Source organism: Chitinophaga sp. 01L420 (genome assembly GCF_056399985.1).
This window is the reverse complement of record NZ_JBFTSK010000028.1, coordinates 1-57,671: the sequence shown is the minus strand read 5'-3', so window position 1 is coordinate 57,671 and position 57,671 is coordinate 1. Positions and strand designations below refer to the sequence as shown.

The window sequence follows — 57,671 nt, the reverse complement described above, 5'->3', positions numbered from 1 at the left end:
TTAAACCATTCCAGATATCGCCTATTTTCAAGGCAGATATCCCCCAGGGCAATGCCTCGGTTACATCGGCCAGCCGACCGCCCCAATACCATTGCTTCTCGTTTTTATCGTTATACTTATAATACCACCTGTTCACACCTTTCAGGTCCTCCCCTTCTTCCACGCCATCCATAGCAATAACCTTCCCGCTGGGAAAAGCATTGGCTACAATGTCAAAACTTTTTCCAGGACCTTTGCGTACGCGAAGCGGCAATGTAATTTTTACGTTTAACATAATGATATATTATCCGTCAAAGTCAACACCAGCATCTGTCGGTTTCTGCGGGGAAGGGTTGGTGGTAAGCGCCTTTCCTGCATTTCTCAGAGACACCAGTTTGCCCAAAAGATCAAACCAAAACGGTGCTCCCATCGTGATAGCCATTGCTGTTATAAAAAAGCCGAAGAACTTCTTCCCGGTAGTTTTATGCCATATATACTTCCAGGTGATATAATTGGAATGTTGGCGAAGCACCGCATCCGGAATACTGTCTGTGGCCAGTTGCATGCTATCATACACGGCTTCTTTGGGAAATAACCAAACGCCTTTCCAGAAAAACTGCACGCCTGCATTCAATCCTCTTTTTATCCGCCCGGGATTATCTTCCTTTAACTCCCGGATGAAAGCAGTATCCTTTCGCCCCCGGTCGCCCCACCCTAATCCCAGGAGGGTGTTAACGCTATCTTTACTCTTTTTTATTTCAAGGTATATTTCCTTCGTCACACCGCTATCGCCTCTGTTAGCGGGATTGCCGGCTGCGGCTACGCCCATCTCTGCCAGCTTTTCAGCGACTACTTTATTGGAAGAAAGAAAAGTAGAGATCTCAATGGTATCAATGTTTAATATGAAGGCCAGTGCCAGGCCGATTCCAAACAGTATAAAAGAAGTGTTCCGTTTATACCAGCCGGTTACGCGGTCCATGCTGTCGTTATACCATTTTTCCAGCCGGTATTTAAACGCATCCAGGTCGCCCGCTGCTTCGTTGAAATGATGATTCAGTATGTCGTATACCTCTGTATCGATGCGGTCCTTATAGGTTTCCAGGCTGTTCCGCACAATAGAAAAAGTGGCGGTCTTCGACTTGTTATTCTCATCAAGATTCTTGATTACTTCTGTGAGTACTGTTGAGAAGTTTTTGTCCAGCAGATAAGAAGGCCGGTTAAAATAATCGTTCTGGCCGTAGTTTTTAATGATAGGGTGCTCGTAAAAAAGATCAAACAACCGGATTTTGGAAACATCCTTTTTCCCTTTTTCCACCTCACTTCTTTGAAACAGTTTCTGTTCCAGTGTTCCATTTATGTTGATGGTACGCTTAACTTCCTTCTTCAGAAACCGGAAAAATCTGAATACGCCCAGCTGCTCCAGGATAATGGCCCAGAAAGGAAGGCTCCTCACGGGTGTATTAGACAACATGGYGCTGATTCCTTTGTACAGGGTATTGGCTCTCCGCTGAACAATCGTAGCCAGCGATTCCTGTACGGCAGATGCAAAGAGGCTATAAATCAAAAATATGAACACCAGCCCTATAAATACGTTTAATACGCTGTAATCAAACATAGAGAGTTATTTACCGCCGGGGAATGAGGGATTAGGGATCAGATCAATAATATATAAAATGCTATTTTGGGAATTGCATAAATAGTCAGGTTTGGGATTGTTACACTAAATCTTGGTTGAAATCAACTGGTATAAGGTCAGGGTTGAAATCACAATAAATATAATCTATGCCTGACATAAATCAAAATTTATTTTATCAAGTGCTATGGCGGGGTCGCAGCTAACAGGGCTATTTTCCAATAATCTCTTTACGATGCGCCAGTCCCCAATAATGCAGCGCATCCATCACCTTTTCCAGGGATTTTCCATGTGCCGTAATAGTGTATTCAACTGTAGGCGGAAAAGTATCATACACCTCTCTTTTCACCAGTTTATTCCCCTCCAGGTGCTTCAACTCTTTAGACAACGTTTTATCCGTAATCCCATCTACCTCTTTGGATATTTGTTTAAAGCGTTTGGGACCTGATGATAATGAAAACAAAATTAACAACTTCCATCTGCCCTCCAGGGCTTCCAGTGCATCTTTAATAGAGAGGGCATTTTTTGGACATCCACCTTTTGTTAGCATATATGCTGCTTTAATGCTTTTAACTTACACGATACTATCCAATTGGAAAGCGCTATCACTTTAGATAGCGCTTTCCAATTGAAACCAAATATAAGTAGGTTTGCTTCATTAATAAAAAATCAGCAAAAAATGACCGGACCACAAAAATCTGCCARGACCATTCACATCATCCTCTGGGTAGCACAAATACTATTAGCCCTGTTTTTACTCACCGGAACAGTATTGAAATTCCAGCCAATTGAAAAGATAGCGCCTATGATGCCGTGGGCAGGACAAGTACCTCCAATGGTAGTAAGACTCCTGGGAATAATCGATCTGTTAGGGGCAATAGGTTTAATAATCCCCTCCCTGTTGCGTATTAAACCATCATTAACGCCCTGGGCCGCTATAGCCACTATTGCCCTCATGGTATGTGCCATCATCTTTCATGTTTCCAGAGGAGAAGCTGCCGTTATTGGCGCCAATATCATCGCGGCATTTATTGCTGGTTTTATAGCCTGGGGAAGATTTAAAAAAGCGCCCATCACTTCAAAATAAAGACAGGCAGGATTAAATACCTGTTCTCAGACTTTCAGCATACGCATCTGGCAGCGGGCTATCTTCCACTGCTTTGGCCGCCTTCTCCACATCATATTCAAAACGGATGAATTCCACGCGGATACTATCTTTTTGATGAATACTGCTATCCTCGTTGATATGCAGCATCACATAGCATCCGCGTGGATCACCGTCTTTCGGCTTTCCTACGGAGCCAATATTGATGGCATGTCTATAGTGTGTATTTTCACCCGGCACGGCAGGTAATACCCGGTGATATGGTTTATGGGTATGCCCAAAGCACATGATATCCGCACCTGCATCTTCCATAATTCTCATCATACTTTTCTCTTCCCTGTCTTCGAATAAATATTCATTGATCTTACGTGGACTCCCGTGTACCAGCAGCAAATTCAGTGTATCATTATTTAACTGGAACGTTACTTTGATATGGGCCGGCAGCGTGCGGAGGTAGCGGCGCGCTGCTGCAGTGACCAGCTGATTTGTGTAAGCGATGGAAACACTGCCATTCGCTTTCTCACTGTCTGTTTTGTAGGCGCAGCCACAGTCATCGCTTGTTCTGCCAATACCAAAATCATAGTTACCGGCAATAGTAGGAATGCCGCGCTTCCGGACTTCGTTGATGACCTCATTGGGCCAAACGTTATAACCTACCAGGTCACCCAGGCAATAGACAGCATCCGCTTTTCTTTCATCAACATCCTTAAAGAAGGCTTCCAGGGCGGGTAAATTCGCATGAATGTCACTGAACAAAGCTATTTTCATAAATAGAAGATTGGATAAGATATTTCAGCAATTATTTAATAAAATGATAGATTAGCAACAGCCACCACCTGGTGTACAGGATTCGCCAGCTGCCATGCCGATTGGTATTTCCAGTGTTTTGGTAGCAGGCGTTCCACAAGTCATGCCCCGATCTGTTGCCTTGCATTGGGTAGCATCCGGTTGCAGATTAACGACCAGGTTCTCACCTTCCAGCAAAAATTCTTTCGGATACATCTGACGGGTATCAAATGTAGCATTACCAAATTCAATTTTCACCATCGCTTTGGGATGCAGATCCAGGTGCTGCTCCACCAGGTCCACTATCTTCAACGCCTTATGAACCGCCATGGCACGATCCGTTTGCGCTTCTTCCGGCTCCCATAGCTGTACAATAATTTCCGTCCAGGCATTTACCTTTCCGCCACAATCAACGGACGTAACAGGCGCCTGTTTAATTTCAGTAATATGGTAAGAAGGAGCTACCAGTTTGTTTGCCGCATATTGAAACTGTAATATCTGTTCAGGATATTGCTGCAGCTGATCTTTAAATGTCTGCCAGGTCATTTTGGAATTACTCATTGTATAAAGATTTATGTTCGTTTTAAAATGATGCTTTTTCAGAGTTGACAAGCGCCTCCGCTCCTCCATACCAGCGCTTACGGAGCCAGAAGGCCACATTCACCAGTGCAATCAGGGCGGGCACTTCTACCAGTGGACCAATCACGCCTACAAATGCTTGTCCTGAATTGATGCCAAATACGCCGATGGCAACGGCAATGGCGAGTTCAAAGTTGTTACCTGCCGCTGTAAACGCAATAGCCGCATTCTTCGAATAATCTGCTCCCGCAGCCTTCCCCAGCACAAAGCTCAACAGGAACATGATGGCAAAATAAATCATCAGTGGGATGGCTATTCTTACTACATCCATCGGAATCTGCACGATCAGTTCGCCTTTCAGACTGAACATCACGATAATGGTAAACAACAAAGCGATGAGGGTAATGGGAGATATAAACGGTATGAACTTTTCCCGGAACCATTCTTCGCCCTTTAGTGCGATCAAACCATATCTGCTGATCACGCCAGCAGCAAAGGGAATACCCAGGTAGATCCCTACACTTTTGGCGATTTCACCAATAGAAACTGCTACCGTAATGCCTTTTATCCCGAATACAGTGGGAAGCCAGGTGATAAACACATACGCATATACACTGTAAAGTAATACCTGGAAAATACTATTGAGCGCCACCAGTCCGGCGGCATATTCACGGCTGCCATCTGCCAGTTCATTCCACACGATGACCATGGCAATGCATCGGGCCAAACCAATCAGGATAAGCCCTGTCATGTATTCCGGGTAGCCATGCAGGAATAATACGGCCAGCCCGAACATCAGGAACGGACCAACTACCCAGTTGAGCAGCAGCGACAACGACAATACTTTTGTGTTGCGAAACACCTCTCCCATCTTGTCGTACTTCACTTTCGCCAGCGGAGGATACATCATCAGTATTAAACCTGCTGCCAGCGGAATATTGGTGGTACCAGACGAAAAGGAATGAATCAATCGGGAGGAAGAAGGAAAGAAATAACCGATTCCAACTCCGATAGCCATCGCCAGGAAAATCCATAAGGTAAGGTACCTGTCTAAAAAGCTTAGCTGCTTGCGCTGTGCCGGATTACAATTTTGCATGTCAATAGAAATAAGTCGTTTTTTCCTGAAAAGAAATTCATTGTATTATTGCAATATTACGATACGTTAGTGCAAAAAATTTTAACAGCAGGATTTTACGTCCGTTTGTTCCACGAAGAAGGCACTGAGCAACTTGTTATATTGATTCCAGACCTTTGGATTGATACAATAGCAAACACTTGCCCCCTCAATCGTCCCCTGAATCAGGCCGGCTGTTTTCAGTTCCTTCAGATGCTGGGAGGTAGTCGCCTGTGCCAAACCCAATTCGTCCACCAGATCTCCGCACACGCAGGCGTTCTTTTTCACGAGATACTGCAAAATGGCAATCCTGGCGGGATGCGCCAGCGCTTTCGCCATGTTGGCAATGTCATTTTGTTGTTTGGTGAATAAATCTGATTTGGTAGCTCCCATACTATTACTGCTTTAACACATCGCAATATTACGATTAGTTATTAATCCGTCCAAAGAAAGTTTTCTTTTTGACCCTATAAAGATGATCCTGATGATGAGCAAATCAGTTCTTAACTGCCAATACTTTCTCCAGTCCCCATTTACACATCAATTTTGTGATTACCGGGCAACAGAATTTCAGTGGCGCAGAAACAGCAAAACTTGTTATCCAGGCTGTAGGGGAATGATCAACAATAAAAACTCCCTATATTCACAGCGCAGGTATGGCCTTTTTTGTAGCCGTACCTGCTACTTATTTATGCCACCAAAACCGGCTACATGATAGCTTATGAGCTGCTGTGTAACGTATATATCAGCAGCCTGCTGTTGACTTACTTCACTAATTTCTTCACTTTAAAAAACTGTAAAACCAATCCGATGACCAGCAGCACCAATAAAACCTTGATGGCATTCTGCACAATCGGAGACGTAGGTCCATCGGCCAGCGGATGCCCTACCGGTAGTCTTGATAACGTTTCATTTACTGCCGGTATCATAGAAAGAAACAGGGTAAGCGTCATACAAAACACCTGTATCAGCAGCAGGGTCTTTTTCCTGGAAGCATTCCGGCCAGGCAGGTAGGCCACTCCCAATAAAATAAGTATGAGTATTCCTATGCCGTGACCGGGATTAAAACCACCTGCTTTGGAAAGCCCAAATGACGTAACGCAGGCGATGACCGTCAGGATACTGTATATCTTTCCGGAGGAGGAAAAAGGGTTGATGATGCCCTCTTTTACCAATGCGGCTACAGCAAACAACAAAGCAATGACAGCGATAATAGTGTGTATAATACCTAAAATACTCATAGGGAAAAGATCTTAAAGTGAGTGAATAAAGAAGTGACAGCCCTATCATTCAGGCGCTTAGCGCAAACATCAGGGCTTAATGGAAAGTAATTTATGGCTATTAATTGAAATAATTGCTGATTTTAGATGTTGACAACCGTTCCCCATATGGAGGATAGCCCGTTAACGGTTCTTCATCCAGGCGGTTCGTGTCATTTCAAACTTCAACTCCTTCTCCCCATTCATCCCCGTTTCCTGCCACCCTGATTTCCGATAGAATGCTGCAGCCCTGGTGTCTGGTCCCGTCCCCAGCCAAACACGGTCTTTATTATTAGAAAAATACCAGGTGAGCATCAACTCCTGTAGTTTCCTCCCAATCCCTTTTCCTTCAAACGCTGGCAGTATAAACAAGGCCCATATGTTATCTTCTTTCAGGTCAACTATCGCAAACCCAACTATCCGGTTGTCCATCTCACATACCCATCCCTTCCCTCTGATAGTTAAAAATTCAACATAGTCATTGTAGGTGATCCGTTCAGGATCAGATAACTTATTTTCATTTACCCCATTTCTGACTACATGTATTTGTGCGATATCTTCAATGGTTGCTGCTCTAAAATTCATATGAGTTGTTCTTATAAATATTCATTTCAAATTCCGCAAATGGCGTTCAGACCAAACATAAACATTATGGCGCAAAAAAAGAAAGCCCGCACTGAACGAGAGCCTTAGGATCTTTATACGTTACTAGTAATATTAAGGAAGATGCCCTATCTTTAAATGATAGCCTTCCTGATTCCACATAGGCTGCTTATTGATTACCCAAGAAATTGATTTATGCCAACATCAACCCACGTTTACCTGAGATTTTTTATGGCCATGTTCCTTAGTTCCAGTGCCATTTCCGGTTTTGCCCAAAAGAACCCGAACTATACCGAATCCGCTGTGGGGAGCTATCAGTTGCCGTCTCCCTTAATTAACAACCAACATAAAAAAGTGCGGACTTCATCAGACTGGAATGGTCACCGCAGAAACGAAGTATTACAACTATTTAAAGAAAATATGTACGGACAATTTCCAGGTCCGTCTGCAGACATGCATTTTGTAATGCAGAAAATTGACAGCGCCGCCGTTGGTGGACTGGCCATTTCCAAACAAATACGCATCTATTTAACTGCGGGTGAAAAGGGACCTTATATTGATCTGCTGTTGTATGTTCCGGCGAATACCACACATCCGGTTCCGGTATTTGCGGGTTGGAACTTCAAGGGAAATCAAAGCGTCAGCACAGATGAAAATATTCTTGTTTCTCAAAGCTATCTCGACTTTCTGAAAATCAAAAAAGATACATTAACCCCTGCAAGAGGTGATCAGGAAAAGTGCTGGCCAATTAAAACAATCATTGAACATGGCTATGGCGTAGCAACTGCCTATTATGGCGATCTGGAACCCGACTATCCGGATGGATGGCAAACCGGTATACGGAGCACCTTAGCTAAATCGCTGCAGTTAAAGTCCTCAGATTGGTGCGCTATGGGGGCCTGGGCCTGGGGATTAAGCCGCATATTGGACTATCTCCAAACCGACAAGGCCGTGGATGCCGCAAGGGTAATTGTAATGGGTCATTCCCGCCTGGGTAAAACAACGTTGTGGGCCGCAGCCAATGACACCCGCTTTGCAGCCGTCATTTCCAATGACTCCGGCGAAGGTGGTGCCGCATTATCACACCGGAACTACGGACAAAATTTAAAAGGCATGATTACCTCCTTTCCGCATTGGTATATTTCGAAGTATAAAGACTATGCGGACGATGTTAATGCGCTTCCCATAGATCAGCATATGCTGTTGGCTTTAGCGGCGCCACGGCCCTTATATGTGGCCAGCGCCACCAATGATCGGTGGGCAGATCCTTACGGAGAATTCCTGGGAGCAAAAAACGCGGAACCAGTGTACGCTCTTTTTGGCAAAAAAGGTTTGGGAACGGATGAAATGCCCGCACCGGATACGTCTGTTGGAAATACCATCCGCTATCATATCCGTACCGGCGACCACGATATTTTATTATTTGACTGGATGCAATACATCAAATTCGCAGATGAGCTGGTGAAGTGATAAACCTGCTTAGGTAAGTGCTACCAGGAAATTCTCTCCGCTGGCAGGGCTAAAATGATCTGTTCTGCCCATAAAATAACGTTGGGTCAGCGTTTCTGTTGACACTACTTCTATTGCTTTAAAACCTGCCTCCAACGCCATCTCCTGCATTTCTGCCGGGGTAAAAAAACTGATAAAAGGTGTTCCAGCCGCCGCTGCGCCTTTATTGGCAATCTGTTGTAAAGGCTGATCGGCTTCATCCAGCAGATCCAATGGTAAATAAAATGCCATGGCCAGTGTGGAACCTGCTGCAAGTGTGGCTATCTGGCGCAGGGTAGCCTGCACCGCGTCTTTTGTAAGATACAGACTAACGCCGGCGCAAGCTACCACCGCAGGTTTGCTGGTGTCAAAACCGGCTTTTATTAATTGCTCCCACCAGGAAGAAATTTCAAAATCAACAGATACAAAATGCAGCCACTGCGGAATACCAAATCCAAGTTCTATTAATCGTTGCTGTTTCCAGGACTGCGTATCCGGCTGGTCTATTTCAAATAGCTGTAACCGTGCAGCTATTGCTGGGTGGCGCTGCGCAAAAGTATCCAGCCCTGCACCGAGTATCACATATTGATGGACGCCTTGTTGCTGCTGTGCTATCACCAGGTCGTCAATAAAACGCGCACGGGCTACCACGGATGCACGGAGCCGTTTTGTAAAATCCGGACTCATGTCAGGACGTTGCCGCCACTCACTACCAGGTGCTATCAGCTTAAATCCGATTTCGTCTTCAACGATATGTGGCAACGGATCCATCTGAACGTGCATGGCTCTCCATAAAGCTACTCTTACCGCCGTATTATCTGGTTCCACCTTTTTCTTATTTTGTTCCATCATGAACCTATTACATTATTACTTCAATGAACGTAAGCCAATCATATTTCCTTCCGTGTCTTCTATCAGCGCAATAAAACCGAAGTCTCCAATATTCAATTTCGGCTGGATGATTTTCCCGCCAGCGGCTTCCACACGCCTCAGCTCTGTATTAATTTCTTCGGAAGAAAAATACACCAGTATGCCGCCTTTACCGGGTGTTACCTGATCAATCTTTACCAGTGCACCACCTGGCCCATTCCCCTTTTCATCGCCCGGAAAAGTGGCATAGTCCATATGCGAATGCCTGTCGCTGCTCACCGGCAAATCCGTGAGCTGATACTTAAATACATCTGTGTAAAATTTCTTTGCCCTGTTAAAGTCTGACGCATAAATTTCAAACCAGCTGATCACGTTTTTCATGCTATTAATTTTGAAGATAATGAATACAACAAAATTAGCCACCAGGGATGTGGCAAAATTGTAAAAAAACGACAAGGCTTTTTTTTATGATGGCCATTCCGGAAATCCGGGCATCCTTTCAATAGATTTACGCAGATAAATACCGGGACTTACGCCGGAAAAAAGCCTGAAATCGCGGATAAAATGGGATTGATCAAAGTAGCCGAGCGAATGAGCAATTTCCGTGAGGGAACGAATTTTGCCTTGCCGTAAAAGCCCTACCGATGCCTGGAAACGGCAAATGCGGGCATACAAAATAGGCGTAATGCCAATATGCGTTAGAAAGAGACGCTCGAGTGAACGCGCTGATAAATGGAGGTCATGCAATACCTGAGAAAGCTTCTTACCCTGTTGTAGTGCAGCTACTGCATAACCCAGTTTTTTGTTGTCGTCTTCGTGACGATGGGTTTGCTCCAGCAGGAATGAAAAAAGACAATCCGCCTGTTGTTGCCCGGAACTACAATTCAGCAGCTGATCCGTCAAAGACGTTTTAGCCAGGTGACTGATACAAATATTTTGATCCGTTAACTCATTTGCATTTAAGCCAAACACTGATTTAAGTGCTGCCGGCTGAAAGTTTACGCCGATCGTACGAAAGCTGCCGCCGCCATGCAATTGACCATACTTCCTCGCCTGACCAAATACAAACAGTTGTGGCAGGCGTTCTCCTCCGAAACCCGTGAATACTGCCGGGTTCTGCTGGAAAATAAGCCCTGGCTGACCATTACTCATTACCGTAAAAGCCTTTTGTGATACATCGTCCGTCTGGTTTTCCAGGGACCAGAAGTATTGGACATAGTTTTTCAGCGATGGCGGAGGTGTAATTATCTGGTAATCCATTTTCCTGATAATGGGAGTTATCGGTCTTTTGCACCTGACCGGGTGAAATAATCCGGTGGATATAGTTGCTGTCCATATTTTTCAAAAAGTGCCAGCACCCTTTGCTTCATGGCATCGTCCATTACAGGTGGAGGCAGAAACTCGCCTTCCGCCACGGGTACACCAAATTCCATAAACATTTCATCCAGTCCGGAAGGCACCACTACACAAAGCAGCTTAGCCAGCTTATCGGACTTGTTTTTGAAACTATGTACCATGCCACCTTTAGGTATCACGATGTATGCGCCTTGCGTTGCAGTATACATACCTTCTTCCGACCATACCTCCACTTCTCCTTCCAGTACATAAAAAGATTCCTGGAAGTCAGGATGCGCATGGGGGCCGGGCCCACCGCCCGGAGGCACCGACATTTCGATAGTGGCAAATTCGCCACCGGTTTGTTTTCCGGAAACAAGTATCCGATAGTTACCACCGGCCACAGAAAGGATTTGCCCCTCATGAGCGCCTAGTGTGATCACAGATTTCTTAACCTCTTCCATATAAATGAGTTTAAAATTATTACCCGAATTTACAAAATGTTTATTCTGCTCTCAGGCTTTTTACCGGGTTGGCGATGGCCGCTTTTATCGACTGGTAACATACCGTCAGCAAGGCTATCATGACGGTTAAAAGACCGGTTAATGCAAATACCCACCACGCAATACCCACTCTGTATGTATAACTTTGTAACCACTTATGCATGCACCACCATGCAAGCGGCGCTGCTACTAAGAAAGAAATGATCACCAGTTTTACAAAATCTTTTGATAATAAGGTGGTAATACTGGATACAGATGCCCCCATTATCTTTCGTACCCCAATTTCCTTCACCCTGTTTTCCGCCATATAGGTGGCCAGTCCGAATAAACCGAGGCATGAAATAAAGATGGTGAGTCCGGCAAACAGGGCGGCAAGTATACCTTGTCGTTTTTCATTCTCGAACTTTCTTCCATATTCTTCATCCACAAACTTTGCATCGAAAGGGTATTCGGGATTATACTTTTTAAAAATAAGTGCAGTCTTCTCCAGGTTTGCAGCAGTAGTATTCTTTCCGTTTAGTTTTATCTGTATCACATTAAAATTCATGAAACTGCTCTTGGCTCCGCATATTAATATCGGTCTTGTGCGTTCATAAGGATTGGTAAGAATAAAATCCTTAATAACCCCTACAATATGCCAGTCCACGCCCAGGTCCCCAACTACTTTGCCAATCGGATCTTTGAACTTCATTACCTTCAGTGCCGACTCATTTATAATCAGCCCCGTTGAATCAGTAGGATATTGTTTCAGGTCAAAATCACGACCCTGAACAAATTGTAAGCCGGCAGTAGCACCCAACCCTTCATCAGACAAATACCGATCGAAAGATGTTTTATCGTTGGGGTCCTTTCCCTGCCAACTCTGCCCCCATCCATCACTCCAGCGCTCTGTAAGCGGGGAGTTGGTTTTTGTGATAGACTTTGCAATACCTGATGACAGCAATTCATTTTTTATGAGTTCATAGTTCTTAGGGATATCACCCGTCATGAAATGGTAAACAAGATTATCCCTGTTGTAGCCTGTCTCCCGGTTACGGGCGTAGTCTATTTGTTGTTTTACAATAACAGTGCAAATAATAAGGATGGTGGCGAATGTAAACTGTAATACCACCAATACTTTTCTTGGCGTTACTAATGCATTGGCTTTTTTAAATGTTCCCTTTAAAACCTTAACAGGCTGGAAAGAGGAGAGAAAGAAAGCAGGGTAACTGCCAGCCAGCAACCCGGTAAAGAGGATAAACCCGATAAAGGCCATCCATGTGTATATACTGCCGAAGTTGATGAATAGTGTTTTATCTGTAAGCTGGTTATAAGCGGGCAGACTTACCTGCACAATGATGATAGCCGTGATGCCTGCCAGAAAGGCCAGCAAAACAGATTCTGAGATAAACTGGATGATAAGGGAACTCTTCATGGCCCCCACTACTTTTCGTATCCCTACTTCTTTCGCCCGTTTTTCACTTCTTGCGGTACTCAGGTTCATAAAATTGATGCAGGCAATCAGCAATATAAACCCGGCGATGATACCAAATAGTTTTACGAATGAGCCACGGCCACCATTGTCTTCCATACCTCTGTCATCGAAAGTGGAATATAAACGCCAGCGGCTGAGCGGGTAAAGAAACCACTCCCATTTCATCGTTTTGGCTTCTCCATCATACCGCTGCTTTAAATCCCTTACTTTGGCGGCAACAGTGGCAAAGCTTGCATTGGGCTTCAGCATTACATAAGTTGGAGTGCTGTTATCGTGCCAGCCCAAATCCTCTCCCTCTCTGTATTTTACATATGACCAGGGTAGTAAGTAATCAAAATTAAACCTGGAATTGCCGGGTAAATCTTTCAGTACACCCGTGACCGTAAAATTGTCTTTATTCTCAATTTTCACCACCTTACCAATGGCATCTTCATCACCAAATAAAATCTTCGCCGTTTTCTCCGTCAGCACCACCGCATTCCTGTCATTCAGCGCCGTAGCAGGATCTCCTTTCAGCATCGGAAAACTGAACATTTGCAGAAAACCCGTATCCGCCACCATAGCCGTCTTCATCACTTTTTTATCTCCTACTGAAAGAAGGTAATTACTGGAACCTACCCTCACGGCACGTTCTACTTCCGGTAAATCTTTTTCCAGCGTACGGGCCGTTAATGCAGATACGCTATTCCAGTTTGAGATACTACCTTCAAATGGTACGCGATTCCATACTTCGTATATCCTGTCCTTATTTTCATGAAACTCATCGTAGCTAAGTTCATCCTGTATCCACAGCAAAATTAGTATCGCTGCGGCCATACCAATGGCCAGCCCCGTAATATTGATAATGGAAAAGCCTTTATTGCGTAAAAGGCTCCGGTAGGCAATTTTGAAGAAGTTTCTAATCATAGTATAACCATCATTCCGTGTAGCGATCTGGATTTGCGTCAATGGCGGGCAAAGAGAATGCCGGATAGCCATATGACTGATTTACAGGGCTGTAGCTATGCATAATGAATATATTGCTGTCCGTTTTCGACACAAAAACTGTCCGCTTTTGATACACATTGGTGGCGCCTGAAATAACAGAAACCTGCGCAATGCGCAGGTTTCCATTTCTTTAATAATTCATGTATTGGAGAAATCGAACTTCTTAAGACTTAATAAATGCCAGGAGATCCTTATTGATCGTTGCCGCTTCTGTAGTAGGCATACCATGAGGATAGCCCGGGTATGAAATAAGCTTTCCATTCTTTAAAAGAGCGGCAGCCTTGAGTCCGGAAATGGGGTATGGAACAATCTGATCATCTTCACCATGCATTACCAGCACAGGAATATCCACACTTTTAAGGTCTTCTGTAAAATCTGTTTCCGAGAAAGCCTTGACACAGTCGTAATGCGCTTTAATAGCTCCCATCATTCCCTGCCGCCACCAATTATCTCTTACGCCCTGTGATATTTTTGCGCCTTCACGATTATAGCCATAAAATGGAATCGTGAAATCCTGAAAATATTGGGTTCGTTGTGTGGCAGTGTTTTCCCGGATTTCATCGAAAACGGCTAACGGTACGCCATCCGGATTTTTGTCGGTTTTCACCATCAGTGGTGTTACAGCGCTGATGAGTACTGCTTTGGCCACACGGCCTTTTCCGTATTTTGCCGCGTAGCGGATTACTTCCCCTCCACCTGTAGAATGACCAACATGAATGGCGTCTTTTAAATCAAGGGCTTTCGTAAGCTCCGCCACATCTGCCGCATAGGTGTCCATATCATGTCCGTTGGCAGTCTGGCTGGATCTTCCGTGCCCTCTCCGGTCATGAGCAATTACCCGGTATCCCTGGCTGAGGAAAAACATCATTTGCCCATCCCAATCATCGCCGGACAAAGGCCAGCCATGATGAAAAACAATAGGTTGGCCTGTTCCCCAGTCCTTGTAGTAAATTTCGGTTCCGTCTTTTACTTTGATAGTACTCATTGGTTTGAATTTGAGTTAATGACTTTTAGGTTTTTTAGATGTAATCATTCAAAAACTATTAACCAAAAGATACCCCTTTTAGTTTATTTGAGTTACAGATCAAGTTGAAAACCCTGGGGAATATCTTTTTTCAGTATTCTCTAAAGGCTCATACACTCCCGTTTGTCATTCTCAAATCCCCACTGCACTAGCTTTGAATATTATACAATACGCCATGCACTCCCTTTAGATAATCTTCAATCTGCCCCGGAAACCGGTTCCCCGGATTATGTTATATTTATAGTAATCAAAATAATCTCTCATGGCAAAACAAATGTCTATCCTTCCCTTTACGGGAAAACTCGGCCCTCTCATTGGGTATAAGCGCAATGGCGAATACTTCCTGCGTAGTATGCCTGAAAGCGTGCAGCAAACGGCTGCTACCCGCCGCGCATCCCGGCGCTTTGGCATCGCCAGCAGGAAAGGTGCATTTATCCGGCATGCTTTCTACGGCCACCTGGATATCCATTGTGACGACGGCCACATCAATCGGCTCAACAAGCTACTCATTGCTGCCGGCGATCATCATGAGGCGCTGACAGGCTTCCGCTTCAATCAGCATACCGGCGTAGATCGTTTTTTTCCGGTGGCTCCCCGCCTCTTGAGTAACGGGATATTAAATCTTCCCGCACAAACCATCGACGGGTATAAAGGTATTGCTGCCCTGGAAGTAAAAGTGATCGCCACGCGTATCGATTTTGTATCACGTCAGGTGGCAGGTAGCGAAACGGTTACGCTCATGATAGATCCGGATACTACTTTCCAGGAAACAAATGTTTCGCTGGAGGTACCCGGGAAGGGCTCACTGGTAGTGGTTTTCCAGGTAATAGCGACGTACAAGGATGGCCCATCGCGCAGCAGACAATACATGGCTGCCGATATTATTGCGGTGGCAGCGCCACAAGTACCCAAATCTGCTCATAAACGTACCTACCCAAAGCGCACGAAATTGCTTCCCAAACTTATCCATACACACGCATATCCAGCTATCATTCAACTGGAATAAAGCAATCTTGCCCCGGAGATATTTTGATGAATAAACCCCTTATACCTGCTTCTTTTCAATAGTACATCTCTTTCCGCAACTACAGTCTGGTAGGGAAGTAGCCCTGCTATGGCCGGTTCTCACCTCTTTCCATCTGCTGATTCAATTTCATCCCGGTTATACATCCGAACGTCATCCCCGCATCAAGTCCACCTCTACTGCACCGTTTCTGTAGGTACATAGCGGGTGCTAAGCATAGCATCGATGGAGCCTACATAATGACTATACACTTTTGCAGGTAATGATGGGGGTTATATCTTAAAAGCGTATTTAGCAACAACGCCGCTTACATCATATGATGTAAGCGGCGTTGTATTAATAAGTATTTATTACCGGGTCAGCAGGCTGACACTTCTTTTTTATTCAACTTAGGTTCCAATCCCAGGGTTTGCAGCATCTTCATATCTTCGGTTACACCTGGATTAGGTGTTACCAGCAGGGTTTGACGCTCTCCTGTAAAGATGGAATTGGCGCCTGCCATGAAGCACCAGGCCTGTTCAGATTCAGTCATTTCTATGCGGCCGGCGGTGAGGCGCACAGTAGATGCAGGCATTACAATTCTGGCGGTAGCAATCATACGCACCATATCCCATGCATCTATTTTAGGATTGTCTTCCAGTGGCGTACCTTTCACTCTTGCCAGTGCATTAATGGGCACAGACTCCGGGTGTTTAGGCATGGTAGCCAGTGTGAGCAACATGGAAATCCGGTCGCGATGCGTTTCGCCTAAGCCGATAATACCACCGGAACATACGGTGATACCTGCTTTGCGCACATTATTGATGGTATTGATCCGGTTGTCGAATTTCCGGGTAGAAATGATTTCTTTATAGTACTCTTCTGAAGTATCGAGATTGTGGTTATAGGCATACAGGCCTGCTTCCTGGAGGCGAATTGCCTGTTCTTCTGTAAGCATACCCAATGTACAACATACTTCCAGGCCCAGATCATTCACCCCTTTTACCATGTCTATCACGCGGTTGAAATCCTTGTTATCTCTTACTTCACGCCAGGCGGCCGCCATGCAGAAACGGGTAGATCCGGTTTCTTTGGCTTTTCTGGCGTGCATGAGTACCGTTTCGGTAGACAACAATGCCTGTACTTTAATATCCGTATGATACCTGGCAGCCTGTCCGCAATAGGAACAGTCTTCCGGGCATCCACCGGTTTTGATGGATAAAAGGGTACATACCTGTATTTCTTTGGCGGAATGCCGTTCCCGGTGTATGGTAGCTGCCTGGAAAACCAGTTCCAGCAAAGGCTGGTCGTAGATGGCCTGGATTTCTTCCAGCGTCCAGTCATTTCTGATAGCTGATGTCATCGTGCGTTATTGAGTGGATTATAAGTAGTGTATGAATATAGTTATGCGTACTGGTGCAGTTCCTGGCCAATGGCGGCCATCCATACGTCAAACAGCTGCTGTTCCAGCATTTGAACGTGTTGTGCATGCGCTTCCCAGTCGGTGGCAAACCTGTTAAGCTGATTAATCATTTCTTCCAGGTGGCCTTCTTCTTCTACAATAATGGAACGTACCATCACTTTACTCTGCGCTTTATCAAGGGCGGCCTGGTATACCGGGTAAAGCAGGTCGGCACGGACTTCTATCGCATACGTTACAAAGAGGTAGGCTGCATATTTCAGCTGCTGCCCTTCCAGTCCGAAAGCGGTTTTCAGGTAACGGCAGGTTTGTACATCCAGTTGATGCAGGTAATGCCTGGTCTGGTTAGGTGCCAGCAGTTCCTGCAGCTGATACGTTTTGCAGCTTTCTGCATCTATTTTTGCAATTTGTTTCTTCAGGTAATAGGCGTGGCGGTGTTCTTCCGCTGCATGTTTCAGCTGGATAAGGTCTACCGTGGTAGGATGCTCACAGGCAGATATTTTCCTGGCGCCGGCATTCTCCATAAAGGAAAGGGTATTTAACCACCTGGCGTGCAGGAAATCGCTACCAACAATCTGTTGCAGTAAATCTTGCATATTTAACTTGTTTCGGTTCAAAAGTAGTCGCTTACCGGATGGTTCCACTAGGCCAGTTTTTATATTTCAGCTAGTCCGGTTATTTTTCCTTCTCTCTTATAACAATATCTATCAGAGAGTATTCCATCCACAGTGGCTCATCTTCTTGTTACAAACTTTAATTTCCCGTCTTTATATATTATATTAAAAACAATACAAAAGATTTTTCCGGCAAATAAAATATCTTGCCGGACTATTAAACCGTCTTATTAATGACATCATGAGTAGTCCGCTTACTGTTCCATATAAAAGCTTTGTACAGATAGACCGGCAGTCAGGCACCGCCATCTATTTACAGATCGCCCACCAGTTGATCAACGCTATTCAACGGGGTTTCCTGGTAACCGGCACCCGGCTTCCCGGCACCCGGCATTTCAGCGAACTACTGGAAGTAAACCGAAATACCATCGTAGCAGTATATGAAGAACTGGATGCCCAGGGCTGGGTACAAACACGGCCTAACAAAGGCACCTTCATTATCGGCAAAATAGATCCCAGGCCACAGAAGATCCGCAACGCCCAGGAGAACCAGTTGGCGCATTACCCAAAGACGACCGGATTTTCTTTCCAGAAATCTAACCTGCTGGATAATCCCTTTGAACACTCTTCCTGTGAGTATGTATTCAATGACGGTACGCCCGATATCCGCCTTACCCAGATCAGTCACTTATCCAGCCTATACAGCGCCAACCTGAAAAGAAAGAGTAACCATAAAAAACTAGGCTACTACAACCATGATGGCAGCGAATTTTTTAAGCAGCACCTGTCTAACTACCTGAATCAGTCGCGCGGCCTCCATATATCCAAAGACAATATCCTGATTACACGCAGCACAGAAATGAGTGTATTCATTACTTCCGAAATACTATTATCTCCTGGAGATATTGTATTGGTGGGTTCATTAAGTTACTTTTCCGTGAACATGATTTTCCAGAAATCCGGCGCCACTATTATGTCTGTGCCCATCGATGAAGATGGTATTGATGTAGCAGCCGTACGTGATATCTGTAAAAAACATAAGATCCGGATGTTGTATATCACCCCGCACCACCACTACCCTACTACGGTGACATTAAGTGCTTCCCGCCGGATTGCCCTACTTCACCTGGCCACGGAGTTCGGATTTATTATCCTGGAAGATGACTACGATTACGATTTTCACTACGACAATAGTCCCCTGCTGCCCCTGGCCAGCGCCGACAGCAATGGCATGGTGATCTATATTGGCGCATTCGGCAAATCGTTGGCCCCGGGCTTCAGAACAGGGTTTATAGTTGCCCCGGAAAACCTGATGACGGAAATGAGAAAACATCTTGGCATCATCGACCGGCAAGGCGATGTACTGATGGAACAGGTATTGGGAGAAATGATCGAAGCAGGAGAAATTCACCGCTACCTGAAAAAGTCTCTTAAAATATACCAGGAACGGCGGGATCATATTGTGGACATACTACAGGACCAGCTTCGCGAATTCATTGACTTTAAAAAACCTGCCGGCGGCCTCGCCGTATGGACCCGGTGGAAACAACCCATCAACCTCATGAAGCTGAGTAAAGCCTGCGCCAGGAATAACCTGTTTATTCCTAAAACCTTACTATACCAACACAAAGAGCTTACGGCGATGCGACTGGGATTTGGACATTTCACGCTCCAGGAAGCGGAGAACAGTGTTCAGATATTACGGCAAGGAGTACTGGAACAATGGGGAAGCTGATTTTCTTAGCTTTTAGCCATTAGCTTTTAGCTTTTAGCAGCGGAGATAAACATATATTTTTGCTTGAAAGCTGGGCCTGCACCCTGTTTCAATATTTTCGTCCTTTATGGTAATCTGGCTACAAGCCTTTCCGGCATATACTTCAGTATCCGGTAAATAACTTTCCATTTGATACCTGGTACGATAGTGAAACTATTACCGGCATGAGCAATGGTACGTGCAATAAACGAAGGCTCCATCAGTAACGATTCCGGGAGGTCTAATCCGGCTGTCATCTTGCTACGGATATATCCTGCAACGATCACGTTAACAATAATTTTCCGGGAAAACAGGTATTGTCTTAGTCCTGCCAGGTACTGCGTAAACGCTGCCTTCGTACTTCCGTAAACGAAGTTGCTTTTACGTCCCCGTACGCCGGAAAGAGAGGATAATCCAATGATCCTCTCAAGATGATCGTTGTCACTATCTTTTATAATCAGATTAATAATAGATACGGCGCCTGCATAATGTACCTGCATCATCCGATAGCTGCCTTCCCAGTCTACCAGCGCCTGTTCATTCGTTACCTGGAAACCGGCGGCATATATAACAATGTGCGGTTTGGCAGGCAATGCAGCATAGAATGCAGCATGATCTTTAAAAGCGGTAGCATCAAAGTAGCAGATGGTCAGCCGGTTTTGGGGCATATTCCTGGCATCCATAAATGACGCTATTTCCGCTGTGCTGCGGGAAGCTGCYATAACATGATATCCCTTTTCCAGGTACAACAGGATCACTTCTTTTGCTACGTCGGAATTGGCGCCGAGAACAAGGACCGTTTTGGTAACGTACAAACTCATAGGCCGTAAAAATAGTCAATAGATCTACAGCTTACAATGCCGGAGTGTAAAAATGGCTATTCAATACATCACAGGCAAATAACTACGAAATATTCGTAGTTATTTATTATCTTGAGCATCCATGGGAAATTACCCTGTTCGAAAATGCCACGAAAAACACTCACCGTCTAAAGCTTTTAATACAAATGATTTACTTCATCAAGAAGCTTATCAAGCTATGTGTGCCCGTCACATTTCTCTTATCCTGCCTGAATGTGAATGCACAGGATGCTTTGCGGCAAGTGCAGCAAACAATTGATAAAATTGAAAGCTATAACAACTTCAGCTATCAATATATGCTTAAGCAAAAGGAATATACCAGTGATACGCTGATCATACAATACAACGATATTTTTTCAAAAGCTCCTGAAGATAAAAATTTCGGTTATTTGTTTAACAGGGCACTTAACATTAAGGGCAGTAAGTTTCCTTCGGCTACACTATATAATGGGCAAAAAGTAATGAGTATAAGTTATGCAGACAGCACTTACACCATGAAAGAAATCAATGCCCACGCCATTGAGGGTTCATTGCTTGAATTCCTGAAAAATATAAAAGGTTTCATAGCAAGAAGACCATCTGAAATGGTTGGTGATACCACCATCAATAATATCACCTGTTCTCATTTAATTGTTAATACCTTCGACACTATCATCAATAAAGAGCACTTTTATACATCTTTTAACTTATTCTTTGATAAGTCATCGGATATGTTAAACAGTGTAATCATCAAATCAAGGAGCACAGGTATTGGCGATGGCATCTCGGACTATTATTCAGAAACCCGCTACTCTGACTATAAATTTAACCAGGACAATATTGATGTTGCGTCCATGACGATTCCACAAGGATTTCAGCAAGAGAAAGAGCGGCCTGCCTTATTAAGTGCAGGCGAGGTGGCGCCCAACTGGACATTATATGATGCGAATGGTAAAAAGATGTCTTTAACACAAATGAAAGGCAAAGTTGTGATGATGGATTTCTTTTTTATTGGTTGTGGGCCCTGTATGCGTTCGCTAAAGCCATTGCACAATCTTCATGAAAAATATAAAAACCAACACGTAGCAATGGCCAGCATCACCGATAGAGATAGCAAAAAATCAATCGGGGAGTTTCAGCAACAATACAAAATCAAAAACCCTATTTATATTAATGCAGATGATGTAGTCAAATCATATCACGTAACTGGTTTCCCTACTTTCTATTTTATTAACAAAGAAGGAAAAATCGCAGCAGTAATTGAAGGGTATGAAGATAATTTCGAAGAGAAAGCCATTTCGATCATTAGTGATTTGATAAGCAAAAAATAAATCCTGATGAATAAGTATATCGTATTGATATTTATAATTACAGCCTGTAATACACCTGCGAGAGAAAAATTTAACACTATTGACTATGTGACAGTAGGTAAAATGATGGATACTATCAAGCCGCCGTATGTAATAGACCTTGCCAGGAATCACAAGCGCCTTGTGTTTATAGGCTGCGATCACAACAGGGATAGTACCCACCCGCAGTTTAAAGTGATAGAAAAATACTTTAACGATCTTCAGCCGGAGCTGGCCTTTAATGAAGGCGGACAGGTAGCCGACAGCGTACATTTTACCTCCCTGAACGAGGCCGCCTCCCAGAAAGGCGAAACAGGCGCATTGAAGTACCTGAGCGATAAAGCGGGTATCCATATGATGAATGGTGACGTGGACGACAGCACAGAGTATGCTATTACATTGAAACAATATCCGCAGGATCAGCTGTTACTTTATTACCTGATGGAACGCCTCGTCATCCCTTATCTATACGGCGCATATGGAAACGGATCGTTTGAGGAACTATACCACAAAGCCATCGATAAATGGTTTATAAAAAATGGTTTCCCTATATCCGAAAAACAAAAATCCTTTGATTATTTCAAACAACTATATCAGCAATATACCGGCGTGCCTTTTGAACTAAAGATCACACCCGAGATGGAGAAATTTGATTACATCAACGGCGGTGATTGCAGATTCTGTGCTATTGGCCGTGGATCAAAAATGATAAGGGATAGCATATTGCTTCATAAAATAGATCAGGCCTTAGATAAATATAACCGGGTAATTGTCACTTTCGGACATGGCCATGCCATATCACTGAAACCCGCTTTGAAACAGCTGCTGGATAGAAAATGATGGTTAAAACCAGCTCTGTTTTAGCTTCATTCTTAAAGCCGGACGGACACCATACCGCGAAATATTAATCTGCCCATAACTCTTGACGTTACTGCGTGGACCAATGAAGGTAGCCCTTGATGAACTACCATTCTGAATTTGCAGTTGGGTTCTTGTCCACCACCAGGAACAGCCTTTCCGTTCACCATTGTCGGATACATAATCTTTTTCAATGCCTTTGTCATATACATACAGGCTGCAACCGTCGGATTTTTTTACTTTAGCGAATGCTGTCCCAACGGTGCGGCGTCTCCTATTCTCATCTTGTGCATCAGTGAAAGCTTTCACTTCCGCAACGCTCAATAAAAACACCTTGTCTTCTGTGTCCGGGCTATCTACTCCATTGTCGGTGCAACGTGTCGTTATTATCTGGTCTTTCTCTCCGGCGCTAAAAGCCACATGATAAAATTCCTCTTTCAACCACTTGCGCAAATCACAGTTCTGCCACATCGTATCCACCAATTCGTTGTGATACCGTTTACTATCTAAAATATACTCGCTCAGGATGAACAGCTCCTTCCCGGAGTTTTCCAGCACCCGCCACTGTATGGGCATTTCGTCCGTACCGGCAGCTGTTTGCGGATAGGTGCCGAATGTAATCATTTCGCCAGGCTGTTTATTTTGCAATGTCCACATCATCCTATGCTTTTTCCGCTAATCTACAAATAGTATTTGCTTTACATTTAAAAAAGCCATGGCAGTATCCGAAACGTTTCGGATACTGCCATAGCTTCGGTAATTCCAGCCTATCGCTGATGTTCAGGAACAGCAATCCATTCCGCGTATTTTGTGGGCCCCAGGTAAACGGCCTTCTCAGGTGCCAGGGTATCGGTGTCCAGTGGCGCACCGGAATACAATGCTTTGGCATCTGTTTTCACCTCATTATTTTTCCGGGTGGCCTGTGCATATTGACTGATCCATGCCTTCATGTCAAACTTTTCGGGTCCGCCAATTTCCAGGATGGTATTCACGGGTTTGGAGACGGCTGTTTGTGCCATGAAGGCCGCCACGTCTTTACTCGCAATCGGCTGAATATTGGCATCCGGTAAAAGCACTACCCCGTCTGCCAGGCTCATTTGAAAAATGCCACCGGCAAATTCAAAGAATTGTGTGGCATGGACAATGGTGTAAGGTATACCTGATGCTTTGATCATATCTTCCTGCACTTGTTTGGCCCGGAAATAACCACTCGCCTGCAACTTTTGAGTACCCACTACCGACAAGGCAATATGGTGCTGCACACCAGCAGCTTTTTCGGCAGCCATCAGGTTTTCATTGGCTGTTTTGAAAAAGTTCATCACAGCCGTATCTTCAAAAGATGGCGAGTTGGATACATCCACCACCACCTGCGCGCCCTGTAATACTTCGGACAAACCTTCGCCGGTGAGCGTGTTTACACCTTTATTGGGTGAAGCTGCAATAATTTCATGCCCGGTATCCTGCAATAAGGCAACTAACTGGCTACCAATAAGGCCGGTACCGCCGATAACTACTATTTTCATCTTGCATTTTTTTGAATGATCTGATGATGCAAAGATGAACAACCCTGTACCGGAAAAACTTAAGCTGGTTTAAGAAATGTAGGTATCCTGCAGTATTTGTAAAGTTTCGGGCGAAACGCCCATGTACGAAGCAAAAATAGGATCGGGAATTCTTTGAATGACGGTAGGATAAGTCTTACGGAAATGATGGTAAAAGTCTTCTTTAGAGATGGTAGCATATGTTTTTTGTTTGAACAGGGCGGCTCCGTAGGCACGCTCATGAATCTTATTGAAATACAGCGCCATGAAAGGGAATTGCAATAGCAGGGTTTCGTAGTTTGTTCTGCTCAGACAGGTGATTTCTGAATCTTCCATCGCGGCAATGGCATATACCGCCGGCTGCCCATCACAAAAGGTTTTATAGTCTGTTAACCACCAGTTCTCCAGGGCAAAATGGATTACCTGTTTTTGATCGTTGTGATGATAAAATAAGTAAAGGCATCCTTTATTGACAAAGTAAATGTTGCTGCAAGCTTCCTTTTCGTTTAACAGTAAGGCATCTTTTTTTACGTTGATTGTTTGAAAGAAAGCCGCCATTTGTTCCTTCGGTATAGTAAATCCGGGAAGAAGTTGTTGGATATGGTGGTGTAACTGTTCGGTCATATGTGTCTGTTTTCCGTTCTTTTTTTTCTCAACTCACTTAAATATTCCGGCGTGAAACCCAAAAAGGAGGCGAGTATTTTTTGTGGGATCCGCTGAGCGAACTCCGGGTATTTGGATTCAAAGAGTTCGTAAAATTCGTTTTTCGGCATCCTGGATATCATCCGTACCCGATGCAGGGATGCAGCATAGGCGCGCTCGTACACCAGGCGAAAATATTTTTCCATTAAAGGAACCTCCTCCAGCAACAAGGCGTAGTTTTTAGGACTCAGGGCTAATACTTCCGTAGCTTCCAGCGCCTGGATGCTGTATGCTGATCTTCGTCCGGACCGGAAAGCATCGAGGTCGGTCATCCACCAGTTTTCCAGGGCAAACTGTAATGTTTGCTCCAAACCGTTGTTATCGGTAAAAAACAAACGCAGACAGCCCTTCACCACGAAAAAGTAAGCCGTACAAAGCTTGTCTTCTTCCTGCAGCAAGTCTTTTTTCCGGAACAATTGTGTATCAAAAAACGACAGGATCTTTTCTCCGTCTATCTCCCGGCTGCCCGTCATTACCTGGATATGTTGTATCAGTGGATGCATGTGTATAACAAAAATACCAATATATATGGAGAAAGGGTTTTCGAAAAATCAGCCCTGCATGAAATCACGGGGCGGGCCGGTCACCAGACTGCTTACATTAAATCCAAGGTTGTTTAAATAATCAATACCATCTTGTATGTTGATACGGTTGGTACCCGTCCAGCCATTTTTAATTGCTTCCAGAATAAAAGCTCTTATGTGTTTAGGGTGATGAATATTGAAATATTCAACGCTCTTTGTTATTTGGTTTAAAATATTTACGCCTGTATACAATGGATGCCCATAGCGTGTATCACAGAAGGTTACAAAATGTATAATTAACGGCTTACTCTTCTGCCCACTTAAAAATATTCTGATAATGATTGTTGTTGCTCCGGTTTCTCTTTCGTATACATCTCTGATAGTATATATGTACTCATTGTTTTCTACTGTTATTTTTCTCAGTTCACCTTTCATCTTATAAATGATTGAGTCCGTAAAGTTTATCTGATCGCATCAAAGCAACTCCATATCCAGGTGCTGATAAGGTGAGAGGAAATGATTATCGGGCTCAAGTTCTGTGATCAGGTAATTGATCAGGTTAAGATCACATACTTTCATGCGCTGGGAAGAATTCAGTTTTTCTGCGATGCTGATGATCGCCAATTTTTTGGCGGCGCGGATCATCGCTCGTTTTACCTGTACCACTTCCCAATCTGAATCTGTCATCCCGTCCTGTACAGAGAAGCCGTTGGCGCCTAACAGGCAAAGATCCACTTTAATATCTGCCAGCTGGTTGATCACGCTGGCACCCAGATGAACGTGTGAGCTGGGGGAAAGCTGGCCACCGATGCTGATAACGGTAAGGTTGCGGTGTTCTACCAGTTCTAGTGCCACCAGTGGGCTGATGGTAAAAAAAGTAACACGCAGGTTTTCCGGGATACTTTTGGCCAGTTCAATCATGGTGGTTCCTCCACCGGTCAGCACCACCATATCATTTTTCAGCAGCCGGATGATCTTTTGGGCAATCTGTTGTTTGGCCGACTGTGCATACACGGTATTATCCGCATTAAACGGATAATGAAAGGAGCGGCCGATAGCGCCACCATGTACTTTTAATACCTTTCCTTCTTCCGCCATCTCTTTCAGATCCCGCCGAACCGTATCTTCCGAAATACTCAACATGGAGCTGATATCTGTTGATAATACTTTGTTGTGCAGGTTGATCTGCCTCATGATAAAGGCCTGGCGCTCTTTTTTCAACATTAGGGGAAGGTGTTTTTAAGATTGCACAAATTTAAAAAAAAGTAATCCAATCTGATTATGCGTGTTTTAGCGTGTTTAAAAGTTATCAAAAACGCGTTTTAACGCATATTACTATAAAATATCGTATTTGCACCTTATATTCATGCAATAAAACGCAAATAACTGCAGTAAAACAGCAGATTTGTCAACCAGAGAAATGATTCCTATTTAACGCTAAATCTAACTTATATACAATCAAAAGTCTGTAATTCAACCTATTAACTAATCAATCAATTCACTACAACCAAGATTTAAACCTTCCCAACATGAAAGAAAGGATACTTATCACTTTCGCCTTCTTGCTGTTTTATGCCAGTTCCTGGGGCCAAAGCGTCCTATCAGGTACGGTGGTAGATAAAAACAGCCAGGAGCCCATCATTGGTGCCACTATATTAGTAGGCAAATCCGGCACCGTCACAAACAGCACAGGGAAATTCACGCTGCAGCTACCTCCCGGCGCCACTACGCTGCACATCACCTTCGTTGGTTACAAATCACAAACGATCCCTTTAAGCGGGAATAAAGAATACCATATTACGCTTGAAGCAGATGAACACTCCCTGGAACAACTGGTAGTGGTAGGTTATGGCACACAGCGGAAGGCCAATCTCACTGGCGCCGTCACCACCGTAGATGTAGCCAAGACCATGCAAAGCAGGCCTATTACCGATCCATCCAAAGCATTACAGGGAATTGTGCCCGGGCTGAATATCACCTATTCCAATGGAGGTCTCACCCAGGCGCCGGCTATCAACATCCGCGGCGTTGGTTCCGTCAATGGAAGCGGCCGGCCACTGATCCTGGTCGACAACGTTGAAACACCAGACCTCACCATGATCAATCCGGACGATATAGAAAGCATTTCCGTACTGAAAGATGCCGCTTCTACTTCCATCTACGGCGCCCGCGCCGCCTTTGGTGTAGTACTTATCAAAACCAAAACAGGTATCCGCAATATGCCTACCCGGGTACGTTACTCCAATAACTTCGCCTGGAGTTCACCCACTGCGCTGCCCAACTTCTCCGATCCGGTGAAAGAATTGACAGGCCTTTATGACGCAGGCGTGCGCGCAGGAACTACCTCTCCTGAACTATTCGGTATGCAACTACTCAAGTTGCGCGATGGTATCAAAAACTGGCAGGAGAAATATGCAAATAACCGCAAAGGCATTGAAATGGTGCCGGGAGAAGATTTTGAAATTGATCCCGCCGGCGGTCCCACCTATTTTTACCGGGTATGGGATGCCAAGGATATGTTGCTGAAGAAATTCACTCCCCAACAGATCCAGAACATCAGCGTACAAGGCGGCAGTGAAAAGATCTCTTATTACATGTCCGGTGGATTCAGCAATTCAGGTGGTATCCTCAAAATGAATCCCGACAACCTAAAAAAATACAACATCACCGGTAGCGTCAACGCATCTGTTACCAAATGGCTGGACATGGATGTGCGTATGATGTACCGCAACTTTGAATATGACTATCCCTACCAGTATCAGAACTACTTTCAGTACATGTGGCGCTGGGGCGCCTATTTCCCTTATGGTACTTACCAGGGAAAATACTTCCATCATACACCGGGGTACCTGGCAGGCGCCAATACCAGCACCGTTACGGATAATTATACCCGTGTAAACCTGGGCGCTACGCTGAAGCTCACGAAAGATTTAAACGTTCGTGCGGAATATACAATAGGCCGCGACAACATCACCCGTCATGAAGTGGGCGGCAAAGTAATGGCGTGGGACTTCTGGGCTGCCGGCATGCCCCTCACCAATATTGGCAGCGCCTCCCAGGATGTAGTGGGCTACGCAGCCGGCAACTACAAAGTGAACACGTTTAACCTGTACGCTACCTACGATAAAAAGTTGAACGCCGATCATCAGTTGAAATTTATTGCCGGTGTGAATGCGGAAGATGAAGATACCCTGAACTTCAGCGCGTACCGCCGCAACCCACTGGATCCTACCAAAGCGGAAATTCCGCTGGCCAGTGGCGATCAACTGGTAGCAGGAGGTCACCTGGCCAACGCATATGCAGGCTTCTTTGGCAGAATCAATTATAGCTATAAAAACAAATGGTTGCTGGAACTGAATGGCAGATACGATGGCGCCTCCTCCTTTCCGCCGGCCGATCGCTGGGCATTCTTTCCTTCTGCCTCTGTGGGTTACCGCCTTACGGAAGAACACTTTATGGACGGCATAAAAAACACACTGTCTGATGTGAAATTCAGGGCCTCCTATGGTTCGCTCGGCAACCAGGACATGGGCGGTAAATGGTATGTACCAGCCATGAGCACCAACAACAGTGTTAACTGGATGAATGGCGGCAACTATGCTTCCGGTGTGGGCGCACCTCGTGCAGTAGCCGCCTCCCTTACCTGGGAAAGGGTACGTACACTCGATATTGGTACCGACATCAGCCTGTTTAATAATCATATAGGCGTTACCGTAGATTGGTACGAACGCAGTACCGACAATATGCTTACCAACAGAGCAGTACCTGCTTCCTTTGGTACAGAGGCGCCCCGTGAAAATAATGGCGCGCTCCGTACCCGTGGCTATGAAATAGGCATTGATGCGAATTATAATATCACAAAAGACTGGAACTTCTATGGTAGCGTTGCTTTCTGGGACAGTAAAACCGTGTTCACAGAATGGAATAACCCTTCAGAATTATTATCGCTGAATTATAAAGGAAAAGCTTTGGGAGAAATATGGGGTTTTGAAACAGATCGTTATTTTACGAAAGATGACGACCTCAGTAAACTTCCCAATCAAACGAAACTGGCAGACGGTAACTTCGTATTTGGCCCGGGCGATATCAAGTATAAAGACCTCGACGGCAACGGCGTAATCGACGGTGGCCAGGTAACCCGCAGCAACCACGGCGACCTGAAACTGCTGGGCAACTCTCTCCCCCGCTACCAGTATAGCTTCCGCCTGGGCAGTACTTATAAAGGCTTTGATATTGATGTATTGTTCCAGGGCGTTGGCAAAGTAAATTACTGGGGAACAGGTGATGTAACCATCCCCTTATATCGCGGCGGCGACATCATGTATGAAAACCAGTTGGACTACTGGACAGAAACAAATACCAACGCTTATTATCCGCGTCCATATCCCGGTAACGCCAATGGCAAGATCTCTGGTTTACTGCTCGGTGGTAATAATTTCTATCCACAATCGAAATACCTGCTGAACCTGGCCTATCTGCGTCTCAAAAATATCACACTCGGATACACTTTCCCGGCCAGTATTACCCAACGAATCCACCTCCAACGGTTACGCATATACGGCAGCGCACAGAACATTGCCACTATTTCCAATGTAGGCGTGCCACTGGATCCGGAAATTACCACCGGCGAAGCAGCTATTTTTGGCAGAACCTGGCCATTCCAGAAAACGTGGTCATTCGGATTACAGGTCACCCTTTAAACCAACAACAGATGAAAAAGCGTATATACTTACCAGCTATATTGATATGCCTGATGCTAGGCGCCGGTTGCAAAAAATATGTAGACAAAGGATTACCTGATCAGTTTGACGATAACACTTTCTGGCGGACGGAGGATAATATCCGGTCATACAACTGGCCTTTTTATGAGAACTTCACCGGTTATGGTAACGGCAACAGTTTTGGTGATTTTTATTTCAGCTGGTTTTCTGATGACCAGGCCCCCACAGGTTTCGCAAAATTCACACAGAACGTACCTGCCAGCTCCGGCGCCTGGAGCTTTAGCGATGTGCGCAAAGCCAACATCATGCTGGAAAGAATAGACCAGGTACCTATTTCAGATGAAGCTAAAAATCACTGGAAAGGGATTGCCCGGTTTTTCCGCGCACTCGTTTACTTTAACCGCGTGAAAGACTATGGCGATGTACCCTGGCTGGGTAAATCGATGGATATCAGCGATCAGGCTTATATCTATAAACCACGTGATCCCCGCACCCTGGTGATGGACAGCGTACTGGCGGATCTCGACTTCGCCGCAGCCAATATCCGTGTAAAAGACCTGGATAACACCGTTAACCGCAACATTGCGTTGGCGCTCAAATCACGGATATGCCTGTACGAAGGTACCTGGCGCAAATACCATACAAATCCCCAACTACCCGGCGCCGCCAAATTTCTCCTGGCGGCCAAAGATGCCAGCGAAAAAGTAATGGCCAGCGGCGCTGTATTGAACGCCGATTATACCACTACTTACAACTCGCTTGATCTGTCCGGTAATAAGGAAGTGCTGCTGTATAAGAAATATCTTCCCGGATATCTTACCCACTCAGTAATAGGATACCTTACCAGTAGTACTCCCATGGGAGGGCCCAATAAATCGGCGATTGATGCATTCCTCTGCTCAGATGGATTGCCCATCGGATTGTCTCCGCTCTATAAAGGCGACGATAACCTGGCAAACACCCGCACCAACAGGGATAAGCGACTGCTCCAATCCATTGACACGGTGCTGTGTTACAATGGCAACCTCGTAAGTGGCCGCAGCAGCAGCACCGGCTATCGTCCGGCTAAATTCCTGCAACCCGCTGTAGCTAACGTTCTGGCGCCTTACAACGATACGGACGCACCTATTTTCTGGCTGGCGGAAGTATTGTTAAACTACGCAGAAGCAGCAGCAGAACTGGATAATCTCGGTCAATACACTTTCTCGCAGGCGGATCTCGACAAATCCATTAACCTCCTCCGCGTGCGGGCTGCCATCCCGGCGCTTCAATATAAGGGCGCACAACAGGTGGCGGTAAACGGTACCGCATATACAGACCCGGCTAAAGATGCCACGGTACCTTCTCTTATCTGGGAAGTCAGAAGAGAGAGAAGAACAGAACTATTATTCGACGGCTTCCGCTTCCAGGACCTCATGCGCTGGGCCAAAGGAAGCTACATGAATACCAGCAACAAGGATATCTGGCGCGGCGCCAAAGTTCCTGACAATGGTAAAGTGTTAAGAGATGCAGAAGGCTATATCACACCATATACGGTAGCCACCGCTCAACGCACATTCATCGATCCTAAAAATTATTTCCAGCCAATACCAAGCGGACAAATAGCATTATATCCCGCTGGTGTCCTTGCCCAAAATCCAGGCTGGCAATAGCAGCGGTTTCTATTAAAAAGCAGCGGTTTCAGATAGTTATCTGAAACCGCTGCTTTTTTTTATACTATTATCCTATTAAACTTCTGGCTGTCCCATCCCCACTGTTTACATGGATAACGCCCCTACTTCCATCATTATTGTATGTAAAAAATATAGGTAAAGTCCACTAAATTATTTCGCCTCGTTATGAATTTAATATTATCTTAGCAACTAAGATATTCACCAACTAAGATATAAAATGGAAGATGACATCCTCAAAGGCATAAGAAAACTGAGCCAGCAATATGCCTACACCTCTATTCAAATGCATGAAGCCATTGGCCGAAAGGCTGGTCTTTCCGGAACTGACCATAAATATTTGGGATTCTTGATAGAAAAAGGACAAATGACCGCAGGTGAGCTTTCCACTTTAACAGGTTTAACAACAGGTGCTGTTACCGGTTTAATAGACCGGTTTGAGAAGAAAAAGCTGGTGAAAAGGCAATTTGCTGAAGACGACAGACGTAAGGTGATCATTAAGCCCAACACGGAAAAGATCATGGCGCTGTTGGTTCCGCTTTATAAAGAGTTCCGGCACAAGTCACAAATGCTGCTGGCGTCCTTTTCAAACAAGGACATTAAAGTCATTGAATCCTACTTTTCAAAAGCCATTGAAATAATGGATGAAACAACTAATAAACTCAACAACAAATAATTGCAGACAAAATAAATAACTATGACGAATAACATCAGTACACGTTCATTTGTATTTAGTCTTCAGGACATTGACAAAACAAATCTTTCGGATGTTGGGGGTAAAGGCGCGAACCTGGGTGAACTCAGCAGGATCGAAGGCATACGGGTGCCGGAAGGCTTTTGCGTTACCACCGAAGCGTATAAAAAAACAACCGGCCATCATCGGGAATTAAATAACCTGTTGGATGAATTAACGCGTCTTAAAGTAGAAGAGCGGAAAAGTATCAGTGAAATCAGCGCGAAAATCCGTACGACTATCGAAAGTATACCCATTCCCGGAGATATAGCAGCAGAGATGACCGGCTATCTCACCACATTTGGTGAAAAAGAGGCTTATGCGGTGCGGTCCAGTGCTACCGCTGAAGACCTGCCCACTGCCTCCTTTGCCGGCCAGCAGGACACCTATTTGAATATTATCGGGCAGAACGCCATCCTGCAACATATCAGCAAATGCTGGGCGTCGCTGTTTACCGAACGGGCAGTCATTTACCGCAATCAAAACGGCTTCGACCACCGCTCTGTCCATCTCGCGGTAGTTGTGCAGCGAATGGTGTTCCCGGAAGCAGCAGGAATTTTATTTACTGCCGATCCCGTCACGTCCAACAGGAAAGTAGTATCCATTGATGCCAGCTTCGGGCTTGGTGAAGCGATGGTATCCGGCCTGGTAAACGCTGATCTCTATAAAGTGAGTAACGGCAGGATCATCGATAAAAAGGTATCAGCCAAGAAACTGGCCATTTATGCCCTAAAAGATGGCGGCACGAAAGAACAGGCAATTGAGCCGGAAAAGCAGACCAGTCAAGCCCTGACGGATGAGCAGATTTTACAACTGGAGCGCCTGGGCAGAAAGATCGAAACACATTTCGGAAGTCCACAGGACATCGAATGGTGTTTGGCGGAGGATACATTTTATATTGTCCAGAGCCGCCCCATTACCACTTTATACCCGGTCCCTGAAGGGAATGATCAGGAGAATCATGTTTATATTTCTGTCGGCCATCAGCAAATGATGACCGACCCCATGAAACCCCTGGGATTATCGTTATGGCAGTTACGGGCTGCTTTACCCATGTACAAAGCCGGCGGAAGGTTGTTTGTGGATGTTACGAATCGGCTGGCTACACCTGCCGCCAGGGAAAATTTTTTATACGGCATGGGACAACATGATCCACTCATAAAAGACGCACTGGCCAATATCGTAGAGCGGGGAGATTTTATAAAATCGTTTCCAGATGATGAAAAAGGACCCGCTCTTTTAAAAAGCCATAAAGGTATGCCGGCTGCGGATATCCTGGCGCAGGCGGGAAACGATCCGGCGATCGTTTCCGTGCTGATTAATCGTAGTGAAACATCCGTAGAAGCACTGAAACAAAACATCCAAACGAAATCAGGACTGGAGCTGTTTGATTTTATTATCGAAGACAACCAGCAGTCCAGGAAGAAAGTATTTGACCCAATAAATATGGRTGTGATCATRGCTGCMATGAATGCAGCAGCATGGATCAATGAAAAAATGARCGAATGGCTRGATGAAAAAAACGTAGCAGACATACTTACTCAATCTGTATCAAACAATATTACTTCGGAGATGGGCCTGGCACTATTGGATATCGCGGATGTGATCCGTCCTTACCCGGAAGTAATTCATTATTTACAACATACAGGGGATGATAACTTTGGGGATGAACTGCTGAAGTTGAGGGGCGGCAAGGAAACCCTGGACGCTATCAATGCTTTTCTCAACAAATATGGAATGCGATGTGCCGGGGAAATCGATATTACTAAAACCCGTTGGAGCGAAAAACCCACTATACTTGTCCCGATCATCCTGAGTAATATCAAAAACTTTGAACCCGGCGCCAGCAAGAAGAGATTTGAACAGGGACTACAGGCAGCTTTGAATAAAGAACAATCGTTAATAGATCGATTGAAGCAATTACCGGATGGTGAACAAAAAGCAAAAGAGACAAAAGCGATGATCGACCTGATCAGGAATTTCGCCGGTTATCGTGAGTATCCAAAATACGGCATCGTTAATCGCTTCTTCGTTTATAAACAGGCTTTAATGAAAGAAGCCGAACGACTCGTACTAGCCGGGGTTATTCACGAAAAAGAAGATATCTTCTATCTCCGTTTCGAAGAACTTCACGAAGTGGTGCGTACACATAAACTGAATGCCCAGGTCATCGGCCAACGAAAAGACGAACACAAATTATATGAGAAATTAACGCCACCACGTGTTATTACATCCGATGGTGAGATCGTTGCGGGCAGGTACAAACGGGAAAATCTCCCGGCCGGAGCTATGGTGGGGCTGGCCGTTTCCTCCGGAGTGATAGAAGGACGGGCACGTGTTATCTTAAACATGGAAGACGCTGAACTGGGAGATGAAGATATATTGGTCACCACCTTTACTGACCCGAGCTGGACACCATTGTTTGTATCTATAAAAGGCCTGGTCACCGAGGTAGGTGGACTGATGACCCACGGAGCAGTGATTGCACGTGAATACGGTTTACCAGCAGTGGTCGGGCTGGAGGATGCCACTAAACTGATCAAAGACGGACAACGTATCCGGGTGAATGGGACGGACGGATATGTAGAAATATTATGAGCAGGGAGAGAGCGTTTGAAAAACAGGCTTCATAGATATTTACGAATCAGGCTATCAACCAAAAGCATTCCTGCTCATGAATGCAGTCTTATGGCAGTGACTTACTATAGTTTTAATAAACATTTTAAAAATTATTAAAAATGAAGACCTTCTTTTTCTCCCTGTTTATCACCGGACTACTTTTCGCTGTCAGCCCTTATTCTGTCAATGCCTCCTCTACTCCGGCTAAGAACAACAAACATGTTGAATTAAAAAGAGCAAGGGTACTGCTCTCTTTCCGGGTATCCAATGGCTCGGGCCTCCAGTACAATGCCCTGTATGCCCTTTGGAACGGTACTACCGGCACATACGGCGTACAGTTGAGTGATGGTTTCACCACACAGGTATCTGCACAGGAAGGTGATGTACTTGAGCTCAGAGGTTACCAGCTAGGTTCCAGGCAAATCGTTGTTACTGCTGCCATAGTAGCAACAGGTGGCGCTACCCTCTGATTTTACAGGAATTATCAAACACAGAAAAGCCTTCAAGTCTTATAACTTGAAGGCTCCTTTATTTTCAGTAATCCTGCTTTGGTTCTGTGAAACGGTTAACAAATTCGGGAATTGCACCATTTGCCCTTACCGGCTCAACGCTCCATTACATACTGATATCATCACTTATGATATTCCCTGATAAAATCAGAAAAAGGCCCCAGATTATCTGGCTTTAGCCAACCTTCCTGGTATCCAAATACAATTGGATCAGGATGGCCATCGGCTTTAAAGTACCAAAATATATATCCCTGGTGCATCATAAAAACAAAGTCATTACTATCAAGAAAATTTCCGGCTCCATCTTCTTCCAAAAGTTCAACAGCCCCTATGTTTAAGTCAGGATAATGATTGCGAAGGTCTGTTCCTACTAAATCGGGAGGTATAGTATAAGAACAACGCCGATAAAATTCTTTGTAAATGAGAGGAAGTATAATGTTGTTTTCCTGTTCTATTGGTGAAAGTTTGTCCATATCGGACGATCGTATTTTAAGTCGGTGTATGAGCGGTGAATGCGACAGCAACCGACTAATCAGCCCTATTAATCTGGTCATAAAATCACTGAATGAGTTATCTCAGCCCAAAGTATCTTTCTAAGCAATAGTATATTCATGACCTGGTACTTCATGTCATAAATTTAGTTGAAAATTCTTATATACAATATGCATCATTAAACATGTATGCAATGACTTTTTCCATGACAATCAGAAAAACAGCGCGTATTACACATGCAGGAGCGGATACAACTTCTCTGTGATGGCAGACAATATTTTATCAGGATGTTTAAAAATGAAAAAATGTTTACCCGGAAGTTTCCGAAAATCAACAGTAGCTACCGTTTCTTCCTGCCATAACCGGATATCCTCATCGGTCATTTTTTCTTCCGTACCTGTGATAACGGTAAAAGGTAAATTCAGCGGCAGACCGGTGGGCTTATACCGGAATGTTTCAGTAACCCGGAAATCTGCGCGAAGTATAGGCTCAAAAAAATCAAATAATTCGGTATCCGCTAACACCTCTTCGGGCATACCATCCAGCACCCTCATCTCCTCCAGGAAGGCTCCTTTCTCCATCAGGTGCCTTTTATGTTCACCCCAGGTTGCTGCGGTGGGTCCGGTTGTTCCGGTAATGAACAAATGCAGTGGTGCACGGTGACCAGCAGCTATGAGTTTCTGCGCCAGCAGGAAAGTAGCAATTCCGCCCATACTATGCCCGTAAATGGCATATGGCCGTAAATCTACCTGCCCCCTGATGACCTGATAAAGGTCATCGATAACCGCGTCCATATCCGTTAATGGCGTCTCCTGTATTCTGGCACCTCTGCCAGGATATTCCAGAGGTATGACTTTGAGATATGGTGGCGCTCCCGCCATCGCATTCACGTAAGAGTATTTGCTTCCGCCGGCAAAAGGCAGGCAATAAAGATCAATCGTTCTCATGAGAAATAGCTACATGGGTTTATACAATAAAAAATAAGTGATCAGGCCTCCGCATAAATGGTAATATCCTCTTCAATCAGTTTACCGTAATCCATCCGGTATATTTTATCTGCACAATGATAGTACCGGTCATCATGTGTGATCGCAATAATAGTAATTCCCTCCTGCTTAAGCAAAGGGATGATTTCTGTATAAAACTTTTTCCTGAAGTACGGATCCTGGTCAGCGGCCCATTCATCAATGATCAGCACCGGTTTTTCTTCCAGTAGCGCTGCAATCAGTGCCAGCCGTTTCCGCTGCCCGGTAGAAAGATCGGTAGTGGAAAAACCGGTTCCCTCCATTTTGATCTTGCCTTCCATTTCAAACAACTTCAGATAATAGTGCCATTTAGCCATATCCGGATGCTCCAGGCCTACCAGTTCATTGAACAGGTAAAAGTCGCTGAATACTACCGCAAAACAGGTTTTATAGGTATTGTAGTTGTCAGGTGTAATCAGGATTTCATTCAACCGGATCTCTCCTGCGGTAGGTATACATAATCCCAGCAAAGTATGTACGAATGTTGTTTTTCCGCTGCCATTGCCACCATAGATAAATATCACCTCTCCTTTTCTGATCTCAAAATTTACCGGACCAATGCCGAAACCAGGTGCGTCTCCTGCGTAGCTAAATTCAAGTGCTGTTGTGGTGATCTGATCAAAATCGGCGCGTTTGATATAATGTGCGGCCTCCTCATGCTGCTGTCCGGCAGCTTCCAGTTCTGTTTTCAGCCTGGTAAGCCTGCCAGAGGCTACTCCTGCCCTGCTCAGGGTTGGTAACAACACCATGATCGTTTCTATAGATGTTAGCAGGTATAACAGCGTAAATATGAAACTTACTGTGTTATCGGGCTTTACATGCAGTACAATACTGAAGAAAAGCAGGATGGAAGAAATCAAAATATAAAAAAGTATCTGGCCGGTAATCTGGTTGTTCAGGAAGCCTGTAAAGGCGGCCGCATTATCACGATAGGCTTTGTCTGCGATCACAGCAATCTGTTTGCTGTAAATAGCTTTCCCTTTACGGGGTTCCATAAAAATCTCCTTGAATCCATTCAGAATAGCATTGAACTGTTTGATAAAATCATCTTCCAGCCCTCTCGCCCGTTGGAAATCACCTGTATTTTTTTTGGCGGTAAAATGATAAATCGCTACACCGGTAAGCGCAAAAGCCAGTGTAATCAGAAACAACACCCATGACACAGACGCCAGGTATACCAAACAGGAAAGCGCCATGACGGTGGCGGTGAAAAAATCAATAATACTGAGCGATGCCTGGGTAAGTATATTCACATCATTCACGATCACGGCATAAATATGTGGCTTCTTCTCTGCCATCTGCCGGTAACCCGCTCCTAACATCAGGGAAAGGATTTGCTTACGCAACTTCCAGAACAACTGTTGAGAGAGATGTATGATGGCCAGCGACAATGTTCTTCTTGTCCAGATGAACAAGAGGATGATGGCCGCAAAAATAATAATATACTCCCGGCTGATGCCGGTAAGGCCACCGGCTATCAATAGCCCTATCACCCTCGTGACCATATTGATGAACAGGAAACTGCAAAGACCCGAAAAGATACCAGTCATTACATATTTCACCAATCCCCACCGGCCGGTCAATGGCAATACCATTTTCCATAATTGCTTCATAATATTCAGTTGTATTGGCCTTATTGTGCCGTATTGGTTTCTGCTTTCATCACTTCTATCTCTTCAGCTTTTTTCAGCACATTGATATTCTTCAGTGCAAATCCATTGTATCCATTCACACGTTGTACGATCTCATACAGAAAAAAGGGCCTGTCGCTGATAGGTTTGATAAATTTCTGCAACAGATAGGTATCTTCTTCCTTATCGATCAGTATGCCGTGCTCCTGCAACAAGTCAATGTCCATGGCGGCAAAGTCCGGGTTCTCACGCAGCAGCGTATAATAGGATGGCGGGAAGCTAACAAAGTCCACTTCCTTTTCAATGAGCGCTTTGGTGGTGGCCACAATATCTTCCGACAGGAAAGCCAGGTGGTGGATGCCCGGACCAAAGCGGTCAATGTTCTGCTGTACCTTGGACTTGTGGAGATATGTTTCCGCTTCTGCCATCACGAGCGTCAGCTTTTTATCGGGCGACTGATTAATATTCAGGATCATGCCGGTCCGGTTGTCTTCACTCCGCTGAATACTCTGCACATGCTGCGTACCAATGGCGTTGGTAAGATATTTTGTCCAGTAGGCAATCTCATTGATCCTCACCTCTGCGGCAATATGATCTACGGCTACCAGGTAGGCCGGTCCGCCGGCTTTGCTCTTCCGCGCTTTGTAACCGGGTTTAAAGCTGCCCTGATAGGAAGACCGGTCTATAAATACAATCTCGCTGTTATCATACAACTTTACTGCAGCTTCTTCTACCTGTCCATATTCATCCGACAGGATCTCCGGAAACCTGGATGGAATGGCGCCATGGGTGATACTGTGTTCGAAAGCCTCCCGTACATTATCGGTCACCAGGGCAAATCTCCTGACACCACAATATTGCTGGGCAATGAAGGTGGCTATTTCGTTACTGATCAGTGTATGTCCGGTTGGAAAAGAGGTGGTGAGCACCAGCCTTACATCCCCACTTTCCAGCACATAGGAAGCAGTGTTAATGGATTCCGCTACCGCCGTGATAACAAAGCCCAGTGCCTGCGTATGCCAGTAGGCCAGCGCTTTGGCCATCGGGGTGTATATCTCAACATAATCAATATCGTAACCTTTCAGAAAGTTGTTAGTCATATGGAATATTTTAAAGATTATAAATGGATGCTTCTGCCATTTCAGCTTTGGAATTGACGGCTACCATGTGGTGCAGGTATTCTGCGAGTTGCTTTACGCCCTGTTCAATGGCCTGGATGGACAGGTTGGAAAAGGTTAAACGGATTTCATTCTCTCCACCTGATTTGAGGTAGAAATACCGCATGGGGCAGAAGATGACATTATACCTGCTCGCGCTTTCAAATACGCTGTTGTTATCTATGGCAAAAGGCACGGTCATTTTGATGAAGAAACCACCTTCCGGCCTGTTCCAGCTAATTTCCCTGGCCCATTCATATGCGCCGATATACCTGTCAAGGGCGTTGATCATCACCAGCTGCTTTTCCTTATAACTTTCGAATTTAGGTTTGCTCCAGGTACTCAAACTATAATCAAGATCCAACAGCACACCTCCCAGGATGGCCTGATTAATAGTCGGGGTATTGTTTGTCAGCTGCGCCTTTACCTTTACCATTTCATCGATCAGTGGTACCGTTTCGCCGTAGGCATTTTCTATCTGTTGATCTGCTGCTATTAATCCCAAACGGAGACCAGGAAACAGCGATTTAGAGAAAGAGCCTACATAAATTACCCGGTTGAATTTGTCGAGCGATTTCAGCGTAGGGTTTTTCTTCTGTGCGTAGGTAAAACTGTTATAAACGCTGTCCTCTATGATCAGGAAATTATATTTCTCTGCCAGTTCCAGTAGCTTAAGGCGGTTGCCCACAGGCATACAGGACCCGGAAGGATTCTGATAGTCGGGGATCACATACAGCAGCTTCACTCTTTTTCTCGCACTGTTGAGCGCCAGCAGCGTATTTTTCAGCTCATGCAGATTGATGCCTTCTTCATCGGTGGAAATACCAGTAATATTATAATCAAATATCTTTGCGAAAGAGCTGAGACCTATGTAACTGGGATCTTCCACCAGGATCACATCATCTTCCCGTTCACATATAGCAGATACAATAATGGCAAATGCTTCCTGCGCTCCTACTGTCATCAGGATATCTTCTTCTTTTACATAAATGTTCTCATCCCTGCGGAGATATTCTGCAACGATGTCATTCACGATACCTTTCGTTTTGTTATACTGGCCGATCTTGTTAATAACATTTTTTCTTGACTGACCTGTCTTTGCTACCAGGTGATCTACAAACACATCAAACTTTGACATATGATCTGTAATGTCAAAGAAGTTCTCATCCGGCTGACCAGCAACAAATGAAAGTGCTTTAGGAAAACGATATTGTATATCATTCAAAAAGCCGATCACATTATTGAATCCTTTGCCAAGATGTGTATTAACGTGGTAGTTTCTCAGTACAAGATCCGGTGCAGTCAGCAGCAGATGCTGTTGCAACGTAGCTTCCAGGTTCTCCAGGCAGTTGAAAAGGTCATCAAATGAATTGATGATAAAATATTCATTCTGCAGTTTGAATGGATTATAGAGGGTCTTGAAAATATGTTCCAGGTCAAATGCATACTTTGGCGTTTTCTCGCTGTAAACATTACCGATTTCCTCCGCAGAGGTGATCACGGCGCCACCATATGGTTTATGCTGACCATCTTCATGAATCAGCCCCATTTCGTAGGTGAACCAGTACAACCGGCCCAGGAGCTCCACGGCCCTGTCATGGTTGATATACTTAATGGCGATGATGCTGTAAGCCGTGAGAAAACGTGTAAATTTTTCATTGGTCAGCAGCGGCAGATGTCCGCAGATATCATGAAAGATATCAGGTTGTTCACTGAAGTCCAGTTCTGCGGGCTTTCTGAGCGGCACGGTAACAGGATACTTTTTGTTGATGAGCATGTAGAAGAAATCTTTGGTTGGCAGCAGTCCGGTAACCGGCACCAGCGTCCATCCTGAAATGTCTTCCAGCCGTTTGCTCACGTCTTCTATGCGTACCACTTTCTCCCTGTCTATTTCCAGGTTAATAAATCCCTGAAGGTAGTCCCGGGATATTTTGCTCTGATCCAGGGCGCCCTGTCTTTGACAAAGGGTTCGCCAGGTGTGATGATCTTCACTTGTATAACTTTCGTAGTCCTGGTTAATAATATACTGTTGCATCGATATTAATTTAAATGGGATTAAATAATTTTTCCGGGATTCAGTATGCCATTAGGATCAAATACTGCCTTTATCTGTTGCATCAATCTGAGATGTGTATCTGAGAACTGCAGGTGCATCAGGTTTTTCTGCAATAGCCCGATGCCATGCTCTCCTGATATGACCCCACCATGTTCCAGCGCCCAGGTATATATTTCTTCAACTGTTTTTGCCATCCCCTTTTCATCATGTGCAGTTGTTTTATCCAGCAGCAGCATGGTATGCATATTACCATCCAGTGCATGACCAAAACAAACGACCCGAATGCCATTCCTGCTGCCTATAGCCATTGCTGTTGTGATATACTGATGCAACACCGACAAGGGGACACAGATATCGATGTCGCGATACCGGCGGCTGCCATGCGTAAGTGCTGCGCCTATGCTGAACCGGAGTTTCCAGAGCTTTTCCATTTCGGCTGCACTGCCCGCGGTGAGGATATCTTCCTTTGTATACCTTTCCAGCAGCGTCGCTGTTTGTTCCATTGCCAATACAAGGTGGCTGTCGGTAGCTTCCTGCAGGTTTATCAGCAAATGCGCGTGGATGCCCTCTTTTACCAGTGGTTGTGGATGCCCCAGGTACGCGGCTGTGATTTGCAGGGCGTCATCACAAATCAGTTCTACAGCTGATGGCGACAGCGAAGATTGCCGGATAGCAAGTACGGCGTCAAAGGCATTTTCCAGGCTACTGAAACCTGCCAGCAACGATACTTCCATCATCGGCTGACGAAGCAGCCGGTATACTACTTTCGTAATAATTCCAAGCACGCCCTCACTGCCAACGAATAAACGGGTGAGATTAAATCCGGTACTGTTCTTACTTACATTAGCGCCTGTCCAGATGATCTCTCCGCCAGGTAATACCACCTCCAGGTTCATCACATAATCAGCGGTGCTTCCATATCTGCAGGAATTAATGCTGCCGGCATTCATCGCTACATTTCCGCCAACAAAAGAAAAAGTACTGCTGCTGGGAGACACCGGGAAATAAAGACCATGCCCCGCAACGGCTTGTACCAGGTCGGCAGTGATCACGCCAGCACCGGCTATTACATATCCTTCCAGTTCATTGATCTCATGGATCTGGTTGAAACGCTCCATCGACAACACCACGCCACCATACACCGGCAATGCACCGCCGGTGACGCCACTTCCGCCACCACGGGGTGTTACAGGCATACCAAACTGGTTGCATACTTCCAGGATACGGGCTACTTCTTCCGGCAGGCCAGGTTTAACAAGTACTTCAAATCCATAACTGAGATCAAGGGTTTGATCCTTTCCGTATTCCTGCAGTGAACCGGCATCAGTAAATACATACCGGGAGCCGCAGATATCTTCCAGGGCGCTGAGCAGCGGAGTTAAAGCGCTAATAGAGTTATCGGATGTCATCATTCAATCAGTTTATCAGGCTAACACTGCTTGTCTTTCATAATCGTATAACAGTTCTTTCTCTCCAAATAACCGCTCCGTCAGTATATTACGTTTGGCACATTCTTCTACCAGCAGGTTGGACTGCACAATAGGCTTTGACTCAGGGGTATATTTAATACTGCTGATAAATTCCAGCCATGGTTCCTGTCCCATCGCATATACATAGGCTTCTTTTGGATGAAATATATTGATCAGGTGCATGCCTCTTTCATAGTCACAACCTGCCAGTCTGCGCGACTGATCATTATCACGGGTGATGTCTTCCGTAAGTAGTGGACCATACAGCCAGGATAGCGGTGCGCCTTCACACTCCATACCCAGGAACAATACATCCACATCTCCCAGTACCCGTTGTATATGCTCATACAGCTTAGCTTCCAGCACACGGGAATCTGCTACAAAAAGGAATTTAAAATGATCTAATGCCACATGGAAACAGGTCTTTGCCCGGATGTTCAGATCACAATGCTCGCCGGTAAATGGCAATCCTGTAATCACACAATCTCCGAAACGGACTTCTTCCAGTTCATCAATCTCTATGACATTGTTAAAACCCATGCTCTGGAATACCAGCTTCAGGCTGGGATCCTGTAATGCGCCGCTGTTGGTAGCCGGTACGATCAGGTTCTTGATTTTATGACGCAGTGGCAGCAAGGTTTCCAGCACAATATGATCCTGGTGATTATGAGTGATCAGTACATAGTCGATCACATCAGGCAGGTCAATGTCAGAAAAATGCTCCACACTGGATTCGTATCCATAATAACTTACCAGCGGGTCCACAAGGATACTCACCTCTTTTGTTTCAATCAGGATACAGGCATGCCCGAAATAACGCATCCGGGCCTTGTCACCGGTATATTTCCTGTAGGCAGGATGATGCTTTTCTGTAAAGAACGTATTAAACAACTCCCTGTCTTTATCCGCCACGCCCAAAATAGCGGCTATCTCATCTACTGATCCGGGTGTTCTTCTCATCCTGCTCAGTACATCTATTCCTGCGTGATCAAATGGAATATCCAGGTGCAGTGTATCAGGATCATCCAGCTGTGGGGTACTCAGACAGAATGGACGTTCATCATTATTGGTGATCCATAAGGCGATACTCTGTGAGCCTTTGGCATAGAATTCACTCTTATACAGCAATGATTCAAACACACGGTAAGCCGGGTTGTTATTGAGATCATATACCAGTTCAACATATCCCTTCAAAATATCAGGTACTTTTTCATAGAGTGATTCCAGCGAGGAACCTTTGGCATTTGCTTTCAGCATTTTGTCCAGCTCCACGATTGCCTTTGCAAATGCAATCGCTTTTTCCTGCCTGATCTCTGTTTCTGCTTTCAGTTTCTTTACTTCATCTACGCGCTGCCCTTTATAATCCATGAAGGGGCCGCCCAGCATTTTCGGGTTACGTACTGCAGCCGCGTGTATCTGTGGTGACTGGATATACGAGTTCATGATTTTGAGGTGTCTCCCTACTACATTCATGGCAGCTGTAGCGGGAGAGATCAGATGGGTCCATGCATACCATCTGTCTACGAGCGGGCCAACAATCACATTTGGCTTTAGATACAAAAGCTGTGGGTTCATATATGTCCATTTTTKGGTTTAGAAAAAGTAACCATCAGTTTTCAAGCTTAGTGCCCGGAGGCGTGGCAAATACTATCTGTCCTGTAAACAGGGCTATCCCGGTAAGTAACCCGCCTATTATGCCGGCTGCAAGGATCAGGATGATCTTGGGTACAGACAGCAGTAGTGCTACTCTATCAAATACAAGTCCGTGGCCGATCATATCATAATACCAATCGCCACCAGACCATACCAGGAATCCGGCGAGCATGCCAACGGAAAAAGCGGCTATCTTCCAGCCTTTATAAGAAAGCACTACGCCCAGGATTAACACGGGTACAACAAAACTCCACCAGGGCAATACGCTGAACTGCCGGGTGATGCAGATCAACAGTACACAAAGTGGCAACACAATAATATTATTCTTCATGATCCTGCTTTTAGGGTCCAGGTGTTAACAGTATATTTTTTTGCTTCTGCTGCAGACAGGAATAAATTCAGTTGATAATACTTCCCTTTATTCCAATCGCTGATAAAATTATCATAGTAGGGACTGCCGATATTACCGGACTGCCCTCCGGGGTAAATGCCATATGCACGTGGCCTGTCGCCAAGTTCAACGACCATTCTCCAGGAAGGGCCCCAGGTGGCCGACGTAGCATTGATGGCATCCGGGTGACCAGCTGCCGGGAGACCGGTGCGGCTTAGTGCTGGGATGCCTGTCATATGCATAATGTCTACACGGTTCATCTGGCCCCATTCATTCCGACCAGTTGTTTCCAGTTCTTCGTACCGCTTTACAGCGGCAATAAATGCGTCTGTAATGATATCAGGCGCCGCTTCCCTGCGGGCAGTAGCTATCCGGTCGAAATAAATGTCACCGGGCGATTGGGTAATCATGTCTGCCAATACATATGGATCCGGCGCCCGCAGGTAGAACGAATAATTATACAATTCATCCCAGGTATCTTTTTCAATATTCTTCCACCACAATTCAAACAACCTGGCATTTTTATCCTGCAGGTCATAGGTACCTTTCCAGGTACTTAATTTTTCCAGCAGTTGTTGCTGTTTACCGGATAGCGTTCCTGGCAGGATATTACTGAGCAGCGCGGGCAATAAGGTTACTGCCACATCATTTGTATTGTTCAGCTGCAAAGCCTCCATACTTGCGATATCAAATAAAGTATCTTTCTCCAATGCCTTCCTGATGCTGTTGGCCCTTGTTTCGGTATAATAACCATTGTAGTAATAAGGATAGTCCGCATAGGCAGGATGCTGATTGGCAGACACCACATAATTGCAGACAGGGTTAAGCAAATGCGGCAGGCTATCTTCCGGAATATATGCTTTGGGAAGAAATGTACTATTCGTTCCATCAAGAATAAAACGACCTTCTCCGCGCCATTTTACCGCCATACTTCCCTGATGATTCACGGATATCGTATTATCCTTACACGCAAACGTAAAGTTCTGTGCAGGGCAGGAAAAGTAAGCAATCGCCTTTTTATAGTCTGCATAGTTGCTGGCTGCTGCCAGTTCTATAAAAGTTTTGAATTCGTTGGAAGGCCGTTGCAGCTCCCATTTAAGGGCATGATCATTCAGATCGGGCTGGTTTGCCTGAAAGCTGTTATTCATCACAACAGGACCATGTATGGTACTATAAACGGTATCATAAAAAGGCTGCTGACCTTTTCTTCTGATGGTGTCCACCCTGCTTTGCAGGTCTGTCCATTTACCATCCAGTTCATACTTTTTATAGTCCGCAGACAATTTCAATTTGTACCAGTCCTTCACGTCATCAGCGCCGTTGGTGATACCCCAGGCAATGTTCTCGTTAAACCCAATGGTAAAAGCGGGTGTACCGGGAATAGAAACGCCATAAGCATTCAGGCCGGGAGCAGACAATTGCATTTCTACCCAGATACAGGGTAAGGTAAGATTCAGGTGAGGATCATTTGCCAGGATAGGAAAACCTGATTTTGTTTTCTTACCGGAAACAACCCAACTGTTACTACCTAAGCGGGGATTATAGGGGCTTTTTTTGATCACTGATCCGGAAGACAGGAAATTGTAATCCAGGTAAGCCGGCTTCTTAAAGGGGGTCAGCGGTTGCTGCGCACCTGTATGCCCGTTATCTACTATCGGCGTGATATGACCATTAAAATCAGGAAACAGTTTATTAAAATTATCTTCTCCCAATGCCAGTATCATTTTCGACATCACTACATCTTCATTGTATCCTGTCATCTGGGTGGCCATATATTTAAGGATCAATACACTTTTCAGTTTGGTCCAGGGTTCCGGCATGTAGTTCAGCAGCTTATATTCAAATGGAAGATGTTCCGGATCCAGCTCCATAATATAACTATTCACCCCATTGGTATACGCTGTTAAAACGCTATCCGTTTCCGGGTCCTGTTCCATCAGGGCCAATGACTGCCTGGCTGCTTCCAGGATCCCCATACGGCGCTGGTTACGGTCGTACTCCAGGAAAATGGCCGGGTCCTGTATTTCAGAAAGACGACCGGCAGCGGTATACGCCAGGAAATCCATCTGCCAGAGGCGCAGATAGGCGGTAACATATCCCTGAGTGAAATACAAATCACGCCGGTTGCCGGCATATACATGCGGCACTTTTCTATCATCGAAAAATACCTGTACCGTTGCCGACAACTCCGGTTTATCCAGCGTTAAGGAGGGTTCCTGTAAACGTATATCTGTGCCATTCCGGACTACTCCTGCAAACGGGTCCAATACATTTCCCAACGGAAAAACATTGAACAGTTGTAAAGACAATGCAAAGACCAGGATGATCAGCGCAAGCAACGGAAACAGCATATTTATATTAAATCTGCGCATATAATCATGGTTTAATGGTAGCTCTCTTTTTCTCTTCCTCCGCACTGTTGTTACCCTGTACTTTTTTCACTTTGCCAGTGCCAAAGCGATAGGTGATGTTGAGTTTCACCACACGTGTGTCGTTCTTTGCGGTCCACTCCTCTTTCATACTGGCCAGAGTAGTACTCCAGCGGTAAGGTTCTGTCCAGAAGATATCACTTACGTTCAATACAATAGCACAGCGGTTATCCAGCAGCATTCTTTTTATGCCAAACCCAAGACTGCACGTAGATTTAAAGATAGAAGGCCCTTCCTGGTAGCGTTGTTCATACCAGAAATTCAACTCCGCCGTCGTCTTTTTAGTGAGTGTAAAACTGTTGTCTGTACTAAAATAGAAAGATGGTATGCCGCTGTTGTTCAGCATATACCCGTTGACATCTCCGTTATATAATCTGTAATACAGCGACAGGTTATTGTTAGCCGACCACCAGTTGCTGATCGAACAGGAATAACTCAGGTCAAGATTATAAGAAGAAGCGCGGCGGATATTGATTGGCTTAGTACCTGTTACTCCGCTGTCTGCGTCCGGAAAAGAAGCTTTAGTCAGGTAGTCCTGGTATAATGTATAACCTGCTGTTATAAATAATTCATTCTGGTAAGAATAAGTGACTGCACCATTATAGGAAAGCTGCGGCCGCAGATAAGGATCTCCCTGTGTGTAGGAAATCGTATTCAGAATACGCTTCAGCGGATTTTTATCGGCATATGCGGGGCGATCTGTTCTCCTGCCCAACTGCACGTTCAGTCCTTGTTTCTCATTGATTTTATAATCAAGGAAAAAGGAAGGAAATAACTGCACATAATCCTGTTTCGTCACTTGCCCGGTAAGCACCTGTTCTCCTTTACCAATCGTCTGTTCCATACGAAGGCCCAACTGCAGGGTTAATTTCCCAAATTCCCTGTTGAGGTTCAGGTAGGCGGCATTTATATTTTCTGTATAACGAAAATAGTTGCTACGGGAGGAATCAGGCAGATGCTGTTGATTTACGATATTAAAATAATCGTTGTCACTTTTCGAATCTACATAGCTCGATTTCAGCCCTGCTTCCAGTTTCATTTTGTTGGCAAGTGGCTGGGTATAATCGGCCTTTGCTGCATAAATATGCAAACGTCCCCGTTGATCAAAGAGGATGTTGTCATGACTAATAAAATTCCCATGCGCATCATTGGTCGTATTACCAATCTGCTGATTAGAAGTATTGCCGTAATCGTCATAATCCACATCTACAGATAATTCTTTACCACTGGTATCCAACTGATGTACCAGGCGCATACCGGCGGAATAGTTGTTGAGCCGGTCTTTTGTATCATTGGTAAAGTCGTACCGGTTAGTGATCGTACTGTGATTGTTATACTCATCAGAATGAGAATCCGTGATATTCGTATGCCGCTGAATGGTACCGCTGCCGGTAATGGACAAGGTAGTACGGTCAGACAAAAACAGGTCGGCCCCTACAGTAGGCGTTGATGTACGATAGGTGCGCAGCTGATTATTTTCAGAGGCCACTTCAGATTTCAACGCATTGTTGTTATAAAAACTAATCCGGGAAGAAGAATAGCGAATCTGTTTATTGAATACATAAGCGTTGCTGGCAAACAAGTTGACCTTATTATTTTTGTAACTGAGGTCAAAGTTGCCATTATATTTCTCCCGTCTTCCCTGCCCGGCGCCTATGCCTACACTGCCGTTTACACCCTGTTTCCGGTTTTTTTTCTTTACGATATTGATGATGCCACCACTGCCGCCGGCATCATACCTGGCAGAAGGCTTGGCCATGATCTCGATCTTCTGCACACTGGAAGCAGCCATACCGCTCAGCATACTGGCAAGATCATCAGAAGATAAAAGTGTGGGCTTACCATCTATATAAACACTTACGCCGGCTTTACCATTCAGGTTGATCTGTCCATCCTGCCGTACCTGTACGCCTGGCAGTTTCTGCATCACCTCCAGTACGGAAGAACCAGCGCTGACAATGCTGTTCTCAATATTGGCAACAGTTCTGTCTATACGCCTTTCAATAAAAGGTTTCTCTGCCGTAACCGTTACTCCTTTAAGCTCTACCTGTGTTGGCTTCAGTGCCAGTACCCCCAGGTCTGAGGTGGATTGATCTGCGGTGATAAGGATACTACGGCTAACCAGTTTTTCGAAACGGAGTAATCTTATTTCAACGAAATAATTTCCGTCTTTTACAAATTCAAAAGAGAAGATGCCGTGTTCATCGCTGAGTGCTGTTTTATACACTACAGAATCAGCCGCTTTTTTAAGTAAAATAGTGGCGAAAGGAATAGCGCCATTAGCCTCGCCTGTCACACGCCCTTTAATGATCCCTTTATCAGCTACCTGGGCATGAGATAACTGAAAAGTTAAAAGCAGAAAGGATAGCACACAGAAAAAAATAGGGTTCGATCTTGTCATAAATACCAACTATTGGATGAATTGTTTAGACATGTTTTTCACAGCCGGGAGCCATAACGCACAATTAGCCGTTTTCACAATGGAAAAATGGTCACCTGAGGCATATGTAACGTTTACTTTACTGAAATAGTTTGACCAACGCCTTGCAACAGGTGTATTTTTTCGCGCTGCTGTCAGTATGAGGGCCACTTCATCCGGTAATTGTTCCGGGAAATCATATCCGGCAGCAAGGGATGCTATGCACAATTGCCAGAGCCGGAAAAAAAGCCCCTGCTCTATCACCACTCCCTTGCTATGTACTAATTTGAAAGCTTCTTCCGGGTCTTCGATATGATAATCCCCTCCATTCAACAGGTATTGCAATAAGAACGCGCCACCGTCAAATCTGTTATTCATTTGTATGGAGCTATCAACTATATTCTCCTGTGGAAATGCTTCTATCAATACGATATCCAGCACTGCTATCCCGCTATTTYTCAGCTGACGTAGCATCTCATACAATACGGTACCACCGTAGCTGTGTGCATACAAATGAATATGTGTGGCACCGCTGGCCTGTATAAGTGCGATATTGTGTGCCGCCATTTCCGGAATAGTGGTAAGTGGTGTCTCTCCATCTATCAATCCTTTCATCTGCAATCCGTAAACAGGACCGCTGCCGGGCACCTGTTGTGCCAGTTCCACATATCCATCGCTAACACCAGGCATGCCCGGGATGATGAAAGTGGCAACACCTTCACCCGCCCTTAATGTTATCCGGTGCTGATCTGCATCAGGTTCAGATAATGCGATGTATGCGGCCTGCTGTTCGATGGTAGCATTTTTCATCACATCTGCCAGTCGAAGGTTAGCACCTTCAAAAATACGATTTACCCGGTTCATCAACTGTATCATCAGCAGGGAATGACCACCGAGGTCAGAGAAAGGAATGGTGACTCCTATGTCTGTGACACCCAGGAGTTCCTGCCAGATCTGTAGCAGCCTTTCTTCTGTTTCGTTACGTGGGGCTATCAACTCCGCATGGCCGGCGTTAAGTGATACTGTGGGATCCAGTAATTGTTTTCTATCTATTTTACCACTGGTGTTATATGGAAATTGTTCCATGAACACATAATGTGATGGTACAGCGTAAACAGGAAGTACCTGCAGCAGATGTTGCTTTAGTTCATAAAAAGGAATTTCCTGTTGACCCGTGTAGAATGCAACCAGTGCATCTTTATGCGGTAATACCACCGCGCCGGTAACGTCTGCATGCGACAACAGTGCATTTTCTACTTCACCCGTCTCTATCCTGTATCCACGGATCTTTACCTGCCCGTCATTTCTGCCAAGGAAAATAATATTGCCATCCGGAAGCAGGCGACCCAGATCACCGGTGCGGTAAAGTCTTTCGCCCTGGCGGAATGGATGCTGTACAAATTTTTCGGCTGTCAGCGCTTCCTTATTCAGATAACCTTTGGCCAGTCCATCGCCTCCGATACAGATCTCTCCAACGGCGCCGAGTGGCAGCAGTTGTTCCTTTTTCCCAAGGATGTACAACTGCGTATTCCAGATAGGGCGACCTATAGGTACCCTTATATCCTGCGGGGAAGTACTATAATGAGAAACGTCGACAGAAGCCTCCGTTGGTCCGTACAGGTTATGTAATGGCGTGGTGGTGCTGCCATACCACTTTTTCACCGTTTCCAGCGAAAGGGCTTCACCACTGGTGATTACATGGCGCAGGCTATTCAGGGAAAGAATATTGTTTTCATCATCAAATAAGGCCGTCATAAAGGCATTCAGCATGCCTGCTACAAAGTGCACCATAGTAACCTTATGCTGACTGATCAGGGACAGGATATTAGCGGGTGCAGCCACATCCTGCTTTTCGCAGAGTATCATTTTTGCGCCGTTGCATAAAGGCAGGAAGATCTCCCAGACAGATACATCAAAGGTAAAGCTGGTCTTCTGAAGGATCACCTCAGATTGGGTACATCCATATTGCTGCCACATCCAGGCCAGCCGGTTGACGATTCCTTTTTGTGCAAGCATGCAGCCTTTGGGCTGCCCCGTAGAACCGGAAGTATAGATGACATACAACAAGTCCGATGAAGTACTTGATGCTGGCAGATTGCACGTTGTATATTCCGCAGCGGTTTTATTGAAATCTGCCAGCATCGCGGCGTTGATCACTATTTTACAATTACTGTCCTGCATGATGTACTTCACCCTTTCTGCCGGGTAATCCGGATCCAGCGGCACATAAGCTGCACCGGATTTGAGGATCCCCAATATGGCTATGATCAGCCATTCGCTCCGCTCCAACTGGATACAAAGCAGGTCGTTGGGCTTGACTTTAAAATTACGTTGCAGGTAATCCCCCAACTGATTGGCCCGCTGGTTCAGTTCCCGGTAGCTGAGTGTCATATCCGCAAAGACGATCGCTATATCATCCGGGTGACTCTCCGCCTGCTCTTCAAACAGAGAAATGATCGTTCTTTCAGCCGCATAGTCCGTGGTTGTATCATTAAACCCGGATAGTTGCTGCCATCGCTCCTCTGCCGTGAGTATATCCAGTTCTTCCAGAGAAGTATCCGGCTGCGCGGTTACTGCATCCAGTAACTGCAGCAGGTGGGCAGATAACCGTGTTATCGTTGCTTCCCCGTAGATATCTGTATTGTAACGGATAGTAGTATGTAATTCTCCGTTGGTTTCTGCAAAATCAAACAGCAGATCGAACTGCGCAGATCTGCTATCCGCCTCATATGCGTATACCTTCCATTCATCAGGCGCCTCTTCTTTCACCGCTTCGCTGTTCTGCAATATCACCATGATATTAAACAGGGCATTCCGGCTCATATCCGCAGGAAGATCAAGTAACTGTACCAGTTCATCAAACGGATAAAGTTGATGCGCATATGCTGCCATGGCCACCTCTTTCACCCTGGATAATAAGGTGCTGAAATCTTCTTCTCCCCTGAATACGGTTCGCAATGCCAATGTATTTACGTAGCAACCTATCTGATCTTCCAGGTCTGCATGGTCCTTCCCTGCCACCGGCGTGCCGATGATAAGGTCTTCCTGCGCGGTATATTTAAACAGGAGCGCTTTTACAACAGCCACCAATCCCATAAACAACGTACTATCTGTTGCGCGGACTAATTTACCGAGTCGTTCAGTCAGCGGTGCACTGATCACTGTTTTGACAGCCGCGCCGTTATACGTTTTGACAGCCGGACGGGGATAGTCACCGGGGAGCTCCGTCAGTGGCAGCTCGCCCTTAAATTGCGACAGCCAGTATGCCCTGTGGGGAGCCATCTCTTCCTGCTGCTGCCACACCGCATAATCCTTGTATTGTATCCTTAAAGGTGTCAGTTGCAAGCTGGCATGCTTATATAGCAACAAGAGTTCCCTGAATAACAGTGACATCGACCAGCCATCGCTGATAATATGATGCATCACGTAAGCAAATACCCATTTTCCTTTTTCCAGCTGATATAATCTTACTCTCAGCAGCGGGCCTGCGGAGAGGTCAAAAGGCTGCGACAGATATGCTGTGATCGATTCTTCCGGATGTGAGCCGGTTATTGCTATTTCAAATGGTGCTGCCGGTAAAATCACCTGTCTGATGATTCCTTCTTCGTCTTCCCGGAATACGGTCCGCAATATCTCATGTCTTTGCAGCAGCGTTGTAAATGAGCGGGATAATAAATCAGTATCCAGCGCTCCCTCAAACACATATACTGCAGGAATATTATACGCCGCATTTCCACCATCGAAATGACTCAGCGCCCATAACCGGCGTTGTGAAGCAGATAGTGGATAATACGCCCGTTCAGCCGCAACAGGGATGGTAACAAAAGCTGCCGAAGCGGTGGCGTCGATCAATGCCGCCTGGTCTTTCAGTATGGGAGTAGTAAACATTTGTGCCAGCGTCACCTTCACTTCAAACACTTTATGTATACGACTGACCAGCCGGGTAGCTTTCAGACTATGTCCGCCCAGGCGGAAGAAATTATCATTCCTGCCTGGTATACTGACGCCTAATATTTCCTGCCAGATAATGGCCAGTTTTTCTTCCGTACTGCCAACCGGTGCCAGATATACTGCCGCTGTTTGTACAGGCGCCGGCAGTAGCCTGCGATCCGTTTTGCCGGAAGCCGTAAGCGGTAATGCTTCCAGTTGTACGTAACGGGCCGGAATCATATAAGCGGGTAAGGATTGCCCTAACCAGGCGTCCAGTATAGCCGTATCCATCACAGACCGTCCTACCCAATAGGCCACCAGCTCTTTATCGCCATCTGTTGTATCTCTTGYCACCACTGCTGTTGCAATGGTATCCCGATGTCCCAGCAGCGCATTTTCTATTTCACCGGTCTCTATCCGGAAACCACGGATTTTCAACTGTCCATCATTTCTACCGGTAAAAACTATATTACCGTCTTCCAGCAAATAGCCTACATCACCGGTCCGGTATAATCGCTCGCCCTGATGGAAAGGATGTGGTACAAATTTCGCCGCTGTCAGTTCCGGCAAATTCCAATATCCTTTTGCGAGTCCTACTCCTCCGATACAAATTTCCCCGGGTACCCCCAATGGAAGTAACTGTAATCCTTTCCCAAGAATATATAACGAAGTATTCCAGATAGGTCTGCCTATAGGTATGATCACATCTTCCGGAGCGGTAGGATAACAGGATACATCTACAGATGCTTCTGTTGGACCATACAGATTATGCAGCGGAATGGATGTTTTACTATACCACTTCTTCACCGTTTCAGGCGAAAGCGCTTCTCCACTGGCCATCACTTTATTCAGACTCCGCATTTGACGGAGGTATCGCTCATCATCCGCCAAAGCCGCAATAAATACGTTCAGCATGCCCGGCACAAAATGCATATAAGTGACCTGATGCGTGCTGATCAGCGTCAGCAACCTATCAGGTGCAGCTACATCTTCTTTGGCACACAACACCATTTTTGCCCCAAAACATAAAGGCATAAATATTTCTACTACGGATACATCAAAAGTGAAATTTGTCTTTTGTAAAATGACATCTGCGGCAGAGAACCGGTAATGTTCCCACATCCACTGCAACCGGTTTACAACTCCCTGTTGCATTAACATACAGCCTTTGGGTTTACCGGTGGAACCGGAAGTATAGAGCACGTAGAGCAGGTCTTCAGGGATACCCACCGGCGCCAGGTTAGTGGGTGCACAATGGACTATCACTTTACGAAAATCATTTAACACCGATGTATCGATCAGCAAACGGCATTGACTATCCTGCAGAATGTAATTGATCCGCTCTTCCGGATAATCCGGATCTATGGGTACATAGGCGGCTCCTGATTTCAGCACACCCAGTATGGCAATGATCAGCCATTCGCTGCGTTCCTGTTTGATACAGATAAGGTCGTTCGGTCTAACTTCGTATTCGCAGCGCAGGTAGTCCCCCAACTGGTTGGCCAGGCGATTCAGCTCCCCATAGGTAAACTCCCGCTCTTCAAATACCAGCGCGATCCGGCCCGGTGCGCGGCGTACCTGTTCTTCAAACAGGGAAATGATGGTATTGTCTGCACGATAGGTGGCAGCGGTATCATTAAACCCAAACTGCTGCGCTTTTTCTGTTTCACTGAGGTGATCCTTTTGATCAATAATCGCCGCAGGCTGTAACACCATATCTTCCAGGATGCTGGTATACAATGCACCTATGCGCGCTGCTGTTAATCCGGCTTTCAGAGGTCTCGTCATGTGGAAGCCAAAGCTGTAAACGCCGCCCGTTACACTTACGGTAAAGTCGAACCAGGTATTGGTGCTGCCATTACCTTTAATATCCAATGGCACAAAAGCACTGCTGCCAACATCTTCTTTCACTGCGCTCAGTGCGTGAAAATCTATATAGTTAAAGAAACTGTCAAAGAATGGATTGCCGCCGGCAACCTGTTCGCCGGTAAGCGTAGCGATTTCAAGTAAACTTAGCTTTTCAACATCTTTCAACGTAATCAGCTTTTGTTTTACTTCACTGATCAGCGAAGCATAACTACCGTCTCCGGCCACCATCATCCTGAATGGAATGGTGTTCAGGAAACATCCGAGTACTTTTTCACTGTCTTCCTGGCCTGGTCGTGTATTAGTAACTACTCCGGTAACAATGTCTTCTTCAAATCCAAGTATTTTAAGCAAACAGAGATATGCACTCAGCGAGATGGCTTTAACAGTCGTTTTAAGATCTGCTGCTACCTGTTGCAATGCCTGCAAGGTGGCAGGTTCCAGCAACTGCGAATAGTTGGTGAACTGTTCTGTGGCGGTAAAGAGATGCTGCCTTTTATAACCGGATAATTCTTCGCTCCAGAAGCTCCTGATATTTTCATCCCGTTTGTCAATCTCATGCTGAATCACAAAATCCTTGTACCCTGATCTGAGACGGTCTGGCACGAAAGAAGGATCATGCGCCAGGTAGAGATAAAGATTATTCAGCTCTGTCATAAACTGTGCATCACTCCACCCATCCATGATAGCATGATGATACTGGCATACAAATACTACATTCCCTTCGCCCAGGTTGAAAACAGCAATGCGCCACAGCGGTGCAAGGGTAATATCAAAGGGACGATTCAGTTCGGCCTGCACAAAATCCTGTATGACCTGTTGCTGTTCCCACAGCAGCAAACCCGATAGCTCCTGGTAGGGAATAGATACCTCGATCTTCCTGCTCACGATCTGTACAGGCACTTCAAAATCATTGACATTAAAACCGGTTCGCAGGATATCATGTTTATCCGCCAGTAGTTGCACGGCATAACGGAACCTATCTATATCAAACCCCGGAAATATGCGCTGATGGATAATCTGATCATGAAACACTCCTACGCCGTTGTTCAGTGAAGAAGCGAATACCATTCCCTTTTCAATATCACTCATGGGGAACAGATCAGCAATATTTTCTGTATCATCCAGTGAAGACAATACCCGTTCTTTCAGTTGTTCTATTTCTTCATTTACCTGTAGGGCCAACTCCCGGCGGATACTGTTCTGTTCATTTACCACCGTATTGTTCACGGTTAACCAATCAAACAATTGTTCGATCGTATTATACTTGTAAATATCCGCGACCGGTACATCCAGCTGTATTCTTTTCTTCATTTCACTCACCATGCGCAGGATGCGGATGGAGTCACCACCGAGTTCAAAAAATCCTTCCCGGATACCTATTTTTTCTTTACCCAGTATTTCCTGCCAGATGAGCACTAATTGTTCTTCCGTAGCATTACGCGGCGCTACATAGGCTATACCGGAATCCATGCTGCCCGCTCCCGGCGCTGGTAAACGTTTCTTATCTACTTTACCGTTGGGTGTCAGCGGCAATTCATCCAGCTGTATATAATCTG

At 45.3% G+C, this 57,671-nt stretch carries 46 protein-coding genes (1 of these 46 running past the window's edge); 11 read left to right on the top strand and 35 right to left on the bottom strand.

Annotated elements, in window-relative coordinates:
• The 3 genes from AC1DP6_RS23600 to AC1DP6_RS23590 form a co-directional block, all read right to left on the bottom strand.
• Positions 1-274, bottom strand: the beginning of a protein-coding gene (locus AC1DP6_RS23600) for a S8 family serine peptidase (protein ID WP_477057032.1). 797 nt of this gene lie to the left of the window's left edge; only the first 274 of its 1,071 coding nucleotides appear in the window; the start codon lies at positions 272-274; its stop codon lies beyond the left edge, outside the window.
• A gap of 9 nt (positions 275-283) precedes the next feature.
• A complete protein-coding gene (locus tag AC1DP6_RS23595) occupies positions 284-1,594 on the bottom strand; it encodes a hypothetical protein (RefSeq protein ID WP_477057031.1) in 1,311 nt (436 codons plus the stop codon).
• A gap of 229 nt (positions 1,595-1,823) precedes the next feature.
• Positions 1,824-2,162, bottom strand: a complete 339-nt coding sequence (locus AC1DP6_RS23590) for a winged helix-turn-helix transcriptional regulator (RefSeq protein ID WP_477057030.1) — start codon at positions 2,160-2,162, stop codon at positions 1,824-1,826.
• Between the two features lie 129 nt (positions 2,163-2,291).
• On the opposite strand from AC1DP6_RS23590, the gene AC1DP6_RS23585 reads away from it, so the two are divergent.
• Positions 2,292-2,699: a DoxX family protein gene (locus tag AC1DP6_RS23585; RefSeq protein WP_477057029.1), complete on the top strand. Its 408-nt coding sequence runs from the start codon at positions 2,292-2,294 to the stop codon at positions 2,697-2,699.
• A 12-nt stretch (positions 2,700-2,711) separates the two neighbouring features.
• On the opposite strand, the gene AC1DP6_RS23580 is transcribed toward AC1DP6_RS23585, so the two are convergent.
• From AC1DP6_RS23580 to AC1DP6_RS23555, 6 genes are all read right to left on the bottom strand, one after another.
• The gene (locus AC1DP6_RS23580; RefSeq protein WP_477057028.1) at positions 2,712-3,485 is read right to left on the bottom strand and encodes a metallophosphoesterase family protein; all 774 of its coding nucleotides are present in this window, start codon (positions 3,483-3,485) and stop codon (positions 2,712-2,714) included.
• Positions 3,486-3,536: 51 nt separating this feature from the next.
• The gene (locus AC1DP6_RS23575; RefSeq protein WP_477057027.1) at positions 3,537-4,064 is read right to left on the bottom strand and encodes a DUF6428 family protein; all 528 of its coding nucleotides are present in this window, start codon (positions 4,062-4,064) and stop codon (positions 3,537-3,539) included.
• A 22-nt stretch (positions 4,065-4,086) separates the two neighbouring features.
• On the bottom strand, positions 4,087-5,178 hold the full coding sequence (gene arsB / locus AC1DP6_RS23570) for an ACR3 family arsenite efflux transporter (RefSeq protein WP_477057026.1): 1,092 nt from the start codon (positions 5,176-5,178) through the stop codon (positions 4,087-4,089).
• An 81-nt stretch (positions 5,179-5,259) separates the two neighbouring features.
• Positions 5,260-5,589: an ArsR/SmtB family transcription factor gene (locus tag AC1DP6_RS23565; protein WP_477057025.1), complete on the bottom strand. Its 330-nt coding sequence runs from the start codon at positions 5,587-5,589 to the stop codon at positions 5,260-5,262.
• Positions 5,590-5,960: 371 nt separating this feature from the next.
• The gene (locus tag AC1DP6_RS23560) at positions 5,961-6,437 is read right to left on the bottom strand and encodes a hypothetical protein (protein WP_477057024.1); all 477 of its coding nucleotides are present in this window, start codon (positions 6,435-6,437) and stop codon (positions 5,961-5,963) included.
• A gap of 162 nt (positions 6,438-6,599) precedes the next feature.
• Positions 6,600-7,040: a GNAT family N-acetyltransferase gene (locus AC1DP6_RS23555; RefSeq protein ID WP_477057023.1), complete on the bottom strand. Its 441-nt coding sequence runs from the start codon at positions 7,038-7,040 to the stop codon at positions 6,600-6,602.
• Between the two features lie 213 nt (positions 7,041-7,253).
• On the opposite strand from AC1DP6_RS23555, the gene AC1DP6_RS23550 reads away from it, so the two are divergent.
• Entirely contained in the window at positions 7,254-8,528 is a 1,275-nt protein-coding gene (locus AC1DP6_RS23550) for an alpha/beta hydrolase family protein (RefSeq protein ID WP_477057022.1), read from the top strand.
• 9 nt (positions 8,529-8,537) lie between these two features.
• Here the strand turns inward: AC1DP6_RS23550 and AC1DP6_RS23545 are convergent, their stop codons facing one another.
• The 6 genes from AC1DP6_RS23545 to AC1DP6_RS23520 all read right to left on the bottom strand — a co-directional run bounded on the left by AC1DP6_RS23545 (position 8,538) and on the right by AC1DP6_RS23520 (position 14,700).
• On the bottom strand, positions 8,538-9,398 hold the full coding sequence (locus AC1DP6_RS23545) for a class I SAM-dependent methyltransferase (protein ID WP_477057021.1): 861 nt from the start codon (positions 9,396-9,398) through the stop codon (positions 8,538-8,540).
• Positions 9,399-9,413: 15 nt separating this feature from the next.
• Positions 9,414-9,797 (bottom strand): VOC family protein, encoded by a 384-nt coding sequence (locus tag AC1DP6_RS23540; protein ID WP_477057020.1) that lies wholly within the window; start codon positions 9,795-9,797, stop codon positions 9,414-9,416.
• An 84-nt stretch (positions 9,798-9,881) separates the two neighbouring features.
• Positions 9,882-10,676 (bottom strand): AraC family transcriptional regulator, encoded by a 795-nt coding sequence (locus AC1DP6_RS23535; protein ID WP_477057019.1) that lies wholly within the window; start codon positions 10,674-10,676, stop codon positions 9,882-9,884.
• Between the two features lie 17 nt (positions 10,677-10,693).
• Positions 10,694-11,215, bottom strand: a complete 522-nt coding sequence (locus AC1DP6_RS23530; protein ID WP_477057018.1) for a cupin domain-containing protein — start codon at positions 11,213-11,215, stop codon at positions 10,694-10,696.
• A 40-nt stretch (positions 11,216-11,255) separates the two neighbouring features.
• The gene (locus AC1DP6_RS23525; RefSeq protein WP_477057017.1) at positions 11,256-13,706 is read right to left on the bottom strand and encodes an ABC transporter permease; all 2,451 of its coding nucleotides are present in this window, start codon (positions 13,704-13,706) and stop codon (positions 11,256-11,258) included.
• A gap of 172 nt (positions 13,707-13,878) precedes the next feature.
• Entirely contained in the window at positions 13,879-14,700 is an 822-nt protein-coding gene (locus tag AC1DP6_RS23520; protein WP_477057016.1) for an alpha/beta fold hydrolase, read from the bottom strand.
• 301 nt (positions 14,701-15,001) lie between these two features.
• Here AC1DP6_RS23520 and AC1DP6_RS23515 point away from each other — a divergent pair, with 301 nt between their 5' ends.
• The gene (locus AC1DP6_RS23515) at positions 15,002-15,745 is read left to right on the top strand and encodes a hypothetical protein (RefSeq protein WP_477057015.1); all 744 of its coding nucleotides are present in this window, start codon (positions 15,002-15,004) and stop codon (positions 15,743-15,745) included.
• A 376-nt stretch (positions 15,746-16,121) separates the two neighbouring features.
• Here AC1DP6_RS23515 and bioB read toward each other — a convergent pair whose 3' ends face one another.
• Positions 16,122-17,105: a biotin synthase BioB gene (gene bioB, locus AC1DP6_RS23510; RefSeq protein ID WP_477057014.1), complete on the bottom strand. Its 984-nt coding sequence runs from the start codon at positions 17,103-17,105 to the stop codon at positions 16,122-16,124.
• A gap of 41 nt (positions 17,106-17,146) precedes the next feature.
• Positions 17,147-17,758 (bottom strand): hypothetical protein, encoded by a 612-nt coding sequence (locus AC1DP6_RS23505; protein WP_477057013.1) that lies wholly within the window; start codon positions 17,756-17,758, stop codon positions 17,147-17,149.
• 259 nt (positions 17,759-18,017) lie between these two features.
• On the opposite strand from AC1DP6_RS23505, the gene AC1DP6_RS23500 reads away from it, so the two are divergent.
• Complete coding sequence (locus AC1DP6_RS23500) at positions 18,018-19,511, top strand: aminotransferase-like domain-containing protein (protein WP_477057012.1); 1,494 nt, start codon at positions 18,018-18,020, stop codon at positions 19,509-19,511.
• A gap of 104 nt (positions 19,512-19,615) precedes the next feature.
• Here the strand turns inward: AC1DP6_RS23500 and AC1DP6_RS23495 are convergent, their stop codons facing one another.
• Positions 19,616-20,350, bottom strand: a complete 735-nt coding sequence (locus AC1DP6_RS23495) for an SDR family NAD(P)-dependent oxidoreductase (RefSeq protein ID WP_477057011.1) — start codon at positions 20,348-20,350, stop codon at positions 19,616-19,618.
• 185 nt (positions 20,351-20,535) lie between these two features.
• On the opposite strand from AC1DP6_RS23495, the gene AC1DP6_RS23490 reads away from it, so the two are divergent.
• Positions 20,536-21,699, top strand: a complete 1,164-nt coding sequence (locus tag AC1DP6_RS23490) for a TlpA family protein disulfide reductase (RefSeq protein WP_477057010.1) — start codon at positions 20,536-20,538, stop codon at positions 21,697-21,699.
• A 6-nt stretch (positions 21,700-21,705) separates the two neighbouring features.
• Positions 21,706-22,557, top strand: a complete 852-nt coding sequence (locus AC1DP6_RS23485; protein WP_477057009.1) for a hypothetical protein — start codon at positions 21,706-21,708, stop codon at positions 22,555-22,557.
• A 3-nt stretch (positions 22,558-22,560) separates the two neighbouring features.
• On the opposite strand, the gene AC1DP6_RS23480 is transcribed toward AC1DP6_RS23485, so the two are convergent.
• From AC1DP6_RS23480 to AC1DP6_RS23455, 6 genes are all read right to left on the bottom strand, one after another.
• Positions 22,561-23,235 (bottom strand): DUF6273 domain-containing protein, encoded by a 675-nt coding sequence (locus AC1DP6_RS23480; RefSeq protein WP_477057008.1) that lies wholly within the window; start codon positions 23,233-23,235, stop codon positions 22,561-22,563.
• A gap of 107 nt (positions 23,236-23,342) precedes the next feature.
• Positions 23,343-24,098 carry an SDR family oxidoreductase gene (locus AC1DP6_RS23475; protein ID WP_477057007.1) on the bottom strand — a complete coding sequence of 252 codons (756 nt, stop codon included), beginning with the start codon at positions 24,096-24,098 and terminating at the stop codon, positions 23,343-23,345.
• Positions 24,099-24,167: 69 nt separating this feature from the next.
• On the bottom strand, positions 24,168-24,740 hold the full coding sequence (locus tag AC1DP6_RS23470) for a Crp/Fnr family transcriptional regulator (protein ID WP_477057006.1): 573 nt from the start codon (positions 24,738-24,740) through the stop codon (positions 24,168-24,170).
• Positions 24,737-25,321, bottom strand: coding sequence for a Crp/Fnr family transcriptional regulator (locus AC1DP6_RS23465; RefSeq protein WP_477057005.1), 585 nt, complete (start codon positions 25,319-25,321; stop codon positions 24,737-24,739). The genes AC1DP6_RS23470 and AC1DP6_RS23465 overlap by 4 nt, the downstream gene beginning before the upstream one ends.
• A gap of 48 nt (positions 25,322-25,369) precedes the next feature.
• A complete protein-coding gene (locus AC1DP6_RS23460; RefSeq protein ID WP_477057004.1) occupies positions 25,370-25,777 on the bottom strand; it encodes a hypothetical protein in 408 nt (135 codons plus the stop codon).
• Positions 25,778-25,816: 39 nt separating this feature from the next.
• Positions 25,817-26,566 carry a DeoR/GlpR family DNA-binding transcription regulator gene (locus AC1DP6_RS23455; RefSeq protein ID WP_477057003.1) on the bottom strand — a complete coding sequence of 250 codons (750 nt, stop codon included), beginning with the start codon at positions 26,564-26,566 and terminating at the stop codon, positions 25,817-25,819.
• A 305-nt stretch (positions 26,567-26,871) separates the two neighbouring features.
• Here AC1DP6_RS23455 and AC1DP6_RS23450 point away from each other — a divergent pair, with 305 nt between their 5' ends.
• The 5 genes from AC1DP6_RS23450 (at position 26,872) to AC1DP6_RS23430 (ending at position 35,555) form a co-directional block, all read left to right on the top strand.
• On the top strand, positions 26,872-30,042 hold the full coding sequence (locus AC1DP6_RS23450) for a SusC/RagA family TonB-linked outer membrane protein (RefSeq protein WP_477057002.1): 3,171 nt from the start codon (positions 26,872-26,874) through the stop codon (positions 30,040-30,042).
• A gap of 11 nt (positions 30,043-30,053) precedes the next feature.
• Complete coding sequence (locus AC1DP6_RS23445) at positions 30,054-31,715, top strand: RagB/SusD family nutrient uptake outer membrane protein (RefSeq protein WP_477057001.1); 1,662 nt, start codon at positions 30,054-30,056, stop codon at positions 31,713-31,715.
• A gap of 238 nt (positions 31,716-31,953) precedes the next feature.
• Entirely contained in the window at positions 31,954-32,409 is a 456-nt protein-coding gene (locus tag AC1DP6_RS23440) for a MarR family winged helix-turn-helix transcriptional regulator (protein ID WP_477057000.1), read from the top strand.
• 21 nt (positions 32,410-32,430) lie between these two features.
• A complete protein-coding gene (gene ppsA / locus AC1DP6_RS23435) occupies positions 32,431-35,064 on the top strand; it encodes a phosphoenolpyruvate synthase (protein ID WP_477056999.1) in 2,634 nt (877 codons plus the stop codon).
• 140 nt (positions 35,065-35,204) lie between these two features.
• Positions 35,205-35,555, top strand: a complete 351-nt coding sequence (locus AC1DP6_RS23430; RefSeq protein ID WP_477056998.1) for a hypothetical protein — start codon at positions 35,205-35,207, stop codon at positions 35,553-35,555.
• A 161-nt stretch (positions 35,556-35,716) separates the two neighbouring features.
• On the opposite strand, the gene AC1DP6_RS23425 is transcribed toward AC1DP6_RS23430, so the two are convergent.
• The 11 genes from AC1DP6_RS23425 to AC1DP6_RS23375 all read right to left on the bottom strand — a co-directional run bounded on the left by AC1DP6_RS23425 (position 35,717) and on the right by AC1DP6_RS23375 (position 57,648).
• Positions 35,717-36,067 carry a hypothetical protein gene (locus tag AC1DP6_RS23425; protein ID WP_477056997.1) on the bottom strand — a complete coding sequence of 117 codons (351 nt, stop codon included), beginning with the start codon at positions 36,065-36,067 and terminating at the stop codon, positions 35,717-35,719.
• A 249-nt stretch (positions 36,068-36,316) separates the two neighbouring features.
• Positions 36,317-37,033, bottom strand: a complete 717-nt coding sequence (locus tag AC1DP6_RS23420) for a thioesterase II family protein (protein WP_477056996.1) — start codon at positions 37,031-37,033, stop codon at positions 36,317-36,319.
• A 41-nt stretch (positions 37,034-37,074) separates the two neighbouring features.
• Positions 37,075-38,724 (bottom strand): cyclic peptide export ABC transporter, encoded by a 1,650-nt coding sequence (locus AC1DP6_RS23415; RefSeq protein ID WP_477056995.1) that lies wholly within the window; start codon positions 38,722-38,724, stop codon positions 37,075-37,077.
• Positions 38,725-38,744: 20 nt separating this feature from the next.
• Positions 38,745-39,842 (bottom strand): hypothetical protein, encoded by a 1,098-nt coding sequence (locus AC1DP6_RS23410; protein WP_477056994.1) that lies wholly within the window; start codon positions 39,840-39,842, stop codon positions 38,745-38,747.
• Positions 39,843-39,852: 10 nt separating this feature from the next.
• On the bottom strand, positions 39,853-41,934 hold the full coding sequence (locus AC1DP6_RS23405) for an aminotransferase class I/II-fold pyridoxal phosphate-dependent enzyme (protein WP_477056993.1): 2,082 nt from the start codon (positions 41,932-41,934) through the stop codon (positions 39,853-39,855).
• 20 nt (positions 41,935-41,954) lie between these two features.
• Positions 41,955-43,367, bottom strand: a complete 1,413-nt coding sequence (locus AC1DP6_RS23400) for an FAD-binding oxidoreductase (RefSeq protein ID WP_477056992.1) — start codon at positions 43,365-43,367, stop codon at positions 41,955-41,957.
• A 12-nt stretch (positions 43,368-43,379) separates the two neighbouring features.
• A complete protein-coding gene (locus tag AC1DP6_RS23395; protein WP_477056991.1) occupies positions 43,380-44,999 on the bottom strand; it encodes an MBL fold metallo-hydrolase in 1,620 nt (539 codons plus the stop codon).
• A 34-nt stretch (positions 45,000-45,033) separates the two neighbouring features.
• Entirely contained in the window at positions 45,034-45,408 is a 375-nt protein-coding gene (locus tag AC1DP6_RS23390; RefSeq protein WP_477056990.1) for a hypothetical protein, read from the bottom strand.
• Complete coding sequence (locus AC1DP6_RS23385; RefSeq protein ID WP_477056989.1) at positions 45,405-47,840, bottom strand: penicillin acylase family protein; 2,436 nt, start codon at positions 47,838-47,840, stop codon at positions 45,405-45,407. Before AC1DP6_RS23385 ends, AC1DP6_RS23390 begins: the two co-directional genes overlap by 4 nt.
• Positions 47,841-47,844: 4 nt before the next feature.
• Positions 47,845-50,298, bottom strand: a complete 2,454-nt coding sequence (locus tag AC1DP6_RS23380) for an outer membrane beta-barrel protein (protein ID WP_477056988.1) — start codon at positions 50,296-50,298, stop codon at positions 47,845-47,847.
• A gap of 9 nt (positions 50,299-50,307) precedes the next feature.
• Complete coding sequence (locus AC1DP6_RS23375) at positions 50,308-57,648, bottom strand: amino acid adenylation domain-containing protein (RefSeq protein WP_477056987.1); 7,341 nt, start codon at positions 57,646-57,648, stop codon at positions 50,308-50,310.
• Positions 57,649-57,671: the final 23 nt, after the last annotated feature.

Bases quoted from the DNA above. Each gene is read 5' to 3' on its own strand.
- AC1DP6_RS23460 (WP_477057004.1), bottom strand. From the start codon at position 25,777: ATGAAAGGTGAACTGAGAAAAATAACAGTAGAAAACAATGAGTACATA.
- arsB (WP_477057026.1), bottom strand. From the start codon at position 5,178: ATGCAAAATTGTAATCCGGCACAGCGCAAGCAGCTAAGCTTTTTAGAC.
- AC1DP6_RS23465 (WP_477057005.1), bottom strand. From the start codon at position 25,321: ATGCATCCACTGATACAACATATCCAGGTAATGACGGGCAGCCGGGAG.
- AC1DP6_RS23580 (WP_477057028.1), bottom strand. From the start codon at position 3,485: ATGAAAATAGCTTTGTTCAGTGACATTCATGCGAATTTACCCGCCCTG.
- AC1DP6_RS23590 (WP_477057030.1), bottom strand. From the start codon at position 2,162: ATGCTAACAAAAGGTGGATGTCCAAAAAATGCCCTCTCTATTAAAGAT.
- AC1DP6_RS23525 (WP_477057017.1), bottom strand. From the start codon at position 13,706: ATGGCTATCCGGCATTCTCTTTGCCCGCCATTGACGCAAATCCAGATC.
- AC1DP6_RS23455 (WP_477057003.1), bottom strand. From the start codon at position 26,566: ATGTTGAAAAAAGAGCGCCAGGCCTTTATCATGAGGCAGATCAACCTG.
- AC1DP6_RS23420 (WP_477056996.1), bottom strand. From the start codon at position 37,033: ATGAGAACGATTGATCTTTATTGCCTGCCTTTTGCCGGCGGAAGCAAA.
- AC1DP6_RS23535 (WP_477057019.1), bottom strand. From the start codon at position 10,676: ATGGATTACCAGATAATTACACCTCCGCCATCGCTGAAAAACTATGTC.
- AC1DP6_RS23530 (WP_477057018.1), bottom strand. From the start codon at position 11,215: ATGGAAGAGGTTAAGAAATCTGTGATCACACTAGGCGCTCATGAGGGG.
- AC1DP6_RS23405 (WP_477056993.1), bottom strand. From the start codon at position 41,934: ATGCAACAGTATATTATTAACCAGGACTACGAAAGTTATACAAGTGAA.
- AC1DP6_RS23560 (WP_477057024.1), bottom strand. From the start codon at position 6,437: ATGAGTATTTTAGGTATTATACACACTATTATCGCTGTCATTGCTTTG.
- AC1DP6_RS23425 (WP_477056997.1), bottom strand. From the start codon at position 36,067: ATGGACAAACTTTCACCAATAGAACAGGAAAACAACATTATACTTCCT.
- AC1DP6_RS23540 (WP_477057020.1), bottom strand. From the start codon at position 9,797: ATGAAAAACGTGATCAGCTGGTTTGAAATTTATGCGTCAGACTTTAAC.
- AC1DP6_RS23480 (WP_477057008.1), bottom strand. From the start codon at position 23,235: ATGATGTGGACATTGCAAAATAAACAGCCTGGCGAAATGATTACATTC.
- AC1DP6_RS23515 (WP_477057015.1), top strand. From the start codon at position 15,002: ATGGCAAAACAAATGTCTATCCTTCCCTTTACGGGAAAACTCGGCCCT.
- AC1DP6_RS23410 (WP_477056994.1), bottom strand. From the start codon at position 39,842: ATGACTAACAACTTTCTGAAAGGTTACGATATTGATTATGTTGAGATA.
- AC1DP6_RS23415 (WP_477056995.1), bottom strand. From the start codon at position 38,724: ATGAAGCAATTATGGAAAATGGTATTGCCATTGACCGGCCGGTGGGGA.
- AC1DP6_RS23380 (WP_477056988.1), bottom strand. From the start codon at position 50,298: ATGACAAGATCGAACCCTATTTTTTTCTGTGTGCTATCCTTTCTGCTT.
- AC1DP6_RS23575 (WP_477057027.1), bottom strand. From the start codon at position 4,064: ATGAGTAATTCCAAAATGACCTGGCAGACATTTAAAGATCAGCTGCAG.
- AC1DP6_RS23550 (WP_477057022.1), top strand. From the start codon at position 7,254: ATGCCAACATCAACCCACGTTTACCTGAGATTTTTTATGGCCATGTTC.
- AC1DP6_RS23475 (WP_477057007.1), bottom strand. From the start codon at position 24,098: ATGAAAATAGTAGTTATCGGCGGTACCGGCCTTATTGGTAGCCAGTTA.
- AC1DP6_RS23440 (WP_477057000.1), top strand. From the start codon at position 31,954: ATGGAAGATGACATCCTCAAAGGCATAAGAAAACTGAGCCAGCAATAT.
- AC1DP6_RS23520 (WP_477057016.1), bottom strand. From the start codon at position 14,700: ATGAGTACTATCAAAGTAAAAGACGGAACCGAAATTTACTACAAGGAC.
- AC1DP6_RS23385 (WP_477056989.1), bottom strand. From the start codon at position 47,840: ATGCGCAGATTTAATATAAATATGCTGTTTCCGTTGCTTGCGCTGATC.
- AC1DP6_RS23400 (WP_477056992.1), bottom strand. From the start codon at position 43,367: ATGATGACATCCGATAACTCTATTAGCGCTTTAACTCCGCTGCTCAGC.
- AC1DP6_RS23485 (WP_477057009.1), top strand. From the start codon at position 21,706: ATGAATAAGTATATCGTATTGATATTTATAATTACAGCCTGTAATACA.
- AC1DP6_RS23395 (WP_477056991.1), bottom strand. From the start codon at position 44,999: ATGAACCCACAGCTTTTGTATCTAAAGCCAAATGTGATTGTTGGCCCG.
- AC1DP6_RS23430 (WP_477056998.1), top strand. From the start codon at position 35,205: ATGAAGACCTTCTTTTTCTCCCTGTTTATCACCGGACTACTTTTCGCT.
- AC1DP6_RS23490 (WP_477057010.1), top strand. From the start codon at position 20,536: ATGATTTACTTCATCAAGAAGCTTATCAAGCTATGTGTGCCCGTCACA.
- AC1DP6_RS23545 (WP_477057021.1), bottom strand. From the start codon at position 9,398: ATGATGGAACAAAATAAGAAAAAGGTGGAACCAGATAATACGGCGGTA.
- AC1DP6_RS23555 (WP_477057023.1), bottom strand. From the start codon at position 7,040: ATGAATTTTAGAGCAGCAACCATTGAAGATATCGCACAAATACATGTA.
- AC1DP6_RS23470 (WP_477057006.1), bottom strand. From the start codon at position 24,740: ATGACCGAACAGTTACACCACCATATCCAACAACTTCTTCCCGGATTT.
- AC1DP6_RS23500 (WP_477057012.1), top strand. From the start codon at position 18,018: ATGAGTAGTCCGCTTACTGTTCCATATAAAAGCTTTGTACAGATAGAC.
- AC1DP6_RS23450 (WP_477057002.1), top strand. From the start codon at position 26,872: ATGAAAGAAAGGATACTTATCACTTTCGCCTTCTTGCTGTTTTATGCC.
- AC1DP6_RS23390 (WP_477056990.1), bottom strand. From the start codon at position 45,408: ATGAAGAATAATATTATTGTGTTGCCACTTTGTGTACTGTTGATCTGC.
- AC1DP6_RS23445 (WP_477057001.1), top strand. From the start codon at position 30,054: ATGAAAAAGCGTATATACTTACCAGCTATATTGATATGCCTGATGCTA.
- bioB (WP_477057014.1), bottom strand. From the start codon at position 17,105: ATGACATCAGCTATCAGAAATGACTGGACGCTGGAAGAAATCCAGGCC.
- AC1DP6_RS23565 (WP_477057025.1), bottom strand. From the start codon at position 5,589: ATGGGAGCTACCAAATCAGATTTATTCACCAAACAACAAAATGACATT.
- AC1DP6_RS23505 (WP_477057013.1), bottom strand. From the start codon at position 17,758: ATGCAAGATTTACTGCAACAGATTGTTGGTAGCGATTTCCTGCACGCC.